We start from the raw sequence: 55,624 nt of genomic DNA on the forward strand, positions 1-55,624 counted from the left end.
ACACCGTGGAACGGTGGCCGCTGTTGCCATCCTGGGCGCACACCACGCTGAAGCTGATCTCCATGTGGGTTTCGCCGGTCTGCTGGAAGCTCTTGTGACCACTGACCAGCTTCGGATCGCTGCTGGTGATGATGTAGCCCTGGCTGAGCAAGGCGCGACGGGCGGCCTCGCAGGACGCCGTCTCATTCACCGGGTAATTGCGCGAAAAAGTGCCGGAATCATCGAAGTTTTCATGCTCGTAAATGGCGGTCTTCTGCGACGAACAACCGGCGACGGCCGCCAGCAGCAGCGTCAACCCGGCAGCACGCAGGTGAAATGATCTATGCATCGAAAATCCTGAGGAAAACGGTCCGGGGCGTATTGTGCAACAGTTCGAGGCCACAGGGCGCGCGGATTAGTGTCTTAAAAATCAATACAAGGTTACTGACCACGGTTTGCCGGAAAAAGTCGCGCGCACAGATGATCGATGAACACCCGCAGCTTGGCGGCGGTGTGCCGGCTCGCAGGCCAGAGCAGCCAGAAGGTGCCGCTGTGCTCCAGATGCTCATCGAGCACCTGCTGCAACTCGCCCCGTGCAACCGCCTCGCGCACCATGAAATCGGGCAGGCAGGCGATCCCCAGCCCACTGCGCACGGCGTGGTCCACCGCTTCGATAGAGGTACTGACAAAACGCGTCGGCAACAGCGGCTCCGGGGCATCGACCGCTCGCCGCAGCGGCCAATGCTCGAATTTGCCGGTGTTATGGAAGGTATGCCGCAAGCACCCGTGGTTAGCCAGGTCCGCGGGGGCCTGCGGAACGCCTCGCTCGCGAAAGTACCCAGGCGTGCCCACCAGCACCAGGCGGAACTGGCCCAGCGACCGGGCCATCAGCCGTGAGTCGCCGGGGCTGCCGGTCCGTATCACGGCATCGAAGCCCTCCTCCACGACATCCACTATGCGGTCCGTCAGTTCGATATCCAGTTCGATCTGCGGATAACGCTGCATGAACTCCACCAATACTGGCATCACCAGGCCGTGAACCTGCGGCAGGCTGACTCGCAACTTGCCCCGAGGGGCATTGGAAGACTTGCACAGATCGAATTCGGCCGCCTCGGCCTCGGCGACAATTCTGCGACAGCGCTCGAGAAAACTCGCGCCTTCGGCGGTCAGGGTGATGCTGCGGGTACTGCGATGGAACAGCCGGGTCTCCAGGCGCTCCTCGAGTCGCGCGATGCTCTTGCCGACAGCCGACGAGGATACCCCCAACAACCGCCCCGCCTCGGTGAAACTGCGGGTTTTCGCCACATGCAGGAAGACCGAGATATTGCTCAACCAGTCCATCGCCGACCTCACCATTACGGACACAGATATCCGATAAGTTCGGAACCTTAGCCTATTTTTCTCTTTACCACAGCGCCCTACCCTCAGCCTCCCTACTTCCTGAAACCTGTAGCGAGCCTGACACCATGACCAAACCTCTTGGCACCGCCGACCTGCTGGACATCGAGTCCAGGCGTCGCGACCGACTTCCACTGGGTGGCCTGCTGGCGCTGGCGACCGCCGGCTTCATCACCATTCTTACCGAGGCCATGCCCGCGGGCCTGCTGCCGCAGATGAGCCAGGACCTGGCAGTGTCCCCGGCGCTGGTCGGCCAACTGGTCACCCTGTACGCCATTGGCTCCCTACTGGCGGCGATCCCGTTGGTGATCCTCACCCAAGGCTGGCGCCGCCGCCCTTTGCTGATGATCGCAATCGGCGGCTTTGCCCTGGTCAACAGTGTCACCGCGATCTCCACCAACTACAGCCTGACCCTGGTCACCCGCTTGTTCGCCGGGGTATTTGCCGGGCTGCTCTGGGCCCTGCTAGCCGGCTACGCAAGCCGTATGGTCGCGCCGCACCTGCAGGGGCGGGCCATCGCCGTGGCCATGCTTGGCGCACCACTGGCACTGTCCCTGGGGATCCCCGCGGGCACACTGCTCGGTACGCTGGTGGGCTGGCGGGTGAGCTTTGCCCTGATGACTCTGCTGACGCTGTTGTTGCTCGGCTGGGTGCGCTGGCAGGTGCCGGACTTTCCCGGCCAGCGCGCCGACAAACGCTTGCCGCTCACGGGCGTGTTCGCTTTGCCCGGAGTCAAGCCGGTGTTGTTCGTGACCTTCGCTTATGTCCTGGGCCACAACATCCTGTACACCTATATCGCACCGTTTCTGGAGCCGGCTGGCATCGGCGGGCAAATTGACCGGGTGCTGCTGACGTTCGGCCTGAGCGCACTGCTGAGCATCTGGACCGTCGGCCTGCTGATCGATCGCTGGTTGCGTCAACTGGTACTGGTCAGTTGCGTCCTGTTCGCTCTTTCGGCGCTGCTGCTGGCGTTCCAGGCCGATACGCCGATGGCGGTCTATGCCTCGATAGCCCTCTGGGGATTGTCGTTCGGAGGCCTGGCCACGTTGCTGCAAACCGCGCTGGCCAAGGCTGCCGGGAGCGCTGCCGATGCCGCGCAGTCGATGCTGGTGACCGCCTGGAACCTGGCGATCGCCGGGGGCGGGCTGGTGGGTGGCGTGCTGCTGGAAGGCCCGGGCGTATTGTCGTTTCCCTGGGTGATCATCGGCCTGTTGCTGGCTTGCCTGCTGGTGGCCGTGAACGCCCGACGCCATGGGTTTCCCGCCATACGCTGAAAACAAAAACCCCGGCGCGTTGGCCGGGGTCCCTGTTTGTTACTTCAGTCGGGCATCAGAAGCGCTTGATGTCAGCCTGGTTTTCCAACTGCTTGCGGTACGCGGCGAAGTCTTGCTGACCCACACGCGACGCGAGGAAGCGACGGTACTGAGCCTTCTCTTCATCGGTTGGAGCAGCGGCTTCGTTCACACCACTCAGTTGCAAGACCACCAGGCTGCCGTTCGGCAGCGTCACGCTGCTGAAGGTCGGCTTGTCCTTGGCCGCTGGCTTGGCCATGCGGAACAGGGTCTGCAGCACGATCGGCTCGACGCCTTCCTGGCCACGGGTCACCGCTTCGGAAACCTTCCAGCTCTGACCGTCGACAGGCGCCTTCAGCGCAGTCTTGCCTTCACGCAGGCTGGCGATCAAGGCATCGGCCTTGGCCTTGGCGGCAGCACTGGCGTGCTCCTTGGCCAATTGCGCGCGGATGCTGCTGGCGACGCTTTCCAACGGCAGCTGCTCTGGCTTGCGGTGCTCTTTGGCGCGCAGGACCACTACGGTTTCCGGGTCCAGCTCGATAGCGGTGCTGTTGGCACCCTCATCCAGCACTTCAGGGCTGAAAGCAGCCTGAATCACGGCGCGGTTGGCGGCGATGCCCTCGCCCCCTTCACGCCCGAACGGTGCGGAAGTGTGTACGGTCAGTTTCAGCTCTTGAGCCGGCTGGGCCAGATCCGAGGCTTCGAACGAGGAGTCTTCCAGCTGCTTGGTTGCCTCGACAAAACGTTGCTCGACCTGCTGGGTTTTCAGCTCGCGGGTCAGCTTGTCTTTCAGGCTGGCGAAACTTGGCACTTCAGGTGCCTCGACGCCCAGCAGCTTGATCAGGTGGAAACCGAAACCGGTGCGTACCGGTGCCGATACCTGGTCCTTGCTCAAGGCGTACAGCGCTTCCTCGAAGGCCGGGTCATAGACGCCAGGGCCGGCATAACCGAGGTCGCCACCGTTGTTCGCCGAACCCGGATCCTGGGAGAACTCCTTGGCCAGCGCCTCGAAGCTTTCGCCCTTGGCCAGGCGCGCCTGGATCTCTTCGATCTTGGCCTTGGCCTGCGCTTCGTTCACCTTGTCGTTCACTTCGATCAGGATGTGCGCGGCACGACGCTGCTCGGACAGGTTGGCGGTTTCTTTCTGATACAGCCCCTGCAGGTCTTCGTCCTTGACGCTGACCTGATCGAAGAAGGAAGCCTTCTTCAACTCCAGATAGTCGATAACCACCTGATCCGGCGACATGAATTCCTTGGCGTGTTCGTCGTAGTAAGCCTTGACCTCATCGTCGGTCAGCTTGACTGCCGCAGGGTCGGCCTTGATGGTCAGGGAAGCGTAATCGCGGGTCTGCTTTTCCAGACGAGCGAATGCCAGCACCTGGGCATCGGTCACGAAACCGCTGCCAGCCAGACCGGCGCGTACCTGGCCGATCAGCATTTCCTGAGCCAGCATCTGACGGAACTGCATCCGGCTATAACCCAGCTGACGGATCACCTGGTCGAAACGCTCAGGGCTGAACTTGCCGTCCACCAGGAATTCCGGCGTTTGCAGGATCACTTGATCCAGAGCGGCGTCAGAGAAAGCGAACTTGGAGTTTTCCGCGCCTTGCAGCAGCAGCTTGCGGTCGATCAGACCTTTGAGAGCGGCTTCACGCAGCAGCTTCTCGTCGAGCAAGGAAGCGTCGAAATCCTTGCCCAGTTGTTGCATGAGCTGGCGGCGTTGCATATCAACCGCCTGGCTCAGCTCATTCTGGGTGATTTCTTCGCCATTGACCTTGGCCGCGTCCTGACTAGTGGAAGTGGCTTGAAAAATGGCATCGAAACCGGTCAGCGCCATCAGTGCGACGATGACCCCGATAATGGTCTTGGCAATCCAGCCTTGTGAATTGTCCCTGATATTCTGCAGCATGCGTCCCCCAGAAACGGTTGTACTTCAAATTAAGCAACCGTGGAGCGTGGGTAGAGTCCGGATAGAAGAAAGGCGCATCCGAGGATGCGCCTTTCTCGTAACTGGCGGAGCGGACTGGGGTTCGAACCTTCGATCCCCGATGTGACAAACCGGATTTCTAACCGGCTGCCCTACCGCTCCGCTGCCAGGTCGGGAAAGACCCCGACCCGGGTAGGCAAAGGCTTGAAGGAGGCTTAGTTAACGGCTTCTTTCAGTGCTTTACCGGCTTTGAAACCTGGTTTTTTGGCTGCAGCGATTTCCAGCGTCTTACCGGTCTGTGGGTTACGACCAATGCGAGCAGGACGATCGGTAACAGAGAAAGTACCGAAACCAACCAGTACAACGGAGTCGCCAGCCTTAAGAGCGCCAGTGACGGATTCGATTACTGCATCCAGCGCACGGCCAGCAGCAGCTTTCGGGATATCAGCAGATGCAGCGATAGCATCAATCAGTTCCGACTTGTTCACTCTAAGTCCCCTTATATATCTATTTGAGTATGATTCTAAGTTTTTTGGTGAAAGCAAAAACCAGTGCTGAATGGCCTACAGACACTTAAGAGCCGCTTTATAACAAGGGCTCTAAAAAGCTGTCAAGGAAGCCCCCCAGGCTAATGCGTACTAATGCGTGCTAATTCTTTCCTTAGAGTCAGACTCGCGTTTTTCATCCTTTGCAACTATCTCTGGAGCCACATCCGGCAAGGGCTCCGGCGCGTATTGCAGCGCAATTTGGAGGACTTCGTCAATCCATTTAACTGGCTTAATTTGCAGATCCTGCTTGATATTGTCAGGAATTTCCTTCAAATCGCGCACATTCTCTTCTGGAATGATGACGGTCTTGATTCCACCACGATGTGCTGCAAGAAGTTTCTCTTTCAAACCACCGATAGCCAACACCTGACCACGCAGGGTGATTTCCCCGGTCATGGCCACATCAGCCCGCACCGGAATACCGGTCAGTGCAGAAACCAGAGCCGTGCACATGCCTACGCCAGCGCTAGGGCCGTCTTTCGGGGTCGCCCCTTCCGGCATATGGATATGGGTGTCGCGCTTCTCGTGGAAGTCCAAGGGGATTCCCAGGCTCTTCGCACGGCTACGCACCACCGTCAGTGCCGCGGTGATCGATTCGACCATCACGTCGCCCAGCGAACCGGTCTTGATCAACTGACCTTTGCCAGGTACCACGGCGGCTTCGATGGTCAGTAGCTCGCCACCGACCTGGGTCCAGGCCAGGCCCGTTACCTGACCGATCTGATCCTGTTGCTCGGCCAGGCCGTAGCGGAATTTGCGCACGCCGAGGAAGTGCTCCAGCAGGTCGGAAGTGACCTTCACCGAGAAGCGTTTTTCCAGCGCGTGCTCCTTCACCGCCTTGCGGCAAACCTTGGCAATCTGGCGTTCCAGCCCACGTACACCGGCTTCGCGGGTGTAGTAGCGGATGATGTCGCGAATGGCTTCTTCGTCGAACTCCAGCTCGCCTTTCTTCAGGCCGTTGGCCTGGATCTGCTTCGGCGACAGGTATTTGACCGCGATGTTGATCTTCTCGTCCTCGGTGTAACCCGGCAGACGAATCACCTCCATCCGGTCCAGCAACGCTGGCGGAATATTCATCGAGTTGGAGGTGCAAAGGAACATCACATCGGAGAGGTCGTAATCGACTTCCAGATAGTGGTCGTTGAAGTTGTGGTTCTGCTCGGGATCGAGCACTTCGAGCAATGCCGAAGCCGGATCGCCGCGCATGTCGCTGCCCATCTTGTCGATTTCATCGAGCAGGAACAGCGGGTTGCGAACGCCCACTTTTGTCATCTTTTGAATCAATCTTCCCGGCATCGAACCAATATAGGTACGACGATGGCCGCGAATTTCCGCTTCATCGCGCACGCCGCCAAGGGCCATGCGTACGAATTTACGGTTAGTGGCGTGAGCAATCGACTCTGCCAGGGAGGTTTTACCGACCCCTGGAGGTCCGACCAGACACAGTACCGGACCACGAATCTTCTTCACGCGCTTTTGCACGGCGAGGTATTCGAGAATCCGCTCTTTGACTTCTTCCAGGCCATAGTGATCGGCGTCAAGGATGTCTTCGGCACGCGCCAGGTCCAGACGAACCTTGCTTTGGGCCTTCCAGGGCACCTGAACCAGCCAGTCGATGTACGAACGCACCACTGTGGCTTCAGCCGACATCGGCGACATCTGCTTGAGCTTGTTCAGCTCGGCCTGGGCCTTGGCCAGGGCATCCTTTGGCAAGCCGGCGGCGTCGATGCGCTTTTTCAGCTCTTCGACTTCGTTGTGACCTTCGTCACCGTCGCCCAGCTCTTTCTGAATGGCCTTCATCTGCTCATTCAGGTAGTACTCGCGTTGGCTGCGCTCCATTTGCTTCTTCACGCGACCGCGAATGCGCTTCTCGACCTGCAACAGATCGATTTCCGCATCCAGCAACGCCAGCACGTGTTCGACACGCGCCGACAGGTCGATGATTTCGAGAATTTCCTGCTTCTGCTCGATTTTCAGCGCCATGTGGGCGGCCATGGTGTCTACCAGGCGGCTCGGCTCATCGATGCTGTTGAGGGACGACAGCACTTCGGCGGGGACTTTCTTGCCCAACTGCACGTACTGCTCGAACTGGGACAGCAGACTGCGGACAAAGACTTCCGACTCGCGCTCAGGAGCGTCCACCTCGTCAATCAGGGAGACTTCGGCACGGCAGTGCCCATCCACTTCGCTGAAACGCTCCACAGCGCCCCGCTGCTCGCCCTCGACCAGTACTTTGACGGTGCCGTCGGGCAACTTGAGCAATTGCAGAACAGTGGCAATGGTACCTACGCGATAGAGTGCATCTTCACCGGGATCATCATCAGCAGGATTTTTCTGAGCCAACAGAAGAATCTGCTTGTCGCCCGTCATCGCGGCCTCGAGGGCTTCGATAGACTTCTCGCGCCCCACGAACAGCGGGATAACCATGTGCGGATAAACCACGACATCACGCAATGGCAGGAGAGGCAATTCGATGGTTGTCTTCATGATTTCGCCTCTACGGCGGCCATAAGGCCGTAAACAGATGGAAGTAAGCTTGAAACCAAGATGGGGGCTGCCTCGAAAAAAAACAAGCTCAAAGACAGTACTTTAAAGGCAGTAAAAGCAAAGGGGCCCAAAGGCCCCTTCTGTCAAACCAGCAGTCCGGCGCTTAGGCGTCCGGGGCTGCCTTGGCAGTCGGCTCACTGTTTTCATAGATATACAGTGGCTTGGACTTACCCTCTATAACGCTTTCATCGATCACTACTTTACTCACCTCGGACTGCGAGGGGATCTCATACATAGTGTCGAGCAACACGCCTTCGAGAATCGAACGCAATCCGCGAGCACCGGTCTTGCGCTCAAGCGCACGCTTGGCGACCGACTTGAGGGCATCGGTACGGAACTCCAGATCGACGCCTTCCATCTCGAACAGCTTGGCATACTGCTTGGTCAAGGCGTTCTTCGGCTCGGTGAGGATCTGGATCAGCGCTGCTTCATCCAACTCGTCCAGGGTTGCCAGAACCGGCAGACGACCCACGAACTCCGGAATCAGGCCGAACTTGACCAGATCGTCCGGTTCGACTTCACGCAGGGATTCGCCGACCTTCTTGCCCTCTTCCTTGCTGCGCACTTCGGCATTGAAGCCGATGCCGCCGCGAGTCGAACGGTTCTGAATAACCTTTTCCAGACCCGAGAACGCACCACCGCAGATGAACAGGATGTTGCGCGTATCGACCTGCAGGAACTCTTGCTGCGGATGCTTGCGACCACCTTGAGGCGGAACGGAAGCCACAGTACCTTCGATCAGTTTCAACAGGGCCTGCTGAACGCCTTCACCCGAAACGTCACGGGTAATCGAAGGGTTGTCAGACTTGCGGGAAATCTTGTCGATTTCATCGATATAGACGATGCCCATTTGAGCTTTCTCTACATCGTAATCGCACTTCTGCAGCAGTTTCTGAATGATGTTCTCGACGTCCTCACCCACATAACCGGCTTCGGTCAGGGTGGTGGCGTCGGCAATGGTGAACGGTACATTCAACAGGCGTGCCAGGGTCTCTGCCAGCAGAGTCTTGCCCGAACCTGTAGGGCCGATCAGCAAGATGTTGCTCTTGCCCAGTTCGACCTCGTCATTCTTTTTGTCACGCTGGTTGAGGCGCTTGTAGTGGTTGTATACCGCTACTGCCAGAACCTTTTTCGCACGTTCCTGACCAATCACATACTGATCAAGGATGCCGCTGATTTCTTTAGGCGAAGGCAATTTATGCGCGCTGCTTTCGGCCTGTGCTTCCTGCACCTCCTCACGGATGATGTCATTGCACAGGTCGACGCACTCGTCGCAGATAAAGACCGAGGGGCCGGCAATCAATTTGCGTACTTCATGCTGGCTTTTGCCACAGAAGGAGCAATAAAGCAGTTTGCCGTTGTCCTCGCCGTTGCGGGTGTCAGTCATTCGATCGATCCAAATCCGATAGGCTTGCAACACAAGATGAAGGCAATTGCGGGCTTTTTCAAGCCCACAGGTGGCCGGTTAAACCAACCACCTACATTTGAGTTGCTTAGGCAGGCATTTGACGCTTGGTGATCACGGAGTCAATCAGGCCGTATTCAGCCGCACGCTCTGCGCTCATGAAGTTGTCGCGCTCGGTGTCGCGCTCGATGGTCTCGAGGCTCTGACCGGTGTGATGAGCCAGCAGCGAGTTCAGACGCGAACGGATGTGCAGGATTTCCTTGGCATGGATGTCGATATCCGACGCCTGCCCCTGGAAACCGCCCAATGGCTGGTGAATCATCATCCGCGAGTTAGGCAGGCAATGACGCTTGCCCGCTGCGCCACCGGCGAGCAGGAAGGCCCCCATGCTGCAGGCCTGGCCGATGCAGATGGTGGAAACGTCCGGCTTGATGAATTGCATGGTGTCGTAGATCGACATGCCTGCTGTCACCGAACCGCCTGGCGAGTTGATGTAGAGATGGATGTCCTTGTCCGGGTTTTCCGCTTCAAGGAAGAGCAATTGTGCCGCGACCAGGTTGGCCATGTAGTCTTCTACCGGGCCAATCAGGAAGATCACCCGCTCCTTGAGGAGGCGCGAGTAGATGTCATAGGCGCGTTCGCCACGGGCGGACTGCTCGATAACCATCGGGACCAGGCCGCCTGCGGCCTGGATGTCAGAGCTCTGCTGATAATAAGAATTGCGGGACATGTCCTGCAGTCACTCCCAAATAGTCATGTCTTGAATACGCATAAGCCAGCACGAAGGCTGGCTTATGGTGTGTATTTTCGAACGAGTAAAAAATCAGTCGGCTTGTGGTGCTTCTACCGGCTTGACCGCTTCTTCGTAAGAGACCGATTTGTCGGTCACGCTAGCTTTCTGCAGAACAGTATCCACAACTTGTTCTTCCAGCACAACCGAACGGACTTCGTTCAGTTGCTGCTCGTTCTTGTAGTACCAGGACACGACCTGCTCTGGCTCTTGGTAAGCAGAAGCCATTTCCTGAATCAGCTCACGCACGCGGGCTTCGTCAGGCTTGAGGTCGAATTGCTTGACCACTTCGGCCACGATCAGACCCAGTACAACGCGACGCTTGGCTTGCTCTTCGAACAGCTCGGCCGGCAGTTGATCAGGCTTGATGTTGCCACCGAACTGTTGAACGGCCTGAACGCGCAGACGGTTCACTTCGTTGTCCAGCAGAGCCTTAGGCACTTCGATCGGGTTGGCAGCCAGCAGGCCGTCCATTACCTGGTTCTTGACCTTGGACTTGATGGCCTGACGCAGTTCGCGCTCCATGTTCTTGCGAACTTCGGCGCGGAAACCTTCCAGACCGGCTTCTTTGATACCAAATTGAGCGAAGAACTCTTCGGTCAGCTCTGGCAGCTTAGGCTCGGAAACGGTGTTGACGGTGACAGTGAACTCGGCGGCTTTGCTAGCCAGGTCCAGGTTCTGGTAGTTCTCTGGGAAAGTCAGGTTCAGAACACGCTCTTCACCCGCTTTGGCGCCAACCAGGCCTTCTTCGAAGCCTGGGATCATGCGGCCGGAACCCAGCACCAGCTGAGTACCCTTGGCGGAACCGCCAGCAAACACTTCACCGTCGACCTTGCCGACGAAATCGATGTTCAGTTGATCTTCGTTCTGGGCGGCGCGGTCGGCCACTTCGAAGCGAATGTTCTGCTTGCGCAGGATTTCCAGCATGTTGTCCAGATCGGCATCAGCCACGTCAGCGCTCAGGCGCTCAACGGCGATGGACTCGAAACCGGCAACGGTGAACTCAGGGAACACTTCGAAGGTTGCAACGTATTCCAGATCCTTGCCCTTCTCCAGAACCTTTGGCTCAACCGAAGGAGCGCCAGCCGGGTTCAGCTTCTGCTCGACAACAGCTTCGTAGAAGGAAGCCTGGATCACGTCGCCCACAGCTTCTTGACGCGCATCAGCTTCATAACGCTGACGGATCACGCTCATTGGGACTTTGCCAGGACGGAAGCCTGGAATCTTGGCCTTTTGGGCAGTCTGCTGCAGACGCTTGTTGACCTGTGTCTCGATGCGCTCAGCCGGCACGGTGATGCTCATGCGGCGCTCAAGAGCAGAAGTATTTTCAACAGAAACTTGCATGGATATTCCTCGTTGCACAGACGTTAGCCGGCCGTTTCCGACCCCAGAATCAAGGGCATGCATTCTAGTGGGTCAAACTCAAGAAGTCACCCTACTGAAAACGGGTAAAAAAACAGCTGGCGATTTAAAGGCGGGGACCAACGGTTGAGCCGCGCCCTGAGAGCAAATACAGCGAATCAAACCAGGGCCTCTGCACCCGTGCTTCTATATATAGAAGGAACGGCGCGTCACACCCCGGATGACCGGGCCAAACCACAGCCCGACCGGTAAACCTTCAGCATTCCAGCGACAAAAGGACGAGTGTTTCGTCGCCTCCCCGGCCCACCACCTGCGACCTGCTGGAAATACAGACTTCTGAAACGAAAACGGCGCAGCCCTTTTCAGGTGCTGCGCCGTTATCTGCTATATAAATAGCTACTTAATTGGTGCGGACGAAGAGACTCGAACTCTTACACCTTGCGGCGCTGGAACCTAAATCCAGTGTGTCTACCAATTCCACCACGTCCGCGTATCAAGCTTTTAAAGCAAAGGCGCCAGACTATTAATCTGGCGCCTTTCGGAATATGGGGTGGACGATGGGGATCGAACCCACGACAACAGGAGTCACAATCCTGTGCTCTACCAACTGAGCTACGCCCACCATATTGCGTTGTTGCGTTGTTGCGTTACCTGTGCCAAAGCTGCCTAATGGCGCACCCGGCAGGACTCGAACCTGCGACCATCCGCTTAGAAGGCGGATGCTCTATCCAGCTGAGCTACGGGCGCCTTATTAATCTGTATTCTTTAATGACTACAAACTAAGTGCTTTCAGTCGTTACGAGTTAAACATCAACTCTGCCCGACCTTCTTAACCAGTGCTAGGCTGTGCCCGACAAGTGCGACGAATGTTATAGACGAGCCGTTAGGTCGTCAACTCTTTTTTGAAAAAAATTCATTTAATTAAAGGAGTTAGGGGAATTTGCAGACCAAGCGCCTTTGCCCTCACGTCCTGGCATGCGAGAATGCGTTCTCTTTTTCTCTCCCTCTCGATGGTTAATCACGCGTCATGACTGCACAACTAATCGACGGCAAAGCGATCGCCGCTAGCCTGCGCCAGCAGATCGCCAAACGTGTCGCCGAGCGTCGCCAGCAAGGCCTGCGTACTCCAGGCCTCGCGGTGATCCTGGTCGGCAGCGACCCGGCCTCTCAGGTTTATGTCTCGCACAAGCGTAAAGACTGCGAAGAGGTCGGCTTTCTTTCACAAGCCTATGACTTACCTTCTGACACCACTCAAGAAGCACTGGCCGGCCTGATCGACCGCCTCAACGATGACCCGAACATCGATGGCGTCCTGCTGCAACTGCCACTGCCCGAACACCTCGATGCCTCCAAGCTGCTGGAGCGCATCCGCCCGGATAAAGACGTGGATGGTTTCCATCCTTATAACGTCGGTCGCCTGGCCCAACGTATCCCTCTGCTGCGCCCATGCACGCCGAAAGGCATCATGACCCTGCTGGAAAGCACCGGTGCCGATCTGTACGGCATGGATGCGGTAGTGGTCGGTGCGTCTAACATCGTCGGGCGCCCGATGGCGATGGAGCTGCTGCTCGCCGGCTGCACCGTTACCGTTACCCACCGTTTCACCAAGGATCTGGCCGGCCACGTCGGGCGTGCCGACCTGGTGGTCGTGGCCGCCGGCAAGCCGGGCCTGGTCAAGGGTGAGTGGATCAAGGAAGGCGCCATCGTCATCGACGTCGGCATCAACCGCCAGGAAGACGGCAAGCTGGTGGGCGATGTGGTCTACGAGACCGCCCTGCCTCGCGCCGGCTGGATCACCCCGGTACCGGGCGGTGTTGGCCCGATGACTCGCGCCTGCCTGCTGGAAAACACCTTGTATGCGGCAGAAACGCTGCACGACTGACGCTGGGAAGTAGCCCGGATAAAAGAACCCCGCCACTGGCGGGGTTCTTTGTTTCTGCTCACCGAAAACCTGAAGCGAGTACCCCCCCCCCCCCGCTTGCAGTGACGATCAACTCATCAGAAAGGAGGGAACCGAACTGATACAAAACTGATACAGGATGAAATTTAATTTACCTGAAGCCCTTTACCTACGGGCGTGTAGCTCTTTCCTGGCACATACTCATAAAATGTAACGTTTTTCTGAAAGCAGCCCGTTGCAGAACGGCATATCCACTTCATGAGTCCGCCCGCGTGAAAATCCGTCTTTCTATCCTGAGCCTATTTTTTGCATTTACAGGCACCTTTATCACGCAGAGCGCCGTCGCTCGCGAAACCACCGAAGCGCCGCGCGACCCTTCCCAACTGCACATCGCCTCCGGCAGCGCCATGCTGCTGGATCTGCAGACCAACAAGGTCATCTACTCCAGCAATCCCGACGTGGTCGTACCCATCGCTTCGGTGACCAAGCTGATGACCGGTCTGATCGTACTCGACGCCAAACAACCGCTGGATGAGTACATTTCCGTGGACATCAGCAACACCCCGGAAATGAAAGGCGTGTTTTCCCGGGTCAAGCTCAAGAGCGAACTCCCGCGCAAAGAGATGCTGCTGATCGCCCTGATGTCGTCGGAAAACCGTGCCGCCGCCAGCCTCGCCCACCACTACCCGGGCGGGTACGCAGCCTTTATTGCCGCCATGAATGCCAAGGCCAAGGCACTGGGTATGACCAGCACGCACTATGTCGAGCCGACCGGCCTGTCGGTCCATAACGTGTCCACCGCCCGCGACCTGAGCAAACTGTTGCTGGCGGCACGCAAATACCCGCTGCTGAGCGAGCTGAGCACTACCAAGGAAAAGACCGTGGCGTTCCGCAAACCCAACTACACCCTGGGTTTTCGTAATACCGATCACCTGGTCAACAAGGCCAACTGGGACATCAAGCTGACCAAGACCGGCTTTACCGATGAAGCAGGCCACTGCCTGGTACTGGTGACCAGCATGAGCAACCGCCCGGTCGCCCTGGTCATTCTCGACGCCTTTGGCAAATACACACACTTCGCCGATGCCAGCCGCATCCGCCAGTGGCTGGAAACCGGTAAAAGCGGCTCGGTACCGAATGCCGCCTTGAGCTACAAGGCCGGCAAAAACCTGAAAAGCCGTCAGAGCGGCGTCGCCCAAACTGCCGAATAGAACCCGGCAGATACAAAAAAGGCTGCAGATCCGTCGATCGCAGCCAGTTCAAAGGACGGCGCCCAAGGGCGCCGTCAGCGTTTCTGCAACCTCAGTTGGCGCTCAACGCCTTGGTCGCCCGTGCCGCCGCGCTCTCCTGCCCGGCCCGGGCCAACTCATCGGCTGCCTTCAACCAACGCTGGCGATCGACCTGGGCTGGCACCTGGGTCGGCCCCTGAATCAACACCGCCCAGTATCCCGCATTGCTCCAGGCCGATTCGAACTTGGCAAAGTCCATCAACAGACGACGATTCATTCCCGCTCGCAGCAGCACCGTCTGTTTGTGCCGGTTATAGCCCGCTAGCACGGCATAGCGAGGTTCGGCCCAGAACGCCGAACCTTCGGTGTAACGCACCATCACCGGGTATCCGGCAGCAACCTGAGTCAGCAGCGCCGATAAATTGCCGTCCAGCGGATAGACCACCATCCCGTACTCACGCGCCAGGGTCAGCATGTTCTGCTGCAACTTCGCCTCGGCGCCTGGCAGATGCAGCGGCTTGTCCAGCAGACCTGGGGTGATCGCGATGCCTTGCTGGGACAGCATGCTGGCCAAGGTGCCAGGGCCGCTCTGATAGGTTTCGCCGCGGAAAAACGGCACGCCGTTGAGTTCCACCCGCTCAGGCAGGCGCTGAATCTCCGGCTGCACGCTGCTGGCGCAACCGGCCAGCGTCAGGGCGCAAGCGCCCACCAACAACAGTGTTCGAAATCGCAGAAACATCCGTTCCATCATGACTCTCTTGTGCAGACGCCAAGCCAGGAGCCCCGGCCGAAACGCTGATCATAGGGCGCCGCGATGCAGGGGTATAGCGTTAAGCCGCGGTAATTTGCGCCCCATAGAGCAAAGCGGTCGATGACACTCGACTATTGGTCAATGGCTTGAAACACATCCGCGACTAGACTGTCCATTGCGAAGAGTGTGTGCCCTGGACAGGGCAACAAGGAGGCATGCATGAGCCTGACAACGACAATCCTGATGCTGATCGGCGGCTGGCTGGCCGTTGCCGCTGCCATGCTCTGGGGGGTCTTGCGGATCGTTCGCCGGCACCATCATCCGCGTTTGCCGACTCCCGCGGCGAAAACCGCAAAACCGTCCCGGCATCACGCCACCTCGCACTGACTGGCACTTTTTCTTCTGCCCAATAAAAAACGGCGGCCTGTGTCCTTGAACACAGGCCGCCGTCGGTTATTGCCGTAAATCAGGCTTCGACTTCCGCCTCCGCCGCCACCCGCTTCTGCCGGGCACGACGAGCCAGCATGTTCAGCCCCTCGATGGCCGCCGAGAAGGCCATGGCCGCGTACACATAACCTTTTGGCACATGGGCACCGAAACCTTCGGCGATCAGGGTCATGCCGATCATGATCAGGAAGCCCAGGGCCAGCATGACCACCGTCGGGTTGTCATTGATGAACTTGGCCAGAGGCTCGGCCGCCAGCAACATCACCAGTACCGACACCACCACCGCGATGATCATGATCGGCAAGTGCTCGGTCATGCCGACCGCGGTGATGATGCTGTCGATGGAGAACACCATGTCCAGCATCAGGATCTGGCCGATCGCCGCGGCGAACCCCAAGGACACGCCAGCGGTCTCGCTTTTGCTGTCCTGTGGTTCCGGGTCCATGCTGTGATGGATTTCCGTGGTGGCCTTCCACAGCAGGAACAGGCCGCCGGCAATCAGGATCATGTCCTTCCAGGAGAAGACCTGGCCGAAGACATCGATCACCGGCTCGGTCAGTTGCACGATGAAGGCGATGGTGCTGAGCAGTGCCAGACGCAGGATCAGGGCCATGCCGATACCGATCCGCCGGGCCTTGGCCCGGTGCTGCTCGGGCAGCTTGTTGGTCAGGATCGAAATGAAGATCAGGTTATCGATGCCGAGCACGATTTCCATGACCACCAGGGTTGCCAGGGCGACCCAGGCGGTGGGGCTGGCGGCGAGTTGTAAAAGGTATTCCATGGCTCAGTCCTGAGTCGGGGTATGGGGGAATCAGATTTCCTGGGACGACGAGGTAGCTTCTTTGGCCTCGTCAGCCGGCTTTTCCTGCTTGCTGATCAAGCCTTGGGTCGCGTCGCTGATCGCCTGTTCGGCGGCCTTGTGCGTGTCGTCGATCGCCTGCTTGGCGTTTTCCGCGGCCTTGCCCAACAGCTGCTGCGCGCTTTTTTCCGCCTGCTCGCAACCGGCCAGGGTGATCAACGACAACGCCAGCAACGATGCGGCGATGGATTTATAAGTCATTGCGCTTTCCTCGTTAGAACGGACCGGGCCGAGATGATGGCCCGTCAATAGCGAGGCATTCTATGGAGGCTGACACTTCAGGAAAATTCGTATTTTTAACAGCTATACTTCGATTTTTACGAATTAAAGCCAGCCATGCTCAACTATCGCCAACTGCACTACTTCTGGGTCGTCGCCAAGACCGGCAGCATCGTCCGGGCCTGCGAGCAACTGAACCTGACCCCGCAAACCATCAGCGGCCAGATCACCCTGCTCGAACAAACCTACGGCATCGAGTTGTTTCGCCGGGTCGGCCGGCAACTGGAGCTGACCGAAGCCGGGCGCCAGACCCTGCCCTACGCCGAGCAGATGTTCCAGCTCGGCGGCGAACTGGAAGCCATGCTCCAGGCCCAGCCCAACGAACAGCAGATCCTGTTTCGGGTCGGCGTGGCCGATGTGGTGCCCAAATCGATCGTCTACCGCCTGATCGCCCCGACCATGGAGCTGAACGAACCGATCCGCATCACCTGCCGCGAGGACAAACTCGAACGCCTGCTGGCCGACCTGGCCATCCAGCGCCTGGACCTGGTGATTTCCGACAGCCCCATGCCTTCGCACCTGGACATCAAGGGCTACAGCCAGAAACTCGGCGAATGCGGCATCAGTTTTTTCGCCACCGAAGAACTGGCCGAGCGCTATGGAACGAACTTTCCCCATAGCCTGCATGGCGCTCCGCTGCTGATTCCCGGGCAGGAGACTGTGGTGCGCAGCCGGCTGCTACGCTGGCTGGCCGAGCAACAGATACAGCCCAGGATCATCGGTGAGTTCGACGACAGTGCCTTGATGCAGGCATTCGGCCAATCAGGCAGCGGGATCTTTATCAGCCCCAGCGTGATCGCCGACGAAGTGCGGCGCCAATACGGCGTGCAACTGATCGGCCAGACCGATGCGGTCAGCGAGTCGTTCTACGCCATTTCGGTCGAACGCAAGGTCAAGCACCCCGGCATCGTGGCGATCACCGAAGGCGCCCGCCGCGAGCTGTTCACCGCCATGGGCGCTTGAGGAGAGTCAGGCGCAGCTGGCCTGTGGCTTGAGGGTCATCAACAGCAGGGCCAGCAGGATCGACACCAGGATAAAACCGGCGGCAGCGAACCCCAGGCTGCCCAGCCCCAGGGTGTCGATCACCCGGCCGCCGACCATGGCGCCCAGGCCGATGCCCAGGTTGGCTCCGGCGATGTTCAGCGAAGCGGCAAACGCCGGTGCCTGGGGCGCAGCCTTGATCAGGCGGACATGGCTGACCAGAAACAGCGCCGCCTGGGTCACGCCCCAGATGCCCATGGCCGCGGCCAGGCCCAGCGGCGAGTGGATGCTCGGCACCAGCGCCACCATGCCGCCGATCATCAAGGCGCAGAAGCCCATGGAAGCCAGCAACGGATGGCGGTCCACCGCGCGGCCGCCCAGCGAGTTGCCGATCAGCCCCACCGCGCCGAAGCCCATCAGGCACCAACCGACCAGCGTGCCGTTGAAACCGGCCAGGCGCTCGAGGATATCCGCCAGGTAGGTGTAGGCGGTGAACATGCCGCTGAACACCAGGATCGACAGCAGCACATGCCCCTGCATCAAAGGGCTGCGCAGGATGCCGAACTGCGAGCGCAGGCTGGCCTGCTCGTTGTGCACGCGGGTCTGCGGCAGGTAGACATACAGCAGCAACGCCTTGGCAAAGGCCACCAGCGCCAGGATGCCGAACGCGGCGCGCCAGCCGAAGGCATCGGAAATCAGCGTACCCACCGGAATGCCGAACACCGTGGCGCAGACGATGCCGAAGCCGATCTTGGCGATGGCCCGCCCGGCGTAGTCGGGGCCGACGATGTCCACCGCGGTTTCGCTGGCCAAAGCCCAGAACACCGGCAAGCCCAGCGCCGGGATCAGCCGCGCCACCGCCATTACCCAGATATTCGGCGCCAGCGCCGCCAGGGTATTGGCCAGGCCGAACATCACCAGCACCGAAATGAACAGGCGCTTGCGCTGGAAACGGGCGAAATAGGCCGTCAGGAACGGCCCGAACGCCGCCACGGTGAAGGCGAACAAGGTCACCAGCAGGCCGGCCTGGGGCACGCTGACCGCAAGATCCCGGGCAATCGAAGGCAGCAGGCCGACAATGATGAACTCCGTCGTCAGCACGGTAAAACCGGCAGCTGACAACAGCAGAATGGGCAACAGCATGGAAAACTCCGGAAACGACGACATCAGCGATGGCCTGGTGGCCCGCTGACTGGAGATGAGAAGAGGATGGCGAATCCTAACAGAATGTGTCCGCCCATGTCTGGGGCAGCGGCGAAAAAACCGCAGGCTACCCTGAAGGCTCAGGTGGCAGATCGTCACATCCGTGGGCGAACCCCGTGTGATAAAGTCCGCCCCCTGCCGCAACACCCCGTACCTTCAGCAACTCATCAGCACGGCGTCCCACGTCGACGCACGGCATATTAAAAAAATCAGAGATACCGCTATGACTGCTTCGCCCCCGTCGCTCCTGGAAAAACTCAAACGCACCAGCCTGGTCACGCAGATCGTCATTGGCCTGATCGCCGGTATCGCCCTGGCGCTGCTGGCCCCCGAACTGGCGAAATCCACCGCCTTTATCGGCAAGGTCTTTGTCTCGGCGCTAAAAGCCGTCGCGCCGATCCTGGTATTCGTGCTGGTCATGGCCTCCATCGCCAACCACAAGCACGGCCAGGAAACCCATATCCGCCCGATCCTCTGGCTCTACCTGCTGGGCACTTTCGCCGCGGCGGTGGTGGCGGTGATCGCCAGCAGCCTGTTCCCCTCCTCCCTGGTGCTGAGCACCCATGATGTCGCCATCTCCGCCCCCGGCGGCATCAGCGAAGTCCTGCAAAGCCTGCTGCTGAGCGTGGTGGACAACCCGGTCAGCGCGCTGATGAACGCCAACTTCATCGGCATCCTGGCCTGGGCCATCGGCATGGGCGTGGCCATCCGCCATGCCGGCGTCACCACCCGCACCGTGCTGGACGACCTGTCCAACGGCGTGACCCTGATCGTGCGGGTAGTGATCCGCTTCGCCCCGCTGGGCATCTTCGGCCTGGTGGCTTCGACCCTGGCCACCTCCGGCTTCGGCGCCCTGCTCGGTTATATGCACCTGCTGGCGGTGCTGATCGGCTGCATGCTGTTCGTCGCGCTGGTGATGAACCCGCTGATCGTGTTCTGGAAAATCCGCCGCAACCCGTTCCCGCTGGTGCTCATGTGCCTGCGCGAAAGCGGCATCACCGCCTTCTTCACCCGCAGTTCGGCGGCCAACATTCCGGTCAACCTGGAGCTGAGCAAGCGCCTGGGCCTGCATGAAGACACCTATTCGGTGTCGATCCCGCTGGGCGCCACCATCAACATGGCCGGTGCCGCCATCACCATCACCGTGCTGAGCCTGGCGGCCGTGCATACCCTGGGTATCGCCGTCGACCTGCCCACCGCCGTGCTGCTCAGCGTGGTCGCCGCCATCTGTGCCTGTGGCGCTTCCGGCGTGGCCGGCGGTTCGCTGCTGTTGATTCCGCTGGCCTGCAGCCTGTTCGGCATCCCCAGCGAAATCGCCATGCAGGTGGTCGCCGTCGGCTTCATCATCGGCGTGCTGCAGGACTCGGCGGAAACCGCGCTGAACTCCTCCACCGATGTGCTCTTCACCGCCGCCGCATGCATGGCCCAGGAAGAGAAGGTCCGCCAGACCGCCTGATCCTGCACGAATAGCGCGCACTAAAAAGCCCGGCAAGGCTCGCACCTTGCCGGGCTTTTTTTATGGGCTTGGCCCCCAACTACATCAGAAAGCGCCCATGTAGTCGCGCTTGCCGATTTCCACGCCATTGTGGCGCAGGATCGCGTAGGTGGTGGTGACGTGGAAGAAGAACTGCGGCAGGCCGTAGGTCAGCAGGTACGACTGGCCGCTGAAGCGCTTCTCTTTCGGGGTGCCCGGACGTGTGACGATCTCGATGCCTTCCTTGCCATCGATCTGCGCTGGCTGGATGCCGTCGATAAAGGCCAGGACCTTGGCCAGCAGCGCCTGCAGCTCGGCAAAGGTGGTTTCGGTGTCGTCGTATTTCGGCAGCTCGACTTCGGCCAGGCGAGCGGAAACGCCCTTGGCGAAATCGACGGCGATCTGCACCTGGCGGATCAGCGGGAACATGTCCGGGTACAGGCGCGCCTGGAGGAAGGCATTCGGGTCGATGTTCTTGGCGGTGGCGTGGGCTTCGGCCTTGTTCAGGACATCGCTCAGGGCGTTGAGCATTTGCTTGAAGACAGGAACGGAGGCGGCGTACAGGGAAATAGTCATGGTGATCTCGACAGGCTGACGGAAAAAAGCACAAACAAAGGTGGCGCGATTATAGACCTGCTTGGGTGCCGCCGGCGGCTTGTCTTTTATCCAGCAAGGATTAGGCTAGTCGCCTTCGACAGCATAGGGAACGCGCGATGAGCATCGAGCAAGAAACCTTGAGCGAGCAATTGCAACTGAGCAGCACCGAACTACGCATTCTCGGATCGCTGATCGAGAAGCAGGCCACCAGCCCGGAAACCTATCCGCTGACCCTCAATGCCCTGGTCATCGCCTGCAACCAGAAAACCAGCCGCGAACCGGTGATGAACCTCACCCAGGGCCAGGTCGGCCAGAGCCTGCGCGCCCTGGAAAACCGCGGCTTCGCCCGCTTGGTGATGGGCAGCCGCGCCGATCGTTGGGAGCATCGCCTGGACAAGGCGCTGGAGCTGGTACCGGCACAGGTGGCCCTGGCCGGACTGCTGTTTTTACGCGGTCCGCAGACCGTCAACGAACTGCTGACCCGCAGCGGCCGCATGCACGACTTCGAAGACAGCGAACAGGTGGTGCACCAACTGGAACGCCTGATCGCCCGTGGCCTGGCGCTGCTGATTCCGCGCCAGGCCGGCCAGCGCGAAGATCGCTACATGCATGCCCTGGGCGACCCGGCGGATATCGAAGCGATCCTCGCCGCCCGGCAGAACCCGGTGGAACGCGGCTCGGCCAGCGGCGTATCGGTGGAGCGCATCGAAGAGCTGGAAGCGCGCATCGCCGCCCTCGAAGAACGCCTGGCGAAACTCGAAGGCTGATCCCCGCTCCTGCGGCAGCGCCTTATAGCCGCTGCCTCAGGCTGCGATCGCCGACGCAGTCGGGGTAACGCCTCAGAAGACTTCCTGCTACTCCCCGTCCCAGTAATCCACCCCATCCGCATGCCGCGCCACCGCGACGAATCCCGAGGCGTTGCCCTCATCGTCGATCTTGAAGTCCTTCATCACCACATACTTGCCGGAGTCCGGGTATTCGCAGATGTCCGGCGCTTCCTGGGTGCTGACCGCCAGGTAGCGCAACTCGCCCTGGCTGGTGTTGATGATCTGGTGCGCGCTGTCCATATCGCCCGGCGGGCAGGCGATCACATCGCCGGCGCGGATGGCAAAACGCTCGGCGCCGAGGCGGATCTCGCCCTCGCCGGCGACTATGTAGAACATCTCTTCATTGACGCGATGGTTATGGAAGGGGCTGGCACGCATCCCCGGGCCCAGGGCAATCAGCCGGTAGCCGAGCTTCTGGGCGCCCAGTTGCTGGCCGATGCGGGCGATGCGCTGGACATAACGGCCGGCGGTCTCGCCGGTGGGGCTCAGGGCTTCAGGCAGCGGCTGAAGGTCCGCCTGATCCAGATTGAGAATGGCAGGTGGCATACAGACCTCGATCACGGTGGCAGGGAACAGGGGCAAGTCTGAGCTTGCTGGCGACCAGTATAGGCAGGGCTTTGCGTCCCACCGACCTGCCCCGCTCCAACCACCGATCAGGCCCTGGCGAAGGCCACCGCCCGCTGGAATTGCTCGGTACTGGGGCGCACACCGGTGTACAGCACGAACTGCTCCAGGGCCTGGATGGCGATCACTTCCAGGCCGGTGATCACTTGCTTGCCCTCCATCCGGGCGCGCAGGATCAGCGGGGTTTCCGCCGGCACCGCCACCACGTCGAACACCGTGCGCGCGGCCTCGATCGCCTCGACCGGGAATGCCAACTGATCGGCCTCGGGACCGCCGCTCATGCCGATCGGGGTGACGTTGATCAGCATCTGCGGGCGCAATTCGCCCAGCTCCGCCTGCCAGGCATACCCCAGGGAGTCGGCGAGGGCCTGCCCGGCTTGGGCATTGCGGGCAACTATCAGGCCATCGCGGTAGCCACCATCGCGCAAGGCACTGGCCACCGCCTTGGCCATGCCGCCGCTGCCGCGCAGGGCAAAGCGGGTGTCCTTGGGAATCCGATGGTGTTCGAGCAACTGGGCGACGGCAATGTAGTCGGTGTTGTAGGCCTTGAGGTGGCCATTGGTGTTGACGATGGTGTTGATCGACTGGATGGCGCTGGCCGAGGCGTCCAGTTCGTCCACCAGGGCAATGCAGGCTTCCTTGAACGGCATGGACACGCCACAGCCGCGAATGCCCAGGGCGCGGATCCCGCCGACGGCGCCTGGCAGGTCCTGACTGCTGAAGGCCTTGTAGTAGAAGTTCAAGCCCAGCTGTTCATACAAGTGATTGTGAAAGCGCAAGCCGAAATTCCCCGGACGCCCTGACAGCGACATACACAACTGGGTGTCTTTGTTGGGGTTCATCTGCATGTTGATCTCCTTGGAACGCACTTTCGGATAGACGGGATTAGTCAGTCATCGGGTTCTGCCCGATCATATCGACGTGCCTGAAAAACGGGCCTGCCGCCCACGGACGAGGGTCAATAAACCGGTACAGACCTTACACAAAATTTACCCGGCGGCTGTGCAGTTTTTCAGAAAAAAGCGGTCTTAGAAGTATCCCCGCGACAGTCCTCGCGTCTATTGCAGACCGAGCGCTGGGGTCGGAACCGAGGAATAGCCATGATGCGTAAAATCCCCAAGATAGCCTTGCTCATTGGTGCACTTGCTGTCGCCGGTCAAGCGTCCGCCCACGGTGGCGGTGGTTGGGGTGGCCCGGCGGTAGTCGGTGCGGTGGTCGGCGCCGCGGTAGTGGGTTCGGTGATCGCCAGCCACAGCCGCCCGGTCTACGTGCAACAGCCAGTCTACGTCCAGCCGCAGCCGGTTTATGCCGCGCCGCCACCGGTCTACTACCAGCCACAGCCGGTGTACGTGGAAGGCCCGCCGGTCTATTACCGCCCGGCCCCGGTGTACTACGGCCCACCCCGCGGCTACTACGGCCCGCCCCGCCATTACTACTATGGCCCCGGCCGCTGGTAAGCCAGGCGTCCACACACCTACAGGCCCCGCCTTCGCCAGCGGGGCCTGTTGCGTTTTGCCAAACGTCTGAATAAATCTTGCAAAGGTCGTTGCTGGAACAGTTTTTGCGATTCAATCCGGCAATAGTGTTGCCCAACGGCAGCCCGTGCAGGCGAGCCCACGACTGTCATATTTATGTCATGCCAGGTCCGCAAGATCGGATCTGTCCACAAAACAGCCCCATAACAACAAGGACGACTCCCATGCCGACACAGAACCCCCATCACTCCCCCACCCTGGGTACCGCGAGCAAGGTGTACAGCGCCCTGACCGAACTCAAGCACCTGGAAGGCCACCGCAGCGCCAAGTTCCTGGCCTTGCTGGCCGAGCACCTGGTGCGCAAGGGCCTGCTGCACGACCCGGAAGTGGTCTACATGCTCGATCAGGTCGTCGACTGATCGGGCTGGCGCTTTTTTCGCCGGTATCGATGTCCACTATCGAGCGCGGTGATTTTTCGTAGCACCTGCCGGTCCGTAAGGTAACTCCACAGATTGATGGAGGTACTTATGCCCAAGGTTCAGATCATGTCCGTTATCGGTAGCGCCGTTCCCACCTCGCTCAGGGAACTGGGGTTGCTGGCGTGTTGGTACCTGGTGCGCGACGGCGAGCCGGTCAGCGGCCCGCTCACTTCGCTGACCGCCGCCCAGGCCCTGTCGCAAAAGATCGAGCAGCGCGTCCTGCATGCCTAAGGCAACGGCAGCTGTGGCCGCGGCCGGGTATCGACGAACAGGCCCCAGCTGGAGATGAACAGCGCGGCGATCAATGGCCCGATGACAAAGCCGTTCAGGCCGAAGATCGCCAGGCCCCCCAGGGTTGAAATCAGAATCAGGTAATCCGGCATCCTGGTGTCCTTGCCCACCAGGATCGGGCGCAGCACGTTGTCCACCAGGCCGATCACGAACACCCCGTACAAGCCCAGCAGCACCCCTTGCCAGATCGCCCCGCTGAACAGGAAGTACAGGGCCACCGGGCCCCAGACGATCGCCGCGCCCACCGCCGGCAACAACGACAGCAGGGCCATCAGCACCGCCCACAGCAACGGGCTGGGAATCTCCAGAAACCAGAAGATCAACCCGCCCAGCAGCCCCTGGCTGATCGCCACCAGCACGTTACCCTTCACCGTGGCCCGCACCACCCGATTGAACTTGAGCTGCAGCCGGCGTTTCTGGTGCTCGGCCAACGGCACCGCGATGCGCACCTTGCGTACCAGTTCGGGGCCATCGCGCAAAAAGAAGAACAACAGGTACAGCATCACGAAAAAGCTCACCACGAACTTGAAGGTGCCCTGGCCGACGCTGAACGCCTGGGTGGCGAAGAACTGGCTGCCTTGCAGCGCATTCTTGACGATTTTCTCGCGCACGCTCTCCAGCTCACCCAGGCCGAAACGGTCCAGCAGTTGCTGGAAGTACGGCGGCAGGCTGTGCTTGAACCGGTCCAGGTGACCGGCGATGTCCAGCTTGCCGCTTTCGATGCTCTGGTAGAGGTTGGCGCCCTCCTGCACCAGCAAGGTGCTGATGATCGCCACCGGCAGAATGGCGATGACCAGGCAGATGCTCAGGGTGCACAGGGCGGTCAGGTTGCGTGGCCAACCGAACTTGAGTTGCAGGCGCCGTTGCAGCGGGTCGAACAGGATGCCGAGAATCACCGCCCAGAACACCGGGCCGTAAAAGGGCAGCAGAAGCCAGATAAAGGCGACGGTCACCAGGGTCAGCAGAAGCAACAGGCTTTTGTGTTGCATGAGGTGCTGGTTCATGTCCGCTCCCCGTCAATAAAGTCCAGGACGCCGCAAAGCGCTCCTACAGCGTTAGTCCGCCGGCGTTCGGCCAAGTGCCCTGTTTTATTCGTCGAGCATAGACCCAGATCAATGCCGCCAACCGACCCTGGCCTTACCCTCGCGACCTTTTGCCATCGACAATCGCCATGACGCCCCTGACCCGCCCCGAACTGCTCGCCCCCGCCGGCACCCTGAAAAACATGCGCTACGCCTTCGCCTATGGCGCCGACGCGGTGTACGCCGGCCAACCGCGCTACAGCCTGCGGGTGCGCAACAACGAATTCGACCACGCCAACCTGGCCCTCGGCATTCGCGAGGCCCAGGCCCAGGGCAAGCGCTTCTATGTGGTGGTCAACATCGCCCCGCACAACGCCAAGCTCAAGACCTTCCTCAAGGACCTGGAGCCGGTGATCGCCATGGCCCCGGACGCGCTGATCATGTCCGACCCGGGGCTGATCATGCTGGTGCGCCGGCACTTCCCGCAGATGCCGATCCACCTGTCGGTGCAGGCCAATACGGTGAACTGGGCCAGCGTCGAGTTCTGGCAGCAACAGGGCCTGAGCCGGATCATCCTGTCCCGCGAGCTGTCCCTGGAAGAGATCGAGGAAATCCGCCAGCAAGTGCCGGCCATGGAGCTCGAGGTATTCGTCCACGGCGCGCTATGCATGGCCTATTCCGGGCGCTGCCTGCTGTCGGGCTACATGAACAAGCGCGATGCCAACCAGGGCACCTGCACCAATGCCTGCCGCTGGAAATACCAAGCCGAGTCAGCCACGGAGAATACCGTCGGCGAGATCGTCCGGCAGTTCCAGCCGGAACCGACCCTGGGCCTGGGCGCGCCGACCGACCAGGTGTTCCTGCTGCGCGAGGCCAATCGCCCGGACGAAGCGATGCCGGCCTTCGAGGACGAGCACGGCACCTACATCATGAACGCCAAGGATCTGCGCGCGGTGCAGCACGTCGAGCGCCTGACGCGCATGGGCGTGCACTCGTTGAAGATCGAGGGCCGCACCAAGTCGCACTTCTATTGCGCCCGCACCACCCAGGTCTATCGCCGGGCCATCGACGACGCGGTGGCCGGCCGCGAGTTCGACCGCAGCCTGATGAACGACCTGGAGTCCCTGGCCCAGCGTGGCTACACCGAAGGTTTCCTGCGCCGCCACGTGCATGACGAGTACCAGAACTACCAGAACGGCAGCTCGGTGTCGGAACGCCAGCAGTTCGTCGGCGAACTCACCGGCGAACGCCGCGACCGGCTGGCGGAAGTCAAGGTGAAGAACCGCTTTGCCCTGGGCGACCATATGGAACTGATGACCCCCAAGGGCAACTTCCACTTCGACCTGCACCAGTTGCAGAACGTGCGCGGCGAGCCGATCGAGGTCGCACCGGGGGACGGACATACGGTGTACCTGCCGATCCCGGACGCCGTGGATCTGCGCTTTGCCTTGCTGATGCGCGATGTGACGGCGAACAGCGCGGTTTAATCCTGATTGAGGTGGCGTCGCTGATGACGCCATCGCGGGCAAGCCGGATCGCCGCCCGCTCGCTTCTACACCGCAATAACCCTGCCCCTGCATCACGTACGCCCCCTCCCCCAAATCCATCCCAACAGGCTGCGCCGACCGGTGCGGCCGGATATCCGCACGGGCCATTCTGACATTATTATTTTCACAATATTGATTTATGAAATAATACATGTCATCTATAGCCACACCAAAATCACCAGGACCGAATCACGCCAGAACGGACGGCTTGTACCCGTACCACCCCAACGCCCCTCCAAGGAGTCAACAATATGAACAAGACAGAACTTCTAGGTGCTCTGGCGCTGTGCGCCGCAAGCTTCCTGGCCCACGCCGACGAAGACCGCCTGCGTATCGGCATCGAAGCCGCCTACCCGCCCTTTTCCTTCAAGACGCCGGAGGGCAACGTCAGTGGTTTCGACTACGACATCGGCAACGCCTTGTGCGCAGAGATGAAGGTGAAATGCGAGTGGGTCATCCAGGAATTCGACGGCATGATCCCGTCGCTCAAGGTGCGCAAGATCGATGCCGTGCTGTCGTCGATGTCGATCACCGAGGACCGGATGAAGTCGGTCGACTTCAGCAAAAAGTACTACCACACGCCGGGCAAGTTCGCGATGAAGGCCGGCAATGTGATCAACGACCCGGTGCAGGACCTCAAGGGCAAGAAAGTCGGCGTGCAACGCTCCTCGACCTACGACCGTTTCGCCACCGAGCAACTGGCCAACGCCGGGATCGAGGTGGTTCGCTATGCCTCGCAGAACGAAGCCTTCCTCGACCTCGCCTCGGGCCGTCTGGACGCCACCCTCGCCGACATCGTCAACACCGACGAGAGCTTTATCAAGACCGCGGCAGGCAAGGGTTTCGCCCTGGTCGGGCCGGACATCAGCGACCCGAACTATTTCGGCAGGGGCGCCGGGATCGCCGTGCGCAAGGGCGATAGCGCCAATGCCGCGCGCCTCAATGCGGCCATCGACGCCATCCGCGCCAACGGCAAGTACCAGCAGGTAATGGCCCGTTACTTCGCATTCGATATCTACGGCGAATAAGCCTGACCCAGGGCCCTGGCGCCGGCCCGTTGCCGGTGCCGCGCCCGCCTTGCGCCTCGCGGCGCTCGCTTGAGGAACTTCATCATGCTCCACGGCTACGGATCGAGCATTCTCGATGGCGCCTGGCTGACCATCAACCTGGCGCTGACCTCCATGACCCTGGCCATTGCCCTGGGCCTGGTCGGCGCGGCCTTTCGCCTGTCGCCGCTGAAATGGCTGGCGATGCTGGGCGAAGGGTATACGACCCTGATTCGCGGGATTCCCGACCTGGTGTTGATCCTGCTGATCTTCTACGGCGGCCAGGATCTGGTGAACCGCCTTGCCCTGGCGCTCGGTTACACCCGCTATTTCGACATCAACCCGTTTATCGCCGGCGTCTGCACCATGGGCTTCATTTTTGGCGCCTATCTCTCGGAGACGTTTCGCGGCGCCTTCATGGCGATCCCCAAGGGCCAGGCCGAGGCCGGCGCGGCTTATGGCATGAGTGGCGCCCAAGTGTTCTGGCGGATTCTGGTGCCGCAGATGATTCGCTTCGCCATTCCCGGCTTCACCAACAACTGGCTGGTACTGACCAAGTCCACCGCGCTGATTTCGGTGATCGGCCTGCAGGACATGATGTTCAAGGCCAAGAACGCGGCGGACGCCACTCATGAACCCTTCACCTTCTTTCTCGCCGTGGCGGCGCTGTACCTGCTGCTGACCAGCCTGTCGTTGCTGGTCTTGCGTTATCTGGAAAAACACTACTCGGTCGGCCTCAAAGCCGCCGAACTGTGATTGGGAGCCCCCATGATTCTCGACTACCACCTGATCTGGGAGAACCTGCCGCTGTATTTCGGTGGCGTACTGGTGACCCTCAAAGTGCTGCTGATTTCCCTGGCCTGCGGCCTGCTGCTGGCGGTTCCGTTGGCGCTGATGCGGGTGTCCCGCTCGCCGCTGATCAACTTCCCGGCTTGGCTCTACACCTACGTGATCCGCGGCACGCCGATGCTGGTGCAGCTGTTCCTGATCTACTATGGCCTGGCCCAGTTCGAAGTGGTACGCCAGAGCCTGCTCTGGCCTTACCTCTCCAGCGCCACCTTCTGTGCCTGCCTGGCCTTCGCGCTCAACACCGGCGCCTATAGCGCCGAACTGCTGGCCGGCAGCCTGAAGGCCACGGCCCACGGCGAGATCGAGGCCGCCAGGGCCATGGGCATGTCGCGCCTGACCCTGTACCGGCGCATTCTCCTGCCCTCGGCCTTGCGCCGGGCGCTGCCGCAGTACAGCAACGAAGTGCTGATGATGCTGCAAACCACCAGCCTGGCCTCCATCGTCACCCTCGTCGACATCACCGGCGCCGCGCGCACCGTCAGTTCACGCTTCTACCTGCCGTTCGAGGCGTTCATCACCGCCGGGCTCATCTACCTGGTCCTGACTTTCATCCTGGTCCGCCTGTTCAAGCTCGCCGAGCGCCGCTGGCTGGCGTACCTGGCACCGCGCAAGCACTGAGGAGCTGTTATGGAACACATTCAATACCGCTTGCCCTGGAGCGCTTCGGGCACCGAACGCCAGCTGACGCTGTTTCGTTTCGGCAGCGGGCCGCGCAAGGCCTACATCCAGGCGTCCCTGCACGCCGACGAGCTACCGGGCATGCGGGTGGCCGTCGAACTCAAGCGGCGCCTGCTCGAACTGGAAGAACAAGGCCGCCTGACGGGGGTGATAGAGCTGGTGCCGATGGCCAACCCGATCGGCATCGCCCAGATGTTCCAGGCCACCCACCAAGGCCGCTTCGAGTTCGGCAGCGGCAAGAACTTCAATCGCGATTTCCCGGAGCTGACCGAGGCCGTGACGCCGTTGCTGGAAGGCCGGCTGGGCGACGACGCCAGCGCCAACATCGCGCTGATCCGCCGCGCCCTGCTCGATGCCCTGGCAGACATGCCGGCGCCGGCCTCGGAACTCGACGGCCTGCGCCGCCTGTTGTTGCAGCATGCCTGCGATGCCGATGTGGTGCTGGACCTGCACTGCGACTTCGAGTCGGTGATGCTGCTGTACGCCATGCCGCAGAACTGGCCACACCTGCGCTCTCTGGCCGCGCGCCTGTACGCGGGGGTCGCCCTGCTGGCCGAGGCCGCGGGCGGCAGCGCTTTCGATGAAGCCTGCGCGATCCCCTGGCTACAGTTGGCCGAGCGCTTTCCGGCGGCCGATATTCCGCTGGCGTGCGTGGCCACCACCATCGAATTGCGCGGCATGGCCGACACCGAACGCGAGCCCTGCGCCGACAGCGCCCAGGCCATTCTCGGCTACCTCGCCGACCAGGGCCTGATCAGCGGCGGCTGGCCGACACCGCCACCGTGCATCTGCGAAGCGACGCCCTTCGCCGGCGCGCAGTACGCCTATGCGCCGCACCCGGGGGTGGTGAGTTTTCTGCAACCCCTGGGGGCCCGGGTCAAGGTCGGCGACCCGCTGTTCGAGGTCATCGACCCGCTGACCGATCACCACAGCCTGGTGCGCGCCGAGACCAACGGCATCCTTTATGCCCGCGAGCGCCTGCGTTTTGCCCAACCCGGTCTGTGGCTGGCCAAGGTGGCCGGCAATACCCCCATCCGCCAGGGTCGCCTGCTCAGCGACTGACTCCAGAGAATCGCAACCATGTACAAACTTGAAATTCAGGACCTGCACAAAAGCTACGGCGCGCACCAGGTGCTCAAGGGTGTGTCCCTGCAGGCGAAAGCCGGCGATGTGATCAGCCTCATCGGCTCCAGCGGTTCCGGCAAAAGCACCTTCCTGCGCTGCATCAACCTGCTGGAGCAGCCCAGCGCAGGCAGCATCGTGCTCAATGGCGAACCCCTCGAACTGCGCGCCAGTAAACTCGGCAGCCTCAAGGCGGCCGACCCCAGGCAGTTGCAACGCATGCGTTCGCGGCTGTCGATGGTGTTCCAGCACTTCAACCTGTGGTCGCACATGAGCGCCCTGGAAAACGTCATGGAAGCACCGGTGCATGTGCTGGGCCTGAGCAAGCAGGAGGCCCGGGAAAAGGCCGGGCACTACCTGGACAAGGTCGGCGTGGCGCACCGTATGGACGCCTGGCCGGCCCATATGTCGGGCGGCGAGCAGCAGCGCGTGGCGATTGCCCGGGCGCTGGCCATGGAGCCGGAAGTGATGCTGTTCGACGAGCCGACTTCGGCACTCGACCCGGAACTGGTCGGCGACGTGCTCAAGGTGATGCAGGACCTCGCCCAGGAAGGCCGGACCATGGTCGTGGTGACCCACGAAATGGGTTTTGCCCGCGAGGTTTCGAACCAGTTGGTATTCCTCCACCAGGGCCTGGTCGAAGAACGCGGCGAGCCGCGCGAAGTGCTGGCCAGGCCCCAGTCCGAACGCCTGCGGCAGTTCCTCGCCGGCAGCCTGAAATAACCCGACGCGGCGCCCCCTGGCCTGGCGCTGCACGCCAGGGGGCGGCTTCGGATACACTCCGCCAACCTTGTGCCCCTCCTCCCATCCTCAGGACATGTTGAGCCGGATATGCCGACCCCACTGAAAGACACCACGGTCTATGCCGCGCCGGTGATGCGCAAACTGGCACAAATCGTTGCCGACCTGCCGCCGTCGCTGCGCAAGGTCGCGGACTTTATCCTGCGCCATCCGTTGAAGGCCGCGACGCTGACCATCGAGGAGATGGCCCACGCAACCTCGACCTCGCCGGCGGCGGTCAACCGACTGGCCAAGACCCTCGATCTCGGCGGCTACACCGGCATGAAGGCCGAGTTGGTGACGACGCTGCAGCAAATGGTCTCGCCGGTCGACAAGCTGCGCAACGAACTGGCCCATCGTCCCGGTGGCGCCTTCGGCCTGCACGAGCAGATCCAGAGCGCCAGCAGCAACCTCGCCATGGCGGCGACCAACAATCATGCCCAGACCTTCGACGCCTTCGTCACCAGCCTGGTCCAGGCGCGCAAGATCTACATCCTGGGCTTTGGCAACAGCGTCTACTTCGCCGGCCTCGCCGCCTCGACCCTGATGCCTTTCTGTGCCGACGCCACCGCCATCAGCATGGAGGGCGGCAACGAAAATGCCGCCTACCGCCTGGCCGCGATCACCGATCAGGACGTATTGCTGGCCATCTCCCTGCCGCGCTACTCCCTCGATACCCTGCAACTCGCCCGTTTCGCCAACGAACGCGGCGCCTCAGTGCTGGCCATCACCGATTCGCCCGCCTCGCCGCTGGCCAGCATTGCCGAACATGTGCTGTTCGCCCCCGCCGACCATCCGGTGATGACCAGCTCCAACATCGCGGTGCTGGCCCTGATCGAAGGCTTGGTGGCCGGGGTGATGGCGCGCAACAAGGAAGCGGTCAAGCTGGCGACCGAGCTGACCGAAAGCGTGATGTCCTACCTGCATATCCCGGGCAGCGGCAAACCGCGCAAGCCGTGAGGCGGTTTTTATCGGGCTACAGGGGCTGGCTCGATGTAAATGCCTGACAGCCCCTGTAGCCGCTGCCGCAGGCTGCGATCGGCTCCAAAGGAGCCGTGCTCTTGAGATCGCAGGAACGTCCTGCGGGTCGAGCGCGACCCCGGCCTATCGCAGCCTGCGGCGGCGGCTACAAGAGAGCCTCCAGCGTCAGATACGGAACTGCCCCACCAGCTTGCCCAGGCGCTGGCCGAGGTCGGCCAGGCTGCGTGAGGTCTGGGCGCCGAGCTGGGTTTCGTCGGCGACGCTGTCCACCGCCACCGCGATCTGGTGCACGCTGCGGTTGATCTCCTCGGCCACCGCGGTCTGTTCTTCCGCGGCGCTGGCGATCTGCGCGTTCATCGAGTTGATGGTGCCGATCAGTTGCGCCATGGCATCCAGCGACGCCCCGGCCTCGTTGGCCTGGTGCGAGGTGCCGTCGCCGGCATCGCTGGAGCGGCGCATGGCCTCCACGGCGGTGCGCGTGCCCTGTTGCAGGCGGTCGATCATGCCCTGGATTTCCTGGGTGCTCTGCTGGGTGCGGCTGGCCAGCGCCCTGACCTCGTCGGCCACCACCGCGAAGCCACGCCCGGCCTCACCGGCCCGCGCCGCCTCGATGGCGGCGTTGAGGGCCAGCAGGTTGGTCTGCTCGGCGATGGAACGGATCACGTCGAGCACGCTGACAATCGACGCCACGTCCTTCTGCAGGCTGTCCAGGGAGGTGCCGCTGCTGCGGATATCGCTGACCAGCGCGTGAATCTGCTGGATGCTGCCATCCACCACGCGCTTGGCCGCCTGGCCTTCCTCGTCGGTCTGCTGCGCCGCCACGGCCGCGCCCTGGGCACTGCGCGCCACTTCCTGGGCCGCCGACGACATTTGATTGATCGCCGTGGCCACCTGATCGGTCTCGTGACGCTGGCGCTCCATGGCCTGCTCGGAACGCTGGGCCTGTTCGGACACCTGGGTCACCAGGCCGGTGAGTTGGCCGGTCATCTCGGTGATCTGCCGCACCAGGCCGTGGATCTTGTCGACGAAACGGTTGAAGGAACTGGCCAGGTCGCCCAGCTCGTCCTGGCTGGTGATGGCCAGGCGGCGGGTCAGGTCGCCCTCGCCGGCGGCGATATCGTCGAGGTTGAGCTTCATCAGGTTCAACGGCCGCAGGATGGTGTTGGCTACCAGCAGGCCGATGGCGGCGATCACCAGCAGCACCACCACGGCGATGCCGATGATGCTCAGGACCATGCCCCGCATGCGCTGGTTGACGCTGGCCTCGACCTCGGCCACCTGGGCGTCGATGCCGTCCAGGTTCACCGAGGAGCCGACAATCAGGTCCCACTTGGGCAGGTATTCGGTGTAGCCCAGCTTCGGCACCAGCACGTCGCTGCCCGGCTGGGTCGAGCTGTACTGCACATAATGCGTGCCGTCCTTGCCGACCTTGACCAGCTCGCGGTTGACGTACACGCCGTTGGGGTCGCGGTTGTCCTTGAAGCTCTTGCCGACGCCGTCCGGGCTGTTGCCCTTGAACAGGCGCACCGTCTCGGAGTCGTAGCCGAAGAAGTAACCGTCCTTGCCGTAGGTGATGTTCGACAGCAGCTTCACTACCTGGGCGCGGGCCGCGGTATCGCCGGGCGCCGCCGCGTCGTAGAGCGGCTTGACGGTGCTCAAGGCCACCTCCACATAGCTTTGCAGCGTGGTCTTGGCCTCGCCGAGCAGGCGCTGCCGGGTCTCGTCCACCTCGTTCTGCGCCTGCTCCTTGAGCATGACGACCGTGGTCAGGCTGATCACCAGCGCAAACAACAGGACCGGGAGGACCGCGAGGGACAGGACTTTGCCCTTCAGACTTAAGCGCATAGGAGGTTCACTCTTGATGTTGTTGGCGTGATACAGCCTTAACGGCACGCCGGAACAAAAGTTGAGCCCCGCAGGACGATGCGCTGAATCTGCGGACGCGCAGCGCCCTTGAGATCTTTCGCGAGCAAGCTTCGCTCCTACAGATATCTGATGCTTCTGTAGGAGCGAAGCTTGCTCGCGAAAGGAACAACGCGCTGCAACTGAACCCCCGCGGGCTCAGAGCACCATGGCGGCCACCCAGCCGAACGCCAGCAGCGGCAGGTTGTAGTGCAGGAAGGTCGGGACCACGGTGTCCCAGATGTGGTGGTGCTGGCCGTCGATGTTCAGGCCGGAGGTCGGGCCCAGGGTCGAGTCCGAGGCTGGCGAGCCGGCGTCGCCCAATGCGCCGGCGGTGCCGACGATGCAGACGATGGCCAGCGGGCTGAAGCCCAGCTGCACGCACAGCGGCACGAAGATGGTCGCCAGGATCGGCACGGTGGAGAACGACGAGCCGATGCCCATGGTCACCAGCAGCCCCACCAGCAGCATCAGCAAGGCACCCACGCCCTTGCTGTGGCCGATCCAGCTGGCCGAGGACTCCACCAGGCTTTTCACCTCGCCGGTGGCCTTCATCACTTCGGCGAAACCGGCGGCGGCGATCATGATGAAGCCGATCATCGCCATCATCTTCATGCCTTCGGTGAACAGGTCGTCGGTCTCGCGCCAGCGCACGATGCCCGACACCGAGAAGATCAGGAAGCCGGACAGCGCGCCGATAATCATCGAGTCCAGCAACAGCTGGATGACAAAGGCCGCAACAATCGCCAGGCCCGCCACCAACAGCGTGCGCGGGTTGTATTGCACCGTTACCTGCTCGACTTTCTCGATCAGTTCCAGGTCATACACGCGCTTCTTGCGGTAGCTGACAAAGGCCAGCAGCAGGCCGAAGACCATGCCCAGCGCCGGAATGCCCATGGCGTGGGTGACATTGATGTTGCTGATGTCCACACCGCTGCGGGCGACGTTGGCCAGCAGGATCTCGTTGAGGAAGATATTGCCGAACCCCACCGGCAGGAACATGTACGGGGTGATCAGGCCGAAGGTGATGACGCAGGCGATCAACCGTCGGTCCAACTGCAGTTTGCTCAGCACATACAACAGCGGCGGCACCAGCAGCGGGATGAAGGCGATATGGATCGGCAGGATGTTCTGCGAGGCGATCGCCACCACCCACAACAGGCCGATCAGCAGCCATTTGACGTTGCCGACGCCGTTGGCGTCCTGGCGGTCCACCAGCAGCAGGATCTTGTCCGCCAGGGCGTGGGCCAGGCCGGACTTGGCGATCGCCACCGCAAAGGCGCCGAGCAAGGCGTAAGACAGGGCCACCGTCGCCCCGCCGCCGAGGCCGTTATTGAAAGCCTTGAGCGTCGCCTCGATGCCCAGGCCACCGGTCAGCCCTCCCACCAGCGCGCCTACGATCAGCGCGATCACCACATGCACGCGGGACAGGCTGAGGACCAGCATGACGCCAACCGCGGCAATTACTGCATTAATCATCGTTACCTCATGGCACTGCGGCGGGAAAACGCCGCAAAAGGAATGAGTCCGGCCAGAGGGCAACCATTGCCGACGCCGGATTGAAAAAGGAGGGTCTTATTAGAGGGCGCGCACTTTGCAGCAGCGGGCAACGCTTGTCAAAACCGGCGGGCATTCGCTGCCCGACCGACTACCGCCTGCGCCGGCAGCTCCGCCATCACTTGTAGCCGCTGGCGCAGCCTGCGATCGGCCGCGCAGCGGACGCCGGGCTGAGGATCGAGTCTTCCAGGCCAGTCGCATTGCGTGCCTTTGCGAGTGCTGCGCACTCGATCGCAGCCTGCGGCAGCGGCTACAGGGAGCGGCATTCGAACGAGCGTTTAAAGAAGGCCGTTCTTCAGCCGATACGCTGCAAAGTCTCAAATAAATATCGAATAAGGACGTCTCCATGTCGCTCAGACAACTTTCCATCCAGTGGAAAATCACCCTGCTCGCCGGCCTCTGCCTGGCCGCTGTAGTGACCCTGCTGGTGGGGCTTTCGCTGTACCGCATGGTGCACAGCTCCGCCCTGGTGAAAGCCTCGAGCATGGAGATGCTCAACGAAGCCGCCCAGGCCCGCATCGAGGCCCAGGGCGAGGTCCAGGCGCTGGGCATCCGCCAGCAATTCATGGACGCCTATCAATACGGCCACGGCTTCTCGCGCCAGGTGCTGTTCCTGCGCGAGCAGGCCGAGAAGCGCTTCCTCGATGCCTTCGACCTGCGCGAGGACCTGACCCGCCAGGTGAAGTCGGCGCTGCAGGCCAACCCCGACCTGCTCGGCCTGTCGCTGGTGTTCGAAGCCAACGCGCTGGACGGCAAGGACGAACTCTTCAGCGACCAGAACGAACTGGGCAGCAACGACAAGGGCCGCTTCGCCCTGTACTGGTCGCAGCCGACCCCGGGCAAGCTGAGCTCCATGGCGCTGCCGGAAAGCGACATGAGCGACACCACCACCGGCCCCAGCGGCCAGCCGGCCAACGCCTGGTTCACCTGCCCGCGCAACACCCTCAAGCCTTGTGTGATCGAGCCTTACTTCTATGTGATCGACGGCCAGAACGTGCTGATGACCAGCATCGTGTTCCCGCTGCTGGTGAACGGCAAAGTCATCGCCTCGCTGTCGGTGGACATCAACCTCAACAGCCTGCAATCGGTCAGCCAGCAAGCGAGCAAAGAGCTCTACGACGGCCAGACCATGGTCAGCATCATCAGCCCGGTCGGCCTGCTCGCCGGCTACAGCGCCGACGCCAGCAAGCTCAGCCAGCGCCTGGACCAACTGGACAAAACCAACGGTGGCGAACTGATCCGCCTGCTGTCGGCCAGCCCCCAGACCCAGAGCCTGCACAACGACAACGCCCTGAAAGTACTCGCGCCCTTCACCCCGATTCCCGGCGGCAAGCCCTGGGGCGTGCTGCTGCAAGTGCCGGAGCGGGTCCTGGTGGGCCCGGCCGAAGCCCTGAAGAACCAGCTGGACCAGAGCAATAAAGCCGGCACCCTGGTCGAACTGGGCCTGGGCCTGCTGGCCGCGGTGCTCGGCCTGCTGCTGGTGTGGCTGATGGCGCGCAGCGTGACCCGGCCGATCCTCGGCGTGGCGCACATGCTGGAAGACATCGCCAGCGGCGAAGGCGACCTGACCCGGCGCCTGGCCTATGACAAGAAAGACGAACTGGGCCAACTGGCCGGCTGGTTCAACCGCTTCCTCGACAAGCTGCAACCGATCATCGCCGAGGTGAAACGCTCGGTGCAGGACGCCCGCGGCACCGCCGACCAGTCCTCGGCCATCGCCACCCAGACCAGCGCCGGCATGGAGCAGCAGTATCGCCAGGTCGACCAGGTGGCCACCGCTTCCCATGAGATGAGCGCCACCGCCCAGGACGTCGCCCGCAGCGCGGCCCAGGCCGCGCAGGCCGCCCGCGATGCCGACCAGGCCACGCGCCAGGGCCTGAGCGTGATCGACCGCACCACCGCGAGCATCGATCACCTGGCGGCCGATATGAGCACCGCCATGACCCAGGTCGAAGGCCTGGCCGCCAACAGTGAAAAGATTGGCTCGGTGCTGGAAGTGATTCGCGCCATCGCCGAGCAGACCAACCTGCTGGCCCTCAACGCCGCCATCGAGGCCGCCCGCGCCGGCGAGGCCGGGCGTGGTTTCGCGGTGGTCGCCGACGAAGTGCGCAACCTCGCCCGGCGCACCCAGGAATCGGTGGAGGAAACCCGCCAGGTCATAGAGCAGCTGCAAAGCGGCACCCAGGAAGTAGTCGGCTCGATGGGCAACAGCCATCGCCAGGCCCAGGGCAGCGTCGAGCAGGTCGGCCAGGCGGTCACCGCCCTGCGGCAGATCGGCGACGCGGTGACGGTGATCAGCGACATGAACCTGCAGATTGCCAGTGCCGCCGAAGAGCAAAGCGCGGTGGCCGAGGAGATCAACAACAACGTGGCGACCATTCGCGACGTCACCGAATCGCTGTCGGAGCAGGCCAACGAATCGGCGCGGGTCAGCCAGTCGCTGAACAGCCTGGCCAACCAGCAGCAGAGCCTGATGGACCAGTTCCGGGTCTGACCTCCCCTTTCAAAAACGCCTCGGTGTAGCCGCTGCCGAGGCACGAGGCTGCGATCGGCTGCGCAGCAGTCGTAGACCCGGCGACTCGGTCGATCAGATACACCGCAGGCATAGGGTTGGCGGGCGCTTCGTCGGAATGCCGCCCAACCCGATCGCAGCCTCGTGCCTCGGCAGCGGCTACAGGGATTCAGGGATTCAGCACCGGCAATATCAGCGCCCAGGCAACTCGATCAACACCCGCAGCCCGCCCTGCGGGCTTTCCAGCAAGCGCAGCACCCCACCCCAGCTTTCGACTATGTCGCGCACGATGCCCAGGCCCAGGCCGTGGCCGTCGGTCTGTTCGTCCAGGCGCGTGCCACGGCTGAACACCTGGCTGCGCTGCTCCTCGGGAATCCCCGGCCCGTCGTCGTCCACCGCCAGGCCATAACCCTCGGCGGTCTGCCACACGCTCAGCGCCACTTCGGCATCGGCCCACTTGCAAGCGTTGTCCAGCAGGTTGCCCAGCAGTTCCAGCAGGTCTTCCCGGTCCCAGGGCAGTTGCAGGCCGGGGGCCGCCTGATAGCTCAGGTCCAGGTGCTCGCCATGGATCATGCTCAGGGTCGCCAGCAGCCCCGGCAGCTCGGCGTCGCAATCGAACAGCGCGCCGGGTAACGCATCGCCGGCCAGGCGCGCGCGGTTCAACTCGCGGTTGAGCCGCTGCTGCACCTGCTCCAGCTGCTCCTCGAGCAACTGGCGCAGCTCCGGGTGCGCCTGCAACTTGGGGTTGGACGCCAGGCTCAGCAGCACCGCCAGCGGGGTCTTCAGCGCGTGCCCGAGGTTGCCCAGGGCATTGCGCGAACGCTTCAGGCTGTCTTCGGTATGGGCCAGCAAATGGTTGATCTGCGCCACCAGCGGTTCCAGCTCCAGCGGCACCTGCTCGTCCAGTTGCGAACGCTGGCCGCGTTGCAATTGGGCGATCTGCTCGCGGGCCTGCTCCAGCGGGCGCAAGGCGCGGCGCACGGTGACCCGCTGCAGGATCAGGATCAGCAACAGGCCGGCCAGGCCCAGGCCCAAGCCCACCTGTTGCATGCGCAGGAAGCTCTCGCGCACCGGGGTGTAGTCCTGGGCCACGCTGATGGAAATCGATTGCCCGAGGCGCCGGTAGTCGGTGCGCAGCACCAGCAGGCGCTGGCCTTCCGGCCCCAGTTGCAGGTTGCTGTGCAGTCCGGTCTGTGCCAGTGCAGGCAGGTCCTGGTCCCACAGCGAGCGGGAGCGCCAGTGCACGTCATCGAAGTCGATGCGAAAGTAATGCCCGGAAAACGGCCGCTGATAGGCCGGCGACAACCGCCGCTCGTCCAGCTGCAAACCCTGGGGGCCCCGGACCAGCGCCACCAGCAGGCTTTCGCTGTCATTGCGCAAGCCGGCTTCCAGGTAGCGTTGCAAGCCCATCTCGAACAGCCACAGGCTGGTCTGCGCCAGCACCAGGCCGACAATCACCATCACACTGATCAGACCCAGGCTCAGGCGGCGCTGGATCGACCTCACTGGGCGTTCCCGCCGAACAGGTAGCCCTGGCCGCGGCGGGTTTCGATCACGCTGCGCCCGAGCTTGCGCCGCAGGTGGTTGACGTGGACTTCCAGCACGTTGGAATCGCGCTCGGTCTCACCGTCGTAGAGGTGTTCGGCCAAATGGCTTTTCGAGAGGATCTGCTCCGGGTGCAGCATGAAATAGCGCAGCAGGCGGAACTCGGCGGCGGTCAGCTGGATGTCCACGCCGTCGCGCAGCACGCACTGGCGGCCTTCGTCGAGGTGCAGCCCGGCGGCCTGCAATGTCGGCTGGTTGGCCTGGCCATGGGAACGGCGCAGCAGCGCCTGGATGCGCAGGTGCAATTCTTCCGGGTGGAAGGGTTTGGTCAGGTAGTCGTCGGCACCGGCCTTCAGGCCTTCGATGCGCTCGGCCCAGGACCCGCGGGCGGTGAGGATCAGCACCGGGGTCGCCAGGCCGCCGGCGCGCCATTTGGCCAGCACTTCCAGGCCCGGCACCCCCGGCAGGCCGAGGTCGAGCACGATCAGGTCGTAGGGCTCGCTGGCGCCCTGGTACAGTGCGTCACGGCCATCGGCCAGCCAGTCCACGGCGTAACCCTGGCGGTTGAGCCCGGCCAGCAGTTCGTCGGCCAGGGAGACGTGGTCTTCCACCAGGAGCAGGCGCATCAGTCATCTTCCTTGTCTTTCAGTAAGCGGCCGGTGGTGGCTTCCAGGTCCAGCTCGCGGACCACGCCCTCGGTGGTCAGCAGCTCGACTTCATAGATATAGACGTCGTGTTTTTCTTCCAGCTCGGCTTCCAGCAACTTGGCCCCGGGGTAACGGTCCAGGGCCTGCTGCAGCAATTGCTCCAGCGGCAGGATCACCCCTTGCTGGCGCAGGCGCAGGGCTTCGTCCTGGTCCAGGTCGCGGGCCAGCGCCACCGAGCAAAAAGCCAGAAGCGCCAGGGCCACCCTGCTGCCGGCGCGTAGATTCACCTTCATTACGTATCCTGATGATCCTTGAGCACCTGGCCGCTCACTGCGTCCAATTCCAGGTCCCACTCAACCCCTTGAGGGTCGCGCATCTCGATCTGGTAGATGTACTTGCCGTACTCCTCTTCCAGCTCGGTTTCGGTGATGGTCGCGCCCGGGTGCTTGGCCAATGCCGTGGCATTGAGTTTTTCAAAGGACACAATGGTACCAGCGTCGCGCAGTCTCAGGGCCTCATCGGGCCCCAGGTCGCGGGCATGGGCCAGGCTGGCGGTCATGCCGATGAGGGTCGCGCTGAACAGGGCAGTCAGGGTTTTCATGGGGTGTCTCCGAATTTCTCGTTATGTGTTGCTACGGGGCTCACGATAGCCGGTCGAACTTAATTGAAACTGAATGGCCATCATCGACGCCGCGCAGGTTTCATTCGGCGCCGCTGGCCCGAGCTTTTATACTCGGCTGTCGCTCGAGATTGAGGCCGGTATGACCGCTATCCACATCAAGTTCCCTGCCCTGACCCTCAAGGCCGGCCCACGCGCCCTGGCGCGCATTCGCGCCAACGGCCTGAGCGCGGCCGAGGTCGGCACCCTGCCCGGCGCCGCCGGCGGGCCGAAAGCCCTGGGCATCCAGGGGCTGGACCTGGCGCTGTTCGGCGAATGGCTGCCAGCGGCGCCACGGGAACGTTCGCTGATTGGCGCCTCGGTGGGTTCCTGGCGCTTCGCCAGCGCCTGCCTGCCGGACGCCGCCGAAGGCATCCGCCGCCTGGGCCAGCTGTACAACGCCCAGAGCTTTGCCAAGGACGTGACCATGGCGCAGATCAGCCAGAGCTCGCAGCGCATGCTGCACGAGCTGCTCGACGGCCGCGATGCGAGCATTCTCGACAACCCGCACTACCGGCTGAACATCATAGTGGTGAAAAGCCACGGCCTGCTCGCCGACGACCATCGCGGGCGGCTGGGCCTGGGGCTGTCCTCGGTGATCGCCGACAACCTGCGTGGTCGCGCGCGCCTGGCGCGGCACTTCGAACGCCTGGTGCTGCATGACCCGCGCCTGGCGCCGCCGCTGCATGCTCTCGACGACTTCCCCTCGCGCTTCGTGCCGCTGGACACCGGCAACCTGCGCCAGGCCCTGCTGGCCTCGGGTTCGATCCCGATGGTCATGCAAGGCGTGCGCGACCTGCCCGGGGCCGGGGCCGGCACCTTCCGCGACGGCGGCCTGCTGGACTACCACCTCGACCTGCCCTACAGCGGCGACGATATCGTGCTCTACCCGCACTTCACCGACCGGGTGATTCCCGGCTGGTTCGACAAGACCCTGCCCTGGCGCCGCGGCAACCCGGGCCGTTTGCAAGACGTCTTGCTGCTGGCACCGTCGAAGGAATACCTGGCGCGCCTGCCCTACGGCAAACTGCCGGACCGCAACGACTTCAAGCGCTTCATGGGCGACGACGCCAGCCGCCAGAAATACTGGCGCAGCGCGATGGACGAAAGCCGGCGCCTGGGCGACGAGTTCCTTGAGCTGGCCGGTAGCGGTCGTCTCGGCGAACAGCTATTGACCCTTTAGTCAGTGTTTTCCCGCAACCGTATAACCAAGCTGGTAAACTCGCCGCCTGCCTTACATCGCCCGCGGCGATAGCCACCTGACCGAGCTGACCGACACTGTGGAAATCTTCAAAGAATTTACCTTCGAATCCGCCCACCGCCTGCCCCACGTGCCTGCAGGCCACAAGTGCGGGCGCCTGCACGGCCACTCGTTCAAGGTGGCCATCCACCTGAGCGGCGACCTCGATCCGCACACCGGCTGGATTCGCGATTTCTCCGAGATCAAGGAGATCTTCAAGCCGCTCTACGAGCGCCTGGACCACAACTACCTGAACGACATCCCCGGCCTGGAAAACCCCACCAGCGAAGTGCTGGCCAAGTGGATCTGGAACGAGCTCAAACCCCTGCTGCCGGAGCTGAGTGCGATCCGCATTCACGAGACCTGCACCAGCGGCTGCATCTATCGCGGCGAGTAACGCCCCAACCTACCCTTGTAGGAGCAGCCGGTCGACGCTCGATTGCTCGCGATGAGGTCCTCGAAGACGGCATCGCCCTTGCGGATTTATCGCGAGCAAGCTCGCTCCTACAGATAACCCGTCGTTTTGGCTTATGCTCTTGCCTCTTGTGCCCAGAGGAAGATCGCCATGACCGACTGGCTGCTGGATCGGCAATATCGTTTCAAGGGGCAAACGGTGCGCTACGCCATTCACGGCGACGGCCCGCCTCTGGTATTGGTGCACGGCACGCCGTTTTCTTCCTACGTCTGGCACCGCATCGCCCCGCATTTCAGCGCCAGCCACCGGGTGCACTATTTCGACCTGCTGGGCTACGGCCAATCGGAACAGGCCGCCGGCCAGGATGTGTCCCTCGGCGTGCAGAACCAGCTGCTGGCCGAACTGCTGGAGCACTGGGGCCTGGAGCGCCCGGACGTGGTGGCCCACGACTTCGGCGGCGCCACCGCCCTGCGCGCCCACCTGCTCAACGGCAAGGACTACCGCAGCCTGACCCTGCTCGACCCGGTGGCGCTGTCGCCCTGGGGCTCGCCGTTCGTGCAGCACGTGCGCCAGCATGAACAGGCCTTCAGCGGGGTGCCGGACTATATCCAGCGCGCCATAGTGCCGGCCTACATTCGTGGGGCGATCCAGCGCGAGATCCCCGACCGGGAACTGGCGCCCTACGTCCAGCCCTGGCTCGGCGCCAGCGGCCAGGCCGCCTTCTACCGGCAGATCGCGCAAATGGACGAGCGCTATACCGCGGAGGTGGCCGGGCTTTATCCCGGCATTCGCTGCCCGACCCAGATCCTCTGGGGCGAGGACGATCAGTGGATCCCCATCGAACGCGGGCGCCAGTTGCACCGGCTGATCCCCGGCTCACGGTTCCAGGCGGTGCCCAACGCCGGCCACCTGCTGCAGGAAGACGCACCGGAAGCCATCATCGCCGCGCTGCTGCGCTTTCTGCCCCAGGCCGGGAGCCAGGCATGAGCCCACGTATCTACCTCGCCGGCTTCGACCTGTTTCGCCGCGATGCCATCGCCCGCGGCGAATACCTCAAGCACCTGTGCCAGGCCCAGGGCCTGCAAGGCCTCTACCCCTTCGACCAGCAGGTGCCGGCCCAGCCGACGCCGGAGCAGACCGCGCAGCTGATCTGCCAGCAGAACATGCAGATGATCCGCGACTGCGACGCGGTGCTGGCCAACCTCAACGACTTTCGCGGCCTGGAGCCGGACTCCGGCACCGCCTTCGAGGTGGGCATGGCCATCGCCCTGGGCAAACCGGTGTGGGCCTGGTTCGAGGCGCCCGCGACCCTGCGCGAACAGGTGCCCCATGACGCCGACGGCCGCGACGCCGAAGGTTTCCTGGTGGAGGACTTCCACCTGCCGCGCAACCTGATGCTGGCCTGCACCTGGGCCGGCCACAGCGGCAGCGCCGAAGAAGCCCTGCCGCGCCTGGCCGCCTACCTCGCCCAGCAACCACCGGCACGCCCCCTGTAGGAGCCAGCTTGCTGGCGATAAGGCCTCTGAGCATTGCTTCGGCCTTGAAGACTCATCGCGAGCAAGCTCGCTCCTACAGTGACGGATTCAGCCCCGGCGATTACCTGAGGACACGCACCATGGAAAACACCTGGCTCACCCACGCCAAACGCTTGCAGGCCCTGGCCTCCACCGGGCTGCATTTCTGCAAGGACCCGTTCGATCGCGAGCGTTACCAGGAAGTCGCCGACATCGCCCACAGCATGCTCGCGCAACTGGCCGACGTGCCCCTGGAACGCATCGCCGGCCTGGTGTCGGACTTCGCCAAACGCTACTCGACACCCCTGGTGGATGTGCGCGGCGCCTTGATCGAAGACGAGCGCATCCTCCTGGTCCGCGAACAGACCGACGGGCGCTGGGCCATGCCCGGCGGGTATGCCGACATCGGCCTGTCGGCCGCCGAAAACATCGTCAAGGAGATCCACGAAGAGGCCGGGCTCAGCGTCTCGGCCCGCGCCCTCTACAGCGTCCGGCACAAGGCCAAGGGCCCCTTCACCCCCGACACCCGGGACTTCTACAAGCTGTATTTTCTCTGCGAGCGCAGTGAGCGCAGCGCCCCGGTGGCCGGCTCGGAAGTCAGCGACGCCGGGTTCTTCGCCCTCGACGCCCTGCCCGAACTGTCCCGCGGCCGCACCGTGGAAAGCGATATCGAAGCCGCCTTTGCCTTCCACCGCGGCGAAACCCGCCTGACCCTGTTCGATTGATCGGGCGTCCGTGATCCAATTTGTCTCACCGGCGCACCGCTTTCGCGCCTGAGCCGGCCAATCGGCCGCGCCGGAAAGCAAAAATCCCCTGCTTGTCTATAAATCTCCTGCAGGTTGCACAGCGCCAGCCGAACGCCCCTGACCCTGGGGGCGTTGGCACGGCGACTGCAGCAGATGCCTGCGTCGCTTACGCACCAGGCCACGCCTGGGCCAATCAGGGGAAGGCACATGACGCAGAACGATCCAGGCAACGACTACCCGCTCAGCGAAGTGCCGATGCACGCGCGCAAGGGCCTGGCCTCCACGGCCATGGTGCTGCTGGGCTTCACCTTTTTCACCGCCACCATGTTCGCCGGCGGCAAGCTCGGCGTGGCCTTCAGCTTTGGCCAGATGCTCGGGGTGATCGTCCTCGGCAACCTGCTGCTGGGCCTGTACGCGGCGGGCCTGGGCTATATCGCCTTCAAGAGCGGCCTGAACTCGGTGCTGATGGGACGCTTCTGTTTCGGCGAGGTGGGCAGCAAGCTCAGCGACCTGATCCTCGGGTTCACCCAGATCGGCTGGTACGCCTGGGGCACCGCCACCGCCGCGGTGGTGCTGGGCAAGTATTTCGAGCTGGGCCAGGACACCGTGCTGGGGCTGATGGTGCTGTTCGGTCTGGTGTTCTGCGCCACCGCCTACGTCGGTTATCGCGGGCTGGAAATCCTCTCCTGGATCGCGGTGCCGGCCATGGCCCTGCTGCTGTTGCTGTCGATGTGGGTGGCCACGGTCAAGGTCGGCGGCCTCGAGGGGTTGCTGGCCGTGGTGCCGAGCGCCAGCCTCGACCTGTCCACGGCCATCACCCTGGTGTTCGGCACCTTCGTCAGCGGCGCCACCCAGGCCACCAACTGGACGCGTTTTTCCCGCTCGGCCAGGGTCGCCGTGCTGGCCAGCCTGATCGGCTTTTTTATCGGCAACGGCCTGATGGTGCTGATCGGTGCCTACGGCGCCATCGTCTACCAGCAGCCGGACGTGGTCGAAGTGTTGCTGTTGCAGGGCTTCGCCATGGCCGCCATGGCCATGCTCCTGCTGAATATCTGGAGCACCCAGGACAACACCATCTACAACTTCGCCGTCGCCGGCTGCAACCTGCTGCGCACCGGCCGGCGCAAGACCGTGACCCTGGCCGGCGCGGTGATCGGCACCCTGCTGGCGCTGCTGGGCATGTACGACATGCTGGTGCCCTACCTGATTCTGCTGGGCACGGTGATCCCGCCGATTGGCGGGGTGATCATGGCCGACTTCTTCTATCGCTATCGCGGCCAGTACCCGCGCCTGGCCGACAGCAAATTGCCGGCGTTCAACTGGGCCGGCCTGGGCGCCTATGCCATCGGCACCGTGGCGGCCTTCGGCTCGCCCTGGGTCGCTCCACTGGTAGGCATCGCAGCCGCCGCCCTGAGCTACATGCTGCTGAGCAGCCTGCTCGGCGCACGCGCCACCACCGCCGCGGACATCCAGGCATGAGCCCGGGCCACGCGACGTTGCGGCCGCCGGCCCGAGCGCCGTACCCTGACCGCCTGGATTGAAAAAGGAATCGCTCCGATGCTCATCATCAACGCCCGCCTGCGCAACCGCGAAGGCCTGCACGAACTGCACCTGGAGAACGGTCGCATCGCCAGCATCGCCCGGCAGACCGAAGCCCCGACCCTGGGCCCCGACGACCTCGACGCCGGCGGCAACCTGGTGGTGCCGCCCTTCGTCGAGCCGCACATTCACCTGGACGCCACCCTCACCGCGGGCGAGCCGCGCTGGAACATGAGCGGCACCCTGTTCGAAGGCATCGAATGCTGGGGCGAGCGCAAGGTCACCATCACCCAGGAAGACACCAAGGCCCGCGCCCGGAAAACCCTGCGCGCCCTCGCCGCCCACGGCATCCAGCACGTGCGCACCCATGTCGATGTCACCGACCCGGAGCTGACCGCGCTCAAGGCCATGCTCGAAGTGCGCGAGCAAAGCACGCACCTGGTCGACATGCAGATCGTCGCCTTCCCCCAGGAAGGCATCGAAAGCTACCGCAACGGTCGCGAACTGATGGAAGAGGCGATCCGCCTGGGCGCCGATGTGGTGGGCGGTATCCCGCACTTCGAGTACACCCGCGACCAGGGCGTCAGCTCGGTGAAGTTCCTCATGGACCTGGCCGAACGCACCGGCTGCCTGGTGGACGTGCATTGCGACGAGACCGACGACCCGCATTCGCGTTTTCTCGAAGTGCTGGCCGAGGAAGCTCGCAGCCGCGACATGGGTTCGCGGGTGACCGCCAGCCACACCACCGCCATGGGCTCCTACGACAACGCCTACTGCGCCAAGCTGTTCCGCCTGCTCGGCCACTCGGGCATCAGCTTCGTCTCCTGCCCCACCGAAAGCATCCACCTGCAGGGGCGCTTCGACAGCTTCCCGAAACGCCGCGGCGTGACCCGGGTCAACGAGCTGCTGGAAGCCGGGATGAACGTGTGTTTCGGCCAGGACTCGATCGTCGATCCCTGGTACCCCCTGGGTAACGGCAACATCCTGCGGGTGCTGGAAGCCGGCCTGCATATCTGCCACATGCTCGGCTACCGCAACCTGCAGAGCGCCCTCGACCTGGTCACCGACAACAGCGCCAAGGCCCTGGCCCTGGGTGAGCGTTACGGCCTGGAGGAAGGCCGGCCGGCCAACCTGCTGATCCTGTCGGCCGACAGCGACTACGAAATGATCCGCAGCCAAGGCCTGCCGCTGTACTCGATCCGCGACGGCAAGGTGCTGATGAAACGGCAGATGGCCCAGGTCGAGCTGCCAGGTGATGCGGGGTTTGTGTAACGGCCGCTGACATCATCGCGGGCAAGCCTCGCGCCTACAGAAGCAGGTTGCATATTCCTCTGTAGGAGCGAGGCTTGCCCGCGAAGGCGGCATCTGACTCAACACTTTTTCGAATCAGGGTTTACGACTGGACTCGTACTTTTCCAGAATGATCCGGACAGGCTTTTCAAGCGAAGAGAACGCATTCGGGCATAGCTTCTTGGCTGCCAAATACGCCTCAAAACAATGATCCGAGGCGGAACCTTTTATCTGCGTATAAGCACCATCGGCCAGTGTCGCCCCGGCACCTAGATGCTGTGCCTTGGACAGCTCTGTCGCCGCCTCCCGTATATCCTTGGCCCCTTGAGTAGAACAGGCTGAGATCCCCCTATCACGCAACCGCTGCATCTCTGCATATTCACTGGTGCATTCAACGTCTCGGTTTGCAAAAGCCAGGGCCAACTGCTGATTGGCTTTCGATCGGTCAAGATCAAAAGCAGGTTTTTCGTTAACGACGGCAAGAATGCCCAACAACAGCAAAAGACCACCGCCCAACTTGACCCACACGGACTCTCTGGACCCGGAGAACCCCAAGAGCACGCAGAAGCCAGCCAGAAAACCTGCTTCAAGCGCCACCGCAGCGGAAAACCAGGCACTATCGCAAGCATTAAGAACAGCAATCACACATCCGGCCAATATCGCCAATGCGGCAATAATTACTCTGAGCGTCACAAATACTCCGAAGATCAGCACAAAAGACGAGATGCCTTTCACAACACACTAATCGGCACACAATCGCCACCCTTGAGTTGTTATCCCAAGCATCATCGTGCCTGAACCTCTACAGACGCTCTTCAAGCTCTCCGAAAAGTCCTGCGGACTATTGCGCAGCCTGCAACAGCGGCTACGGAATCAGGCGCGCCGTCCCGAACAGGCTCACCCGCACCAGCTCCCCACCCCGCTCCTCCAGGCGCAGCGGCGCGGTGCCGCCGGGCATCACCACCGCGACTTCGCCGGCCTTGACCCAACCGACCCGCCACGCCGCGCTGGCCACCGCGCTGGCGCTGGTGCCGGAGGATGCCGTGGGGCCTTCGCCGCGTTCGAACACCCGTGCAGCGATGCGCTGCGGGCCCTCCAGCCACGCCCATTGCAGGTTCACCCCGGCCGGACAGGGTTCACCGCTGCCGGTGGGCAGGGCGTAGGCGATACGGGTCAGGGCCTCGGCCAGGGGCGCTTCGCTCATCTGCCGGTTGCCCGGCAAGGCGCTGGCGTCACTGACCAGGGTCACGCAATGGGGGTTGCCGATACGCACGAACTGGCTACGGCACCATTGCGGGTGCAACCGCGCCAGCCCGCGCACCCGGCTCAGCTCGACGCAGCTCGAACCGTCATGCTCGACCCCGTGTTGCGCACCCACGGCGTGCGGGCCGAACGCCGGTTGCCCGAGGTCCAGCCAGAAACCGGACACCCCGGCCACCTGCGCCGGCTCGACCAGGGTCGCCAGCGGCGACACCCCGTCCGGCTTGTCGTGATGCACCCGCAGCTGCGCAGGCCCCTGGGCCGGCAGCAGCCCTTGCTCGGTCAAGGCCTGGGAAAAGATGGTCAGGCCGTTGCCGCTGCGCTCGGCCAGGGTGCCGTCGGTGTTGACGATCAGCAGGTCGAACGGCGGCGCGTCCTGGAACGGCCCGACCAGCAAACCGTCGCTGCGATGGGCCTTGGCCCCTTCCGGCCGGGTGCCGGAGGGCCAACTGCACAGGGCTTCGATGGCCTGCTCGCTCCAATTGGCCCGGGCCAGCGCCGCCTCGGCCGCGCTGGCCGGCAAGGCGATCCCCAACCGGCGTACCGCCTCGGGCGCCACCACGCCGTAAAGATTGCCGCGGGCATCGTAGAAAGCAGTCATTGCAGGGCTCCAAAAGCAGACGGGCCGCTGACATTACTGTGAATGCAGCGGCCCGGCCAAGCTTCTCCTGCCTGGCTCAGCGCACCAGGCACGGCTGCTTGTTGTCGAAGCGCCAGCCCGGGATCAGGAACTGCATGGCCACGCTGTCGTCCCGCGCCCCCAGGCCCCGGCTGTTGTACAGCTCATGGGCGCGGGCCAGCGCGTCCAGGTCCAGTTCGACGCCCAGCCCCGGCGTCTGCGGCACCGCCACGCAGCCCTCGACGATCTGCAGCGGATTGCGGGTCAGGTGCTGGCCGTCCTGCCAGATCCAGTGGGTGTCGATGGCGGTGATCTCGCCCGGCGCCGCGGCCGCCACATGGGTGAACATGGCCAGGGAAATGTCGAAGTGGTTGTTGGAATGCGAGCCCCAGGTCAGCCCCCATTCATGGCACATCTGCGCCACCCGCACCGAACCCTGCATCGTCCAGAAATGCGGATCGGCCAGGGGAATGTCCACCGCTTGCAACTGGATCGCGTGGCCCATTTCCCGCCAGTCGGTGGCGATCATGTTGGTCGCCGTGGGCAGCCCGGTGGCGCGGCGGAATTCGGCCATCACCTCGCGCCCGGAGTAACCGTTTTCCGCGCCGCAGGGGTCTTCGGCATAGGCCAGCACCCGGTGTTGATCGCGACACAGGGCGATCGCCTGTTTCAGCGACCAGGCACCGTTGGGGTCGAGGGTGATGCGCGCCTTGGGAAAGCATTCGGCCAGGGCGGTGACGGCCTCCATTTCCTCTTCGCCGCGCAGCACGCCGCCCTTGAGCTTGAAGTCGTTGAAGCCATACCGCGCCTTGGCCGCCTCGGCCAGGCGCACGATGCTCTCGGCGTTCAGCGCCGGTTCATGGCGCAGGCGCAGCCAGGCATCGTCGGCCTCGGCTTCGTTGCGGTAGGCCAGGTCGGTCTGGCGCCGGTCGCCGATGTAGAACAGGTAGCCGAGCATCTTCACCGATTCGCGCTGCTGGCCTTCGCCGAGCAACGCCGCCACCGGCACCCCGAGGAACTGGCCGAGCAGGTCGAGCAGCGCCGCTTCCAGCGCGGTCACCGCATGGATGGCGATGCGCAGGTCGAAAGTCTGCTGGCCCCGCCCGCCGGCATCGCGCTCGGCAAAACGTTGGCGCACCCGGTTGAGCAGCTTCTGGTAATGGCCGATGGGCTGGCCGACCAGCAGTTCCCGGGCCTCTTCGAGGGTCGCGCGAATCCGCTCGCCCCCCGGCACTTCACCGACCCCGGTGTTACCGGCGCTGTCGGTAAGGATCACGATATTGCGGGTGAAAAACGGGCCGTGGGCGCCGCTGAGGTTGAGCAGCATGCTGTCATGCCCGGCCACCGGCACCACTTGCAGTCGGGTGACAAGCGGTGTCTGGCCAGGGTGATGATGGGTGGATTCAAAAGTCATGGGGCGGTTCCTGTCGGCAAAGGTCAGTGGGTTTTGTCCAGCAGCGGGCGGGCATCGTCCAAGGGCGTCGGCATGACATGGGCCTTGGGCCGGGTGCGGGCGAAAAACACGATGATCGCGGCGATGATCGAGGTCGCCGCCAGGCTGTACAGGCCACCCTGGATCGACCCGGTGCGTTGTTCCAGCAGGCCGAAGGTGGCCGGGGCGACGAAGCCGCCGAGGTTGCCGATGGAGTTGATCAGGGCGATCACCGCGGCGGCGATGCGCGCATCCAGGTAGGCCTGGGGAATCGGCCAGAACAGCGCGGATGCCGACTTGAAGCCGATAGCGGCGAAGCACACGGCGACGAAGGCGAACACCGGCCCGCCGGTGGTGGACAGGAACATCCCGACGGCCGCCACCAGCAAGGCGCTGGCGACCCAGGCCTGCTGGAACTTCCATTTGCCGGACGCCGCGGCGAAGGCATACATGGCGATGATCGAGATCAGCCAGGGAATGGAGTTGAAGAAGCCCACCTGCAGGTCGCTGAGGTCGCCCATCTTCTTGATGATGCTCGGCAGCCAGAAGGTCGCGGCGTAGATGGTCAGCTGGATGCAGAAGTAGATCAGGCAGAACAGCAGGATCTGCCGGTCCTTGAGCAGGGTCCAGAGCGACGGCTTGACCGGCATCGCCGCTTCGCGCTCGCGCTGTTCGCCGTCGATCGCCCGCACCAGCGCCTCCTGCTCGCCGGGGCTCAGCCACTTGGCGTCACGGGGCGTGGAGTCGAGCCAGAACCAGACAAAACCGCAGAGCAGCACCGAAGCCATGCCCTCGATGATGAACATCCACTGCCAGCCGTGCCAGCCCAGGCCCTCGATCTGCAACAGCGCTCCGGACAGCGGGCCGGAGACCAGCGAAGCCACGGCCGAACCGCTTAGGAAAATGGCGATCGCCTTGCCCCGCTCCACCCCGGGCAACCAGCGGGTGAAGTAATAGATCACCCCGGGGAAGAACCCGGCCTCGGCCACCCCCAGCAGGAAGCGCAGCACATAGAACTGGGTTTCGTTCTGCACGAAGGCCATGGCCGTGGCCACCAGCCCCCAGGTGAACATGATGCGGGTCAGCCAGATCCGCGCGCCGACCCGCTGCAACAGCATGTTGGACGGCACTTCGAACAACGCGTAACCGATGAAGAACAGCCCGGCGCCAAAACCGTAGGCCGCGGCGCCGATGCCCAGGTCATGTTCCAGGTGGGTGCGGACGAAGCCGATGTTGACCCGGTCGATGTAGTTGACGATGAACATGATGACGAACAGCGGCAGCACATGGCGCTTGACCTTCGCCACGGCGATGGCCAGCAGGGAATCGTCGCCGGCCGGATTGAGGGTGGTATTCACGATGCCTCTCCCACTTGTTTGTTGTTGTGTGCGGGTGACTGGGCGAGCGCCCTAGTTGACAGTCATCATACAAGTAGAAAAATAGCGTCACAAGCGCAGACTCGTCGCAGAAGTCGGTACTCGAGGCTTTGTTGATCGAAGAGAATGTTGAGAAATAAACTCAACCAATTGATTTAATTCATATAAATAAAAAATATAGGCACAGAAATATTTTTCAGGCTGCACTCGCGCTGAGAACCTGCACTGAACCCTGAAGTGACTTATCCGATAACTTGTCATACATGTCAGACAAGTTGAGCCCTGCCCGGCCACTTCGGTGATAAGCTTTTTGCTTCCTCCCCGCGCGACCTTGCCATGAGCACCGAATCCGATATCGCCCCGGGCCGCCGTCGCCCTTCCACCAACCTGGCCCATGACCTGGTCAGCGACCTGACCCAACAGATCATGCGCGGCCTGCTCAAGCCCGGTGACAAGCTGCCGTCGGAAAGCACCATCGTCCGCGCCCATGGCGTCAGCCGCACCGTGGTGCGCGAAGCCATCTCCAAACTGCAGGCCGCCGGCTGGGTGGAAACCCACCATGGCGTCGGCAGCTTCGTGCTGGAACGCCAGGACACTCACGGCCTGCGCTTGAACGTCGATACCGCCCTGAGCGTGCGCGACATCCTCGAATTGCGCCTGGGCCTGGAAACCCAGGCGGTGGCTCTCGCCGCCCGCCGGCGCAGCGCCGAGCAACTGGCGCAGATGCGCCAGGCGCTGGACGACTACCAGCAACTGCTGGCCAACAACGACAGTTGCGTGGAGGCTGACCAGCGTTTCCACCTGCTGATCGCCGAAGCCACCGGCAACCCCTATTTCGTGCAGATCCTGCAATCGTTGGGCAACGCCCTGATCCCCCGGACCCGGGTGCGCGACGCCGAGCGCGGCGATGTCGACCTGGCGCAACTGGCGACCCTGGCCAACCAGGAACACGAAACCCTCTACGCCGCCATCCGCCGCCAGGACCCGGATGCCGCACGGGCGGCGATGTGGACCCACCTGAGCAACAGCCGGGAGCGGTTTTCGGCGGGGTGAGGGCATGCGCCCGCGTCTATCGGGGTAGCGGCGCTCAGCCTGTTCCGTGCCGGGCGAAATAGCGCCCCGGCGTCACCCCGAACTGACGTCGGAACATGGCGATAAAGGCGCTGACATTGTCGTAGCCCAGGTCCAGCGCCACCCGGGTCACTGCATCGCCCGCCGCCAGGCGCTCCAGGGCCCGCAGCAATCGCGCGCGCTGCCGCCACTGGCTGAAGGCAAAACCGGTCTCGGCGACAAAACGCCGGGCCAGGGTTCGTGGCGAGATCCCCGCCCATTGCGCCCAGGCCTCCAGGCCGCGGCTGTCCGCCAGGTCGTCGGCCAGCACCTGGCAGATCCGCCGCAACCGCGGGTCCACAGGCAATGGCAGGCCAAAGGGTTCCACCGGCAGGCTGCCCAGTTCATCGAGGATCACCCGGGCGATGCGCAATTGCGGCTCATCCAGCGCGCCTTGTGGCCAGCTCGCCGCACGCATCACCGCCTCCCGCAACAGCCCGGAGGTGGCAATGATCCGTGGTTGCGCCGGCAGTTCGTGGCAGGCCTCGGGCTCGACATAGATGCTCCAGCCGTCGAACGGGCCATGGGAACGCAAGGCGTGTTCGCAGCGGGGCGGCACCCACACAGCATGGGTCGCCGGCACCACCCACTGGCTGTCGGCCGCCGTCACCGACAACAGGCCGCGCCGTGCGCCGAGCAGTTGGCCGCGGGCGTGGCTGTGGGCGGCGGTCTGCCGTTCGATCGGGCTGTGTTGCCACGCCGCGACCAGCAGCGGACCGCTCTCGGCTTGAGCGAGCAAGGGGGAAACCAAAGGTTGGGACATTGGCTGTTTCACGTTATTCAACGGCAAGAACCAGGTAGTTTAGCCAATCCTCGGACCGCAGACTGAACGCTCATTCACACGAGGATCGATCCATGCGCGCCGAAGACCTGTTACCCGATCAACTCAACCATGGCGACTTCAATGGCACCCAGGTACGCAAAGGTACGGTGGGGGCCTTCCTGATCAATGCCCGGCTGTGGAGCGACCCGGGCACCTCGGCGCAGCAGCGCCGCGTGGCCGAGGAAGATCTGCTGGCCGCCCTGCCGGCGCTCAGGGCCCTGGGGCTGTTCGAGCTGATGCGCGTGCGCGACCCGGCCTTACGGACGTTGTGCGAGCAAGACTAACGCCGACAGCCCCTGCAGCCGCTGCCGAGCCCGCGAGGCTGCGATAGACCCGCAGGGCCTCCAGCGCCCGCAAGATCCCCGCGAGCGTGCCGCTCGATCGCAGCCTGCGGCAGCGGCTACACAAGCATCGAGCCTGACCGGAATATCGAGGGAGTCCCCGTTCCCTGTAGCCGCTGCCGAGCCCGCGAGGCTGCGATAGACCCGCAGGGTCTCGGCGCCCGCAAGATCCCCGCGAGCGTGCCGCTCGATCGCAGCCTGCGGCAGCGGCTACACAAACATCGGGCTGACCGGACGGCAGGCGTTTAGCGAATCGGCAAGGCAATCGGCCGAATCGGCGCGGCATCGGCACCGCGCAACTTCAATGACGCACCGATAAAGGCGAACTGGTACACCCGGTCCCGCGACAGGCCTTCGAGATTGACCAGTTCCAGGATCGGCGCGCCCTGCATCGCCAGCAGGTAGGTAT

Annotated in this window: 54 protein-coding genes, 3 tRNA genes and 2 pseudogenes (2 of these 59 cut by a window edge); 28 read left to right on the forward strand and 31 right to left on the reverse strand. The window is 62.8% G+C overall.

From position 1 onward, the window contains the following. Window positions 1–328: the 5' end (the start) of a DUF2242 domain-containing protein gene (locus AC07PQ_RS04445; protein ID WP_493184360.1), read on the reverse strand. Its footprint begins 530 nt before the window's first position; only the first 328 of its 858 coding nucleotides appear in the window; the start codon lies at window positions 326–328; its stop codon lies off the left edge, out of view. A 92-nt stretch (window positions 329–420) separates the two neighbouring features. Next, window positions 421–1,320, reverse strand: coding sequence for a LysR family transcriptional regulator (locus AC07PQ_RS04450; protein ID WP_007927198.1), 900 nt, complete (start codon window positions 1,318–1,320; stop codon window positions 421–423). Between the two features lie 125 nt (window positions 1,321–1,445). Between AC07PQ_RS04450 and AC07PQ_RS04455 the strand changes: the two genes are divergently transcribed. Then, window positions 1,446–2,651 carry an MFS transporter gene (locus AC07PQ_RS04455; RefSeq protein ID WP_493184359.1) on the forward strand — a complete coding sequence of 402 codons (1,206 nt, stop codon included), beginning with the start codon at window positions 1,446–1,448 and terminating at the stop codon, window positions 2,649–2,651. A 55-nt stretch (window positions 2,652–2,706) separates the two neighbouring features. Here the strand turns inward: AC07PQ_RS04455 and AC07PQ_RS04460 are convergent, their stop codons facing one another. From AC07PQ_RS04460 to AC07PQ_RS04500, 9 genes are all read right to left on the reverse strand, one after another. Next, entirely contained in the window at window positions 2,707–4,578 is a 1,872-nt protein-coding gene (locus tag AC07PQ_RS04460; RefSeq protein ID WP_493184358.1) for a SurA N-terminal domain-containing protein, read from the reverse strand. Window positions 4,579–4,811: 233 nt separating this feature from the next. Beyond that, window positions 4,812–5,141 (reverse strand): HU family DNA-binding protein, encoded by a 330-nt coding sequence (locus tag AC07PQ_RS04465; protein ID WP_020296819.1) that lies wholly within the window; start codon window positions 5,139–5,141, stop codon window positions 4,812–4,814. A gap of 93 nt (window positions 5,142–5,234) precedes the next feature. Further along, window positions 5,235–7,631 (reverse strand): endopeptidase La, encoded by a 2,397-nt coding sequence (lon, locus tag AC07PQ_RS04470; RefSeq protein WP_009044652.1) that lies wholly within the window; start codon window positions 7,629–7,631, stop codon window positions 5,235–5,237. 163 nt (window positions 7,632–7,794) lie between these two features. Continuing rightward, on the reverse strand, window positions 7,795–9,078 hold the full coding sequence (gene clpX, locus AC07PQ_RS04475) for an ATP-dependent Clp protease ATP-binding subunit ClpX (protein ID WP_007927204.1): 1,284 nt from the start codon (window positions 9,076–9,078) through the stop codon (window positions 7,795–7,797). Between the two features lie 106 nt (window positions 9,079–9,184). Then, window positions 9,185–9,826: an ATP-dependent Clp endopeptidase proteolytic subunit ClpP gene (gene clpP / locus AC07PQ_RS04480; RefSeq protein ID WP_007927205.1), complete on the reverse strand. Its 642-nt coding sequence runs from the start codon at window positions 9,824–9,826 to the stop codon at window positions 9,185–9,187. A gap of 93 nt (window positions 9,827–9,919) precedes the next feature. Beyond that, window positions 9,920–11,230: a trigger factor gene (gene tig, locus AC07PQ_RS04485; RefSeq protein WP_009049851.1), complete on the reverse strand. Its 1,311-nt coding sequence runs from the start codon at window positions 11,228–11,230 to the stop codon at window positions 9,920–9,922. 423 nt (window positions 11,231–11,653) lie between these two features. After that, window positions 11,654–11,738, reverse strand: a tRNA-Leu gene (locus AC07PQ_RS04490). Between the two features lie 56 nt (window positions 11,739–11,794). Beyond that, window positions 11,795–11,870, reverse strand: a tRNA-His gene (locus tag AC07PQ_RS04495). Between the two features lie 48 nt (window positions 11,871–11,918). After that, window positions 11,919–11,995 (reverse strand) — tRNA-Arg (locus tag AC07PQ_RS04500). A 280-nt stretch (window positions 11,996–12,275) separates the two neighbouring features. Here AC07PQ_RS04500 and folD point away from each other — a divergent pair. Next, window positions 12,276–13,130 (forward strand): bifunctional methylenetetrahydrofolate dehydrogenase/methenyltetrahydrofolate cyclohydrolase FolD, encoded by an 855-nt coding sequence (folD, locus tag AC07PQ_RS04505; protein ID WP_007927213.1) that lies wholly within the window; start codon window positions 12,276–12,278, stop codon window positions 13,128–13,130. A gap of 290 nt (window positions 13,131–13,420) precedes the next feature. After that, entirely contained in the window at window positions 13,421–14,359 is a 939-nt protein-coding gene (gene pbpG / locus AC07PQ_RS04510; protein ID WP_007927214.1) for a D-alanyl-D-alanine endopeptidase, read from the forward strand. Window positions 14,360–14,450: 91 nt separating this feature from the next. Here the strand turns inward: pbpG and AC07PQ_RS04515 are convergent, their stop codons facing one another. Further along, the gene (locus AC07PQ_RS04515) at window positions 14,451–15,125 is read right to left on the reverse strand and encodes a PA2778 family cysteine peptidase (RefSeq protein ID WP_493184357.1); all 675 of its coding nucleotides are present in this window, start codon (window positions 15,123–15,125) and stop codon (window positions 14,451–14,453) included. A gap of 222 nt (window positions 15,126–15,347) precedes the next feature. Here AC07PQ_RS04515 and AC07PQ_RS04520 point away from each other — a divergent pair, with 222 nt between their 5' ends. Continuing rightward, window positions 15,348–15,515, forward strand: coding sequence for a hypothetical protein (locus AC07PQ_RS04520; RefSeq protein WP_493184356.1), 168 nt, complete (start codon window positions 15,348–15,350; stop codon window positions 15,513–15,515). 79 nt (window positions 15,516–15,594) lie between these two features. Here the strand turns inward: AC07PQ_RS04520 and AC07PQ_RS04525 are convergent, their stop codons facing one another. Further along, window positions 15,595–16,356, reverse strand: a complete 762-nt coding sequence (locus tag AC07PQ_RS04525) for a TerC family protein (protein ID WP_007927218.1) — start codon at window positions 16,354–16,356, stop codon at window positions 15,595–15,597. Window positions 16,357–16,386: 30 nt separating this feature from the next. Continuing rightward, complete coding sequence (locus tag AC07PQ_RS04530; RefSeq protein WP_009044657.1) at window positions 16,387–16,635, reverse strand: hypothetical protein; 249 nt, start codon at window positions 16,633–16,635, stop codon at window positions 16,387–16,389. A gap of 135 nt (window positions 16,636–16,770) precedes the next feature. Between AC07PQ_RS04530 and nhaR the strand changes: the two genes are divergently transcribed. Further along, window positions 16,771–17,676 carry a transcriptional activator NhaR gene (gene nhaR, locus AC07PQ_RS04535; RefSeq protein ID WP_007927225.1) on the forward strand — a complete coding sequence of 302 codons (906 nt, stop codon included), beginning with the start codon at window positions 16,771–16,773 and terminating at the stop codon, window positions 17,674–17,676. Window positions 17,677–17,682: 6 nt separating this feature from the next. Here nhaR and AC07PQ_RS04540 read toward each other — a convergent pair whose 3' ends face one another. Further along, window positions 17,683–18,837, reverse strand: a complete 1,155-nt coding sequence (locus AC07PQ_RS04540) for an MFS transporter (protein ID WP_007927226.1) — start codon at window positions 18,835–18,837, stop codon at window positions 17,683–17,685. A 283-nt stretch (window positions 18,838–19,120) separates the two neighbouring features. On the opposite strand from AC07PQ_RS04540, the gene sstT reads away from it, so the two are divergent. Continuing rightward, complete coding sequence (gene sstT / locus AC07PQ_RS04545; RefSeq protein ID WP_007927227.1) at window positions 19,121–20,353, forward strand: serine/threonine transporter SstT; 1,233 nt, start codon at window positions 19,121–19,123, stop codon at window positions 20,351–20,353. An 84-nt stretch (window positions 20,354–20,437) separates the two neighbouring features. Here sstT and AC07PQ_RS04550 read toward each other — a convergent pair whose 3' ends face one another. Next, complete coding sequence (locus AC07PQ_RS04550) at window positions 20,438–20,947, reverse strand: DUF1993 domain-containing protein (protein WP_007927228.1); 510 nt, start codon at window positions 20,945–20,947, stop codon at window positions 20,438–20,440. A 137-nt stretch (window positions 20,948–21,084) separates the two neighbouring features. Here AC07PQ_RS04550 and AC07PQ_RS04555 point away from each other — a divergent pair, with 137 nt between their 5' ends. After that, entirely contained in the window at window positions 21,085–21,735 is a 651-nt protein-coding gene (locus tag AC07PQ_RS04555; RefSeq protein ID WP_007927229.1) for a YceH family protein, read from the forward strand. Between the two features lie 87 nt (window positions 21,736–21,822). Here the strand turns inward: AC07PQ_RS04555 and AC07PQ_RS04560 are convergent, their stop codons facing one another. Both AC07PQ_RS04560 and AC07PQ_RS04565 read right to left on the reverse strand, forming a co-directional pair. Then, the gene (locus AC07PQ_RS04560; protein WP_007927230.1) at window positions 21,823–22,341 is read right to left on the reverse strand and encodes a cupin domain-containing protein; all 519 of its coding nucleotides are present in this window, start codon (window positions 22,339–22,341) and stop codon (window positions 21,823–21,825) included. Between the two features lie 107 nt (window positions 22,342–22,448). Next, window positions 22,449–23,267 (reverse strand): shikimate 5-dehydrogenase, encoded by an 819-nt coding sequence (locus AC07PQ_RS04565; RefSeq protein ID WP_007927231.1) that lies wholly within the window; start codon window positions 23,265–23,267, stop codon window positions 22,449–22,451. A gap of 252 nt (window positions 23,268–23,519) precedes the next feature. Here AC07PQ_RS04565 and AC07PQ_RS04570 point away from each other — a divergent pair, with 252 nt between their 5' ends. The 3 genes from AC07PQ_RS04570 to AC07PQ_RS04580 all read left to right on the forward strand — a co-directional run bounded on the left by AC07PQ_RS04570 (window position 23,520) and on the right by AC07PQ_RS04580 (window position 24,604). Next, on the forward strand, window positions 23,520–23,876 hold the full coding sequence (locus tag AC07PQ_RS04570; RefSeq protein WP_007927233.1) for a hypothetical protein: 357 nt from the start codon (window positions 23,520–23,522) through the stop codon (window positions 23,874–23,876). A gap of 242 nt (window positions 23,877–24,118) precedes the next feature. Further along, window positions 24,119–24,313, forward strand: a complete 195-nt coding sequence (locus tag AC07PQ_RS04575; RefSeq protein ID WP_007927235.1) for a hypothetical protein — start codon at window positions 24,119–24,121, stop codon at window positions 24,311–24,313. Between the two features lie 108 nt (window positions 24,314–24,421). Then, window positions 24,422–24,604 (forward strand): hypothetical protein, encoded by a 183-nt coding sequence (locus AC07PQ_RS04580; RefSeq protein WP_007927236.1) that lies wholly within the window; start codon window positions 24,422–24,424, stop codon window positions 24,602–24,604. Here the strand turns inward: AC07PQ_RS04580 and AC07PQ_RS04585 are convergent. Beyond that, window positions 24,601–25,668 carry an AI-2E family transporter gene (locus AC07PQ_RS04585; protein WP_007927238.1) on the reverse strand — a complete coding sequence of 356 codons (1,068 nt, stop codon included), beginning with the start codon at window positions 25,666–25,668 and terminating at the stop codon, window positions 24,601–24,603. The genes AC07PQ_RS04580 and AC07PQ_RS04585 overlap by 4 nt on opposite strands. A gap of 167 nt (window positions 25,669–25,835) precedes the next feature. On the opposite strand from AC07PQ_RS04585, the gene trhP reads away from it, so the two are divergent. The 7 genes from trhP (at window position 25,836) to AC07PQ_RS04620 (ending at window position 32,668) form a co-directional block, all read left to right on the forward strand. After that, window positions 25,836–27,173: a prephenate-dependent tRNA uridine(34) hydroxylase TrhP gene (gene trhP / locus AC07PQ_RS04590; RefSeq protein ID WP_493184355.1), complete on the forward strand. Its 1,338-nt coding sequence runs from the start codon at window positions 25,836–25,838 to the stop codon at window positions 27,171–27,173. 311 nt (window positions 27,174–27,484) lie between these two features. Further along, window positions 27,485–28,261: an ABC transporter substrate-binding protein gene (locus AC07PQ_RS04595; RefSeq protein ID WP_007927242.1), complete on the forward strand. Its 777-nt coding sequence runs from the start codon at window positions 27,485–27,487 to the stop codon at window positions 28,259–28,261. Between the two features lie 84 nt (window positions 28,262–28,345). Beyond that, window positions 28,346–29,035 (forward strand): ABC transporter permease, encoded by a 690-nt coding sequence (locus AC07PQ_RS04600; RefSeq protein WP_053261906.1) that lies wholly within the window; start codon window positions 28,346–28,348, stop codon window positions 29,033–29,035. A gap of 12 nt (window positions 29,036–29,047) precedes the next feature. After that, complete coding sequence (locus tag AC07PQ_RS04605; protein ID WP_493184354.1) at window positions 29,048–29,746, forward strand: ABC transporter permease; 699 nt, start codon at window positions 29,048–29,050, stop codon at window positions 29,744–29,746. Window positions 29,747–29,755: 9 nt separating this feature from the next. Further along, a complete protein-coding gene (locus tag AC07PQ_RS04610) occupies window positions 29,756–30,868 on the forward strand; it encodes a succinylglutamate desuccinylase/aspartoacylase family protein (protein WP_493184353.1) in 1,113 nt (370 codons plus the stop codon). 18 nt (window positions 30,869–30,886) lie between these two features. Next, window positions 30,887–31,651: an ABC transporter ATP-binding protein gene (locus tag AC07PQ_RS04615; protein ID WP_007927261.1), complete on the forward strand. Its 765-nt coding sequence runs from the start codon at window positions 30,887–30,889 to the stop codon at window positions 31,649–31,651. Window positions 31,652–31,759: 108 nt separating this feature from the next. Beyond that, a complete protein-coding gene (locus AC07PQ_RS04620) occupies window positions 31,760–32,668 on the forward strand; it encodes a MurR/RpiR family transcriptional regulator (RefSeq protein ID WP_053261908.1) in 909 nt (302 codons plus the stop codon). 186 nt (window positions 32,669–32,854) lie between these two features. Here the strand turns inward: AC07PQ_RS04620 and ctpM are convergent, their stop codons facing one another. Together ctpM and AC07PQ_RS04630 are read right to left on the reverse strand one after the other, a co-directional pair. Then, the gene (gene ctpM / locus AC07PQ_RS04625; protein WP_007932949.1) at window positions 32,855–34,534 is read right to left on the reverse strand and encodes a methyl-accepting chemotaxis protein CtpM; all 1,680 of its coding nucleotides are present in this window, start codon (window positions 34,532–34,534) and stop codon (window positions 32,855–32,857) included. Between the two features lie 216 nt (window positions 34,535–34,750). Next, window positions 34,751–36,067: a Na+/H+ antiporter family protein gene (locus tag AC07PQ_RS04630; RefSeq protein WP_493184850.1), complete on the reverse strand. Its 1,317-nt coding sequence runs from the start codon at window positions 36,065–36,067 to the stop codon at window positions 34,751–34,753. A 646-nt stretch (window positions 36,068–36,713) separates the two neighbouring features. On the opposite strand from AC07PQ_RS04630, the pseudogene AC07PQ_RS04635 reads away from it, so the two are divergent. Continuing rightward, window positions 36,714–37,784 (forward strand): annotated as a pseudogene (locus AC07PQ_RS04635) (cache domain-containing protein); the annotation flags it as partial. 342 nt (window positions 37,785–38,126) lie between these two features. Further along, window positions 38,127–38,642 (forward strand): annotated as a pseudogene (locus AC07PQ_RS04640) (methyl-accepting chemotaxis protein); the annotation flags it as partial. Window positions 38,643–38,852: 210 nt separating this feature from the next. Here the strand turns inward: AC07PQ_RS04640 and AC07PQ_RS04645 are convergent. Genes AC07PQ_RS04645 through AC07PQ_RS04660 form a run of 4 tightly spaced genes read right to left on the reverse strand, consistent with a single transcriptional unit; the run spans window position 38,853 to window position 41,453 of the window. Continuing rightward, window positions 38,853–40,166 carry a sensor histidine kinase gene (locus AC07PQ_RS04645; RefSeq protein ID WP_053261911.1) on the reverse strand — a complete coding sequence of 438 codons (1,314 nt, stop codon included), beginning with the start codon at window positions 40,164–40,166 and terminating at the stop codon, window positions 38,853–38,855. Next, entirely contained in the window at window positions 40,163–40,831 is a 669-nt protein-coding gene (locus tag AC07PQ_RS04650; RefSeq protein WP_007930561.1) for a response regulator transcription factor, read from the reverse strand. Before AC07PQ_RS04650 ends, AC07PQ_RS04645 begins: the two co-directional genes overlap by 4 nt. Continuing rightward, window positions 40,831–41,145: a PepSY domain-containing protein gene (locus AC07PQ_RS04655; RefSeq protein WP_009044670.1), complete on the reverse strand. Its 315-nt coding sequence runs from the start codon at window positions 41,143–41,145 to the stop codon at window positions 40,831–40,833. The genes AC07PQ_RS04650 and AC07PQ_RS04655 overlap by 1 nt, the downstream gene beginning before the upstream one ends. Next, on the reverse strand, window positions 41,145–41,453 hold the full coding sequence (locus tag AC07PQ_RS04660; protein WP_493184352.1) for a PepSY domain-containing protein: 309 nt from the start codon (window positions 41,451–41,453) through the stop codon (window positions 41,145–41,147). The genes AC07PQ_RS04655 and AC07PQ_RS04660 overlap by 1 nt, the downstream gene beginning before the upstream one ends. A gap of 160 nt (window positions 41,454–41,613) precedes the next feature. On the opposite strand from AC07PQ_RS04660, the gene AC07PQ_RS04665 reads away from it, so the two are divergent. The 7 genes from AC07PQ_RS04665 to codA all read left to right on the forward strand — a co-directional run bounded on the left by AC07PQ_RS04665 (window position 41,614) and on the right by codA (window position 48,236). Beyond that, on the forward strand, window positions 41,614–42,693 hold the full coding sequence (locus tag AC07PQ_RS04665; RefSeq protein WP_493184351.1) for a patatin-like phospholipase family protein: 1,080 nt from the start codon (window positions 41,614–41,616) through the stop codon (window positions 42,691–42,693). Window positions 42,694–42,790: 97 nt separating this feature from the next. Then, on the forward strand, window positions 42,791–43,147 hold the full coding sequence (gene queD / locus AC07PQ_RS04670; RefSeq protein WP_007930577.1) for a 6-carboxytetrahydropterin synthase QueD: 357 nt from the start codon (window positions 42,791–42,793) through the stop codon (window positions 43,145–43,147). A 168-nt stretch (window positions 43,148–43,315) separates the two neighbouring features. Beyond that, window positions 43,316–44,152, forward strand: a complete 837-nt coding sequence (locus AC07PQ_RS04675) for an alpha/beta fold hydrolase (RefSeq protein WP_007930579.1) — start codon at window positions 43,316–43,318, stop codon at window positions 44,150–44,152. Beyond that, on the forward strand, window positions 44,149–44,661 hold the full coding sequence (locus AC07PQ_RS04680; protein ID WP_493184350.1) for a nucleoside 2-deoxyribosyltransferase: 513 nt from the start codon (window positions 44,149–44,151) through the stop codon (window positions 44,659–44,661). Before AC07PQ_RS04675 ends, AC07PQ_RS04680 begins: the two co-directional genes overlap by 4 nt. A 119-nt stretch (window positions 44,662–44,780) precedes the next feature. Beyond that, entirely contained in the window at window positions 44,781–45,404 is a 624-nt protein-coding gene (locus AC07PQ_RS04685; RefSeq protein ID WP_007930583.1) for an NUDIX hydrolase, read from the forward strand. Window positions 45,405–45,632: 228 nt separating this feature from the next. Further along, a complete protein-coding gene (gene codB / locus AC07PQ_RS04690; protein ID WP_150052282.1) occupies window positions 45,633–46,904 on the forward strand; it encodes a cytosine permease in 1,272 nt (423 codons plus the stop codon). Window positions 46,905–46,982: 78 nt separating this feature from the next. Then, a complete protein-coding gene (gene codA, locus AC07PQ_RS04695) occupies window positions 46,983–48,236 on the forward strand; it encodes a cytosine deaminase (RefSeq protein WP_493184349.1) in 1,254 nt (417 codons plus the stop codon). A gap of 114 nt (window positions 48,237–48,350) precedes the next feature. Here codA and AC07PQ_RS04700 read toward each other — a convergent pair whose 3' ends face one another. The 4 genes from AC07PQ_RS04700 to AC07PQ_RS04715 form a co-directional block, all read right to left on the reverse strand. Then, window positions 48,351–48,989, reverse strand: coding sequence for a hypothetical protein (locus tag AC07PQ_RS04700; protein ID WP_157173177.1), 639 nt, complete (start codon window positions 48,987–48,989; stop codon window positions 48,351–48,353). Window positions 48,990–49,119: 130 nt separating this feature from the next. Then, window positions 49,120–50,115: a diaminopimelate epimerase gene (locus AC07PQ_RS04705; protein WP_007930605.1), complete on the reverse strand. Its 996-nt coding sequence runs from the start codon at window positions 50,113–50,115 to the stop codon at window positions 49,120–49,122. 76 nt (window positions 50,116–50,191) lie between these two features. Then, window positions 50,192–51,547 carry a glucarate dehydratase gene (gene gudD / locus AC07PQ_RS04710; RefSeq protein ID WP_007930607.1) on the reverse strand — a complete coding sequence of 452 codons (1,356 nt, stop codon included), beginning with the start codon at window positions 51,545–51,547 and terminating at the stop codon, window positions 50,192–50,194. 23 nt (window positions 51,548–51,570) lie between these two features. After that, entirely contained in the window at window positions 51,571–52,923 is a 1,353-nt protein-coding gene (locus tag AC07PQ_RS04715; RefSeq protein ID WP_007930608.1) for an MFS transporter, read from the reverse strand. Between the two features lie 354 nt (window positions 52,924–53,277). On the opposite strand from AC07PQ_RS04715, the gene AC07PQ_RS04720 reads away from it, so the two are divergent. Further along, window positions 53,278–53,994: a FadR/GntR family transcriptional regulator gene (locus tag AC07PQ_RS04720; RefSeq protein ID WP_007930610.1), complete on the forward strand. Its 717-nt coding sequence runs from the start codon at window positions 53,278–53,280 to the stop codon at window positions 53,992–53,994. A gap of 34 nt (window positions 53,995–54,028) precedes the next feature. Here AC07PQ_RS04720 and AC07PQ_RS04725 read toward each other — a convergent pair whose 3' ends face one another. Continuing rightward, a complete protein-coding gene (locus AC07PQ_RS04725) occupies window positions 54,029–54,814 on the reverse strand; it encodes an AraC family transcriptional regulator (RefSeq protein WP_493184348.1) in 786 nt (261 codons plus the stop codon). Window positions 54,815–54,906: 92 nt separating this feature from the next. Here AC07PQ_RS04725 and AC07PQ_RS04730 point away from each other — a divergent pair, with 92 nt between their 5' ends. Continuing rightward, complete coding sequence (locus AC07PQ_RS04730; protein ID WP_007930614.1) at window positions 54,907–55,158, forward strand: hypothetical protein; 252 nt, start codon at window positions 54,907–54,909, stop codon at window positions 55,156–55,158. 302 nt (window positions 55,159–55,460) lie between these two features. Here AC07PQ_RS04730 and AC07PQ_RS04735 read toward each other — a convergent pair whose 3' ends face one another. Then, on the reverse strand, window positions 55,461–55,624 hold the end of the coding sequence (locus tag AC07PQ_RS04735; RefSeq protein WP_007932749.1) for a cyclase family protein. It continues 829 nt past the right edge of the window; 164 of the gene's 993 nt are visible here — the last part of the coding sequence; its start codon lies off the right edge, out of view; its stop codon occupies window positions 55,461–55,463.

This window comes from Pseudomonas sp. GW821-FHT09E12 (genome assembly GCF_059416085.1).

Excerpts from the sequence above, each read along its gene's own strand:
- AC07PQ_RS04460 (WP_493184358.1), bottom strand. The coding sequence starts at position 4,578 with ATGCTGCAGAATATCAGGGACAATTCACAAGGCTGGATTGCCAAGACC.
- AC07PQ_RS04560 (WP_007927230.1), bottom strand. The coding sequence starts at position 22,341 with ATGCCACCTGCCATTCTCAATCTGGATCAGGCGGACCTTCAGCCGCTG.
- AC07PQ_RS04550 (WP_007927228.1), bottom strand. The coding sequence starts at position 20,947 with ATGACTATTTCCCTGTACGCCGCCTCCGTTCCTGTCTTCAAGCAAATG.
- AC07PQ_RS04725 (WP_493184348.1), bottom strand. The coding sequence starts at position 54,814 with ATGTCCCAACCTTTGGTTTCCCCCTTGCTCGCTCAAGCCGAGAGCGGT.
- AC07PQ_RS04675 (WP_007930579.1), top strand. The coding sequence starts at position 43,316 with ATGACCGACTGGCTGCTGGATCGGCAATATCGTTTCAAGGGGCAAACG.
- AC07PQ_RS04530 (WP_009044657.1), bottom strand. The coding sequence starts at position 16,635 with ATGACTTATAAATCCATCGCCGCATCGTTGCTGGCGTTGTCGTTGATC.
- AC07PQ_RS04525 (WP_007927218.1), bottom strand. The coding sequence starts at position 16,356 with ATGGAATACCTTTTACAACTCGCCGCCAGCCCCACCGCCTGGGTCGCC.
- AC07PQ_RS04540 (WP_007927226.1), bottom strand. The coding sequence starts at position 18,837 with ATGCTGTTGCCCATTCTGCTGTTGTCAGCTGCCGGTTTTACCGTGCTG.
- AC07PQ_RS04730 (WP_007930614.1), top strand. The coding sequence starts at position 54,907 with ATGCGCGCCGAAGACCTGTTACCCGATCAACTCAACCATGGCGACTTC.
- gudD (WP_007930607.1), bottom strand. The coding sequence starts at position 51,547 with ATGACTTTTGAATCCACCCATCATCACCCTGGCCAGACACCGCTTGTC.
- AC07PQ_RS04720 (WP_007930610.1), top strand. The coding sequence starts at position 53,278 with ATGAGCACCGAATCCGATATCGCCCCGGGCCGCCGTCGCCCTTCCACC.
- AC07PQ_RS04605 (WP_493184354.1), top strand. The coding sequence starts at position 29,048 with ATGATTCTCGACTACCACCTGATCTGGGAGAACCTGCCGCTGTATTTC.
- AC07PQ_RS04685 (WP_007930583.1), top strand. The coding sequence starts at position 44,781 with ATGGAAAACACCTGGCTCACCCACGCCAAACGCTTGCAGGCCCTGGCC.
- AC07PQ_RS04580 (WP_007927236.1), top strand. The coding sequence starts at position 24,422 with ATGCCCAAGGTTCAGATCATGTCCGTTATCGGTAGCGCCGTTCCCACC.
- AC07PQ_RS04520 (WP_493184356.1), top strand. The coding sequence starts at position 15,348 with ATGAGCCTGACAACGACAATCCTGATGCTGATCGGCGGCTGGCTGGCC.
- AC07PQ_RS04600 (WP_053261906.1), top strand. The coding sequence starts at position 28,346 with ATGCTCCACGGCTACGGATCGAGCATTCTCGATGGCGCCTGGCTGACC.
- lon (WP_009044652.1), bottom strand. The coding sequence starts at position 7,631 with ATGAAGACAACCATCGAATTGCCTCTCCTGCCATTGCGTGATGTCGTG.
- clpX (WP_007927204.1), bottom strand. The coding sequence starts at position 9,078 with ATGACTGACACCCGCAACGGCGAGGACAACGGCAAACTGCTTTATTGC.
- AC07PQ_RS04595 (WP_007927242.1), top strand. The coding sequence starts at position 27,485 with ATGAACAAGACAGAACTTCTAGGTGCTCTGGCGCTGTGCGCCGCAAGC.
- AC07PQ_RS04515 (WP_493184357.1), bottom strand. The coding sequence starts at position 15,125 with ATGGAACGGATGTTTCTGCGATTTCGAACACTGTTGTTGGTGGGCGCT.
- AC07PQ_RS04610 (WP_493184353.1), top strand. The coding sequence starts at position 29,756 with ATGGAACACATTCAATACCGCTTGCCCTGGAGCGCTTCGGGCACCGAA.
- nhaR (WP_007927225.1), top strand. The coding sequence starts at position 16,771 with ATGCTCAACTATCGCCAACTGCACTACTTCTGGGTCGTCGCCAAGACC.
- tig (WP_009049851.1), bottom strand. The coding sequence starts at position 11,230 with ATGCAAGTTTCTGTTGAAAATACTTCTGCTCTTGAGCGCCGCATGAGC.
- trhP (WP_493184355.1), top strand. The coding sequence starts at position 25,836 with ATGACGCCCCTGACCCGCCCCGAACTGCTCGCCCCCGCCGGCACCCTG.
- AC07PQ_RS04455 (WP_493184359.1), top strand. The coding sequence starts at position 1,446 with ATGACCAAACCTCTTGGCACCGCCGACCTGCTGGACATCGAGTCCAGG.
- ctpM (WP_007932949.1), bottom strand. The coding sequence starts at position 34,534 with ATGCGCTTAAGTCTGAAGGGCAAAGTCCTGTCCCTCGCGGTCCTCCCG.
- AC07PQ_RS04450 (WP_007927198.1), bottom strand. The coding sequence starts at position 1,320 with ATGGACTGGTTGAGCAATATCTCGGTCTTCCTGCATGTGGCGAAAACC.
- AC07PQ_RS04555 (WP_007927229.1), top strand. The coding sequence starts at position 21,085 with ATGAGCATCGAGCAAGAAACCTTGAGCGAGCAATTGCAACTGAGCAGC.
- sstT (WP_007927227.1), top strand. The coding sequence starts at position 19,121 with ATGACTGCTTCGCCCCCGTCGCTCCTGGAAAAACTCAAACGCACCAGC.
- AC07PQ_RS04655 (WP_009044670.1), bottom strand. The coding sequence starts at position 41,145 with ATGAAGGTGAATCTACGCGCCGGCAGCAGGGTGGCCCTGGCGCTTCTG.
- folD (WP_007927213.1), top strand. The coding sequence starts at position 12,276 with ATGACTGCACAACTAATCGACGGCAAAGCGATCGCCGCTAGCCTGCGC.
- AC07PQ_RS04650 (WP_007930561.1), bottom strand. The coding sequence starts at position 40,831 with ATGCGCCTGCTCCTGGTGGAAGACCACGTCTCCCTGGCCGACGAACTG.
- AC07PQ_RS04615 (WP_007927261.1), top strand. The coding sequence starts at position 30,887 with ATGTACAAACTTGAAATTCAGGACCTGCACAAAAGCTACGGCGCGCAC.
- codB (WP_150052282.1), top strand. The coding sequence starts at position 45,633 with ATGACGCAGAACGATCCAGGCAACGACTACCCGCTCAGCGAAGTGCCG.
- AC07PQ_RS04660 (WP_493184352.1), bottom strand. The coding sequence starts at position 41,453 with ATGAAAACCCTGACTGCCCTGTTCAGCGCGACCCTCATCGGCATGACC.
- AC07PQ_RS04680 (WP_493184350.1), top strand. The coding sequence starts at position 44,149 with ATGAGCCCACGTATCTACCTCGCCGGCTTCGACCTGTTTCGCCGCGAT.
- AC07PQ_RS04705 (WP_007930605.1), bottom strand. The coding sequence starts at position 50,115 with ATGACTGCTTTCTACGATGCCCGCGGCAATCTTTACGGCGTGGTGGCG.
- AC07PQ_RS04565 (WP_007927231.1), bottom strand. The coding sequence starts at position 23,267 with ATGCAGATGAACCCCAACAAAGACACCCAGTTGTGTATGTCGCTGTCA.
- AC07PQ_RS04575 (WP_007927235.1), top strand. The coding sequence starts at position 24,119 with ATGCCGACACAGAACCCCCATCACTCCCCCACCCTGGGTACCGCGAGC.
- clpP (WP_007927205.1), bottom strand. The coding sequence starts at position 9,826 with ATGTCCCGCAATTCTTATTATCAGCAGAGCTCTGACATCCAGGCCGCA.
- AC07PQ_RS04620 (WP_053261908.1), top strand. The coding sequence starts at position 31,760 with ATGCCGACCCCACTGAAAGACACCACGGTCTATGCCGCGCCGGTGATG.
- codA (WP_493184349.1), top strand. The coding sequence starts at position 46,983 with ATGCTCATCATCAACGCCCGCCTGCGCAACCGCGAAGGCCTGCACGAA.
- AC07PQ_RS04665 (WP_493184351.1), top strand. The coding sequence starts at position 41,614 with ATGACCGCTATCCACATCAAGTTCCCTGCCCTGACCCTCAAGGCCGGC.
- AC07PQ_RS04570 (WP_007927233.1), top strand. The coding sequence starts at position 23,520 with ATGATGCGTAAAATCCCCAAGATAGCCTTGCTCATTGGTGCACTTGCT.
- AC07PQ_RS04585 (WP_007927238.1), bottom strand. The coding sequence starts at position 25,668 with ATGAACCAGCACCTCATGCAACACAAAAGCCTGTTGCTTCTGCTGACC.